Source organism: uncultured Arcobacter sp., from assembly GCF_937982575.1.
In the GTDB taxonomy this organism is placed as follows: Bacteria; Campylobacterota; Campylobacteria; order Campylobacterales; family Arcobacteraceae; genus Arcobacter.
In genome coordinates, this window is the sequence record NZ_CALJLR010000003.1 from 1 (window position 1) to 57,671 (window position 57,671).

The window sequence follows — 57,671 nt, forward strand, 5'->3', positions numbered from 1 at the left end:
GAGCATCTCCCTTTTAAGGAGGTGGCCAATGGTTCGAATCCATTACGGGTCACCAGTTTAGAGATAACATTTTTCACATTTACGATTGGCCCCTTCATCTAGCGGTTAGGATCTTGGATTTTCATTCCAATCACAGGAGTTCGAGTCTCCTAGGGGTCACCAATCGGTCGATTAGCTCAGTTGGTAGAGCGCTACCCTTACAAGGTAGATGTCATAAGTTCGAGTCTTATATCGACCACCATTTTAAAATAATAGTGCGGCTGTAGTTTAGTTGGTTAGAATGCCTGCCTGTCACGCAGGAGGTCGAGGGTTCGAGTCCCTTCAGCCGCGCCACTATTTATTCTTCCACATAATCATATTATCATCTTATATTTGCTATCCTATTTTTTTAAAACTAGGAACTACATATGATTAAAGCAAAATCTCTTTACCACCTTATTCTTTACAGTATTACATTTATAGTTATTCTTATATCATTTTTTACATTTATCATAATCGAAAATGCCTTTGATGATTTCCAAGAAAAAATTGAAATAATTAAAAGTGATTATGCCAATAAACAAAAAGATTCAATTAGAAATGAAATAGAAAAAACTATTAACTTAATACATTTTTATAATACTAAATATAAAAACATAAAATCAACAAAACAAATACAAAAAGAGATACTAGAAATAATAGAGAGCACTAGAGATAAAAAATCTATGGATAACTATCTTTTTATCTATGATTTCTCTGGAACTTCAATTTATAACCCAATATCAACACATCATGTAGGCAAGAACCTATTTTCATATAAAGATAAGACAGGGAAACAAGTAATTAAAGAGCTAATCAATATCTCAAAAGATAATTCAGGTGGTTATGTTGAGTATTTATGGCTAAAACCAAAAGATAAGGAAGAGGTTAAAAAAATCTCCTTTGCCCTATCTTACAAACCATGGAAATGGACAATAGGAACAGGTGCATATTTAAATGAAATAAATAAAGTTGTAACTCAAAAAGAACTTGAATATGATGAAAAGATATCAAACTATATTCTTCAAATTTTATCACTTACAATTATGTTAGTTTTATACTCAATCTTTATTTATAAAAATGCAACTATTCTTATTGTAAATGATGTTAAAGCTATTGGGAAATATTTCAAAGATTCCCAAGAAGATGATACCCCAATAAATCAAAATAAAATTATCTTTGGAGAGTTTAAAGTAATTGCAAATTATGCCCATGATGCTATGCATAATATAAAAGATAAAAATAATATGTTAAGTGACTTAAATGCACACCTTGAAACTACAGTAGCAAGACAAACTAAAGAGTTAACACAACTAATTGAAAAACAAAAAAAGTTTCTAAAAAACTCTGTACATGAGATAAATACTCCCTTATCAATTATTCAAATAAATCTTGATTTATATAAAATGAGTAATTCAACAAATAAATATATCAGAAATATCGAAAGTGGAGCAAAGACTATCCAATATATATTTGATGATTTATCTTTTATGATTAAAAAAGATAGAGTAAGTTATGAAAAAGAGGTTTTTAACTTCTCAGAGTATTTAAAAGATAGATTAGAGTTCTTTGATGATATAGCTACAGCAAATTCACTATTTTTTGTTACAAATATTCAAGACCCTATTTTTTTAAATTTCAATAAAACATTATTACAAAGAATATTAGATAATAATATTTCAAATGCAATAAAATATTCATTTAAAGACTCACCAATTTATGTGAAACTATTAAAAGATGATTTAGGAATAATTTTTGAAGTCAAAACAAATTCTAAAAAAATAGAACAAAAAGATAGAATCTTCAATGACTTTTACAGAGAAAATGATGCTAGAGGTGGCTTTGGATTGGGACTTAGAATAGTAAAAGAGATTTGTGATAAAAATAACGTTATAATTAATTTAGATTCTACAGATGAGAATACAAAATTTACATATAGGTTTACAAAAGATGAAAATACTGCTTCTTGAAGATGAAATGATGTTAAACAATGCTATTAGTGAATATTTGTCTGGCATTGGACATTTAGTTACAAGTTTTACAGACGGGCAAGATGTGTTAGATAATGTTGATATATCATATGACTTATTAATTTTAGATGTAAATGTACCAACAGTAAATGGTTTTGATGTTTTAGCTACATTAAATAAGAAGAATACATTTATTCCAACTATATTTATAACAGCCCTTATTGATATTGAAGATATAACAAGAGCATATAACTTAGGCTGTAGAGAATATATTAAAAAACCTTTTCACCTAGAAGAGCTTGGAATAAAGATAAATCAAATACTGAAAAAAGATAAACAATCCACTTCTCATATGAAATTATCTGAAAATTATTCATATTCAAAAACAGAAAAAGTTCTTTATTTTAATAATGAAGCACAAAATTTAACAAAAAAACAGTTAGAGATTATTCATATACTTGCACTCAATATAAATATGATAGTTGACTTTGAGCGATTTAGAGTTGATGTTTGGGATGCAGAAGACATAGATAACCCTACAATTAGAGCAGAAATTTCAAGACTGAAAAAAGCATTAAAAGAAGATTTTATCAAAAATATCAGAGGTTTAGGATATAAAGTAGAAAGATACTACTCTTCATAAAGTACCATTTTATGGTACTTTATTCCTTGAATTACATAAAAACTACATAAATTTCAAAATTCTTTCACAAAATCATTCGATTGCTACCCTTTTGCTATTTACCATTATTACAATTACATTGTTAATTATTAAAAGAGAAACTTTTTTTTTAATAAAATCAAAATGAGGAGAACCTATGAGTCCAGAAAAAGCTCAGGCTTATTGGAAAGAAAATATTTCAACAATCCTTAAACTACTTGTAGTTTGGTTTGTTGTTTCTTACGGTTGTGGTATTTTATTCATTAATGAATTAAATGCTATAGAAATCAGTGGTGTTAAACTAGGATTTTGGTTTGCACAACAAGGTGCAATATATGTGTTTGTTGCTCTTATTTTCGTTTATGTTAAAGTTATGACTGGTATTGACGAAAAATATGGCGTTCACGAATAGGAGAAAATAGAATATGGAATTACAATCATTAATTTACCTATTCGTAGGTGTTTCATTCGCAGTTTATATTGGTATTGCTCTTTGGGCAAAAGCTGGTTCAACTAAAGATTTCTATGTTGCTGGTGGAGGGGTTCACCCAGTTGCAAATGGTATGGCAACAGCAGCGGATTGGATGTCAGCGGCATCTTTTATCTCACTTGCTGGTATCATCTCTTTTAAGGGATCTGATGGTGCTGCTTACTTAATGGGTTGGACAGGTGGATACGTTCTACTTGCTATGTTACTTGCTCCTTACTTAAGAAAGTTTGGTAAGTTTACTGTTCCTGATTTCGTTGGTGACAGATATTATTCAGATACAGCAAGATTAGTTGCTGTTATTGGTGTTATTTTCGTTTCGTTCACATATGTTGCTGGACAAATGAGAGGTGTTGGTATCGTTTTCTCAAGATTCTTACAAGTTGATGTTAATACTGGGGTGCTTATTGGTATGGGTATTGTATTCTTCTATTCAGTTCTTGGTGGGATGAAAGGTATTACATATACACAAGTTGCTCAATATGTTGTTATGATTTTTGCATATATGATTCCTGCAATCTTCTTATCATTACAAGTTACTGATACATTCTTACCTCAATTAGGTGTTTTTGCTACTACTACTTTCGCATTTGACGATGGTGTTAGAGTTATCCCTGAAGGTACTTATCTATTGCATGCACTAGATACTGCTGTTACTGACTTAGGCTTCAGTGCTTATACACAACCAGGTAACTTATGGAATATGTTTATGTTAACTACTGCACTTATGCTTGGTACTGCTGGTTTACCACACGTTATTGTTAGATTCTTTACAGTTCCTACTGTTAAAGATGCTAGAGTATCTGCTGGTTGGGCATTAGTATTTATTGCTATTATGTATACAACTATTTCATCAGTTGCTGCATTCTCAAGAGTTAACTTAATCAAAAATGTTCAAAATGTTGAATATCAAGCGTTTGTTAATGGTGAGATTGAAGGTAACAATGGAACATGGTTTAAAACATGGGAAAATGGTGGATTATTAGCATGGACTGATAGAAATGGTGATGGTAAAATTCAATATGGTCCAGATAAAGCGTTTGCTGGTAAACCTGCATTCGATGGAACTAAAACTGGTGAGTATGGTCAAAGAGTTACTACTAACGCTGTGCCTGCTGCTAATAGTGGAAAAATTGAAAATGAGTTATACGTTGATAGAGATATCATGGTACTAGCTAACCCTGAAATTGCAAACTTACCTAACTGGGTAATTGCTTTCATTGCTGCGGGGGGTCTTGCTGCTGCATTATCAACTGCTGCTGGTTTATTACTAGTAATTGCTTCTGCAATTTCTCATGACTTATTAGGACAAGTAGTTTTCAAAGACCCAGAAACTGGAAAATCTACAATGAATGAAAAAACTGAGCTTATGTGGGCTAGAATCTCTGCTGTTGTTGCAATTTGTATCGCTGGATACCTAGGGATTAACCCTCCAGGTTTCGTTGCACAAGTTGTTGCATTTGCATTCGGTCTTGCTGCTGCTGCGTTCTTCCCTACAATTATCCTTGGGGTATTTGATAAGAGAATGAACAAAGAAGGTGCTATTGCTGGTATTTTAACTGGTCTTTTCTTTACTTTCGGATACATTATTTACTTCGTATTCATGGGTGGAGACAAAGCTGATTATTTCTTAGGAATTGCTCCAACTGGTATTGGTACTATTGGAACAATTTTACACTTAGTTGTGGCATTAGTTGTATCTAGAATGACTCCTCCACCACCACAAGATATTCAAGATCTTGTTGAAAGAATTAGAATTCCTTCAGGTGCTGGTGACGCTGTAGATCACTAGTCTTTAATTTGACAAACTAAAAAGTATACCTTCGGGTATACTTTTTTTTTACTTTTTTATATCTATTTTAACACTTATATCAATAGCTATAAAAAAGTAAACTACTCCCAAAAAAGGTTTTAAATGAGTTTAAGAGACCAAGAATCTTTCCTATCAAATATCCATCCCTTTGAAGTTTTATCAGAACAACAAATGGATCTTTGTATCAAAAATATGGATATTGCATATTATCCCAAAGATACTACAATATTAAGTCCAGATAAGAATTCAACACACTTTTTTATTATCATAAAAGGTACTGTCCATGAAATGACAGCTGAAGATGAGATGGTAATGGATTTTCATCAAGAAGATTCATTTGATGCAAACTCTTTGATTTATGGAGAGTGTAAAAACTATTTTATTGTAAAAGAAGATTTGATTTGTTATGAATTAGAAAAAAAAGCTTTCTTAACCTTAATAGAACAAAACAGTGAGTTTAAAGAGTTTTTCTTAAATAACTTAGTAAATAAACTACAAAACTTAAAAGATAAAAAATATACTTCACAACTATCTTCATTTATGATTGCCCGAGTAGATGATACTATTATGCATGACCCTTGTATTGTAAAATCTGGTACAAAATTAATTGATGCTATAGAAAAATCAATAGAGTTTAATACTTCTACAATAATCGTAGAGCATGAAAAAGGTTATGGAATTATTACTGATTCACTTTTAAAAATGAAAGTTCTTCTTGAGGGACGTGATTTGACAATCCCTGTTGATGATATCGCAATTTTTCCACTATTAACAGTGAATAAAGAGGACTACTTATTCGATGCTTTTTCTTTGTTGATTAAAAAAAATATAAAAAGAATTGGTGTAGTTGACAACGATAATAATATGATAGGAATACTAGAACAAATAGATATTCTGTCTCATTTTGCAAATCACACTTATGTTGTGGACTCAAAAATTAAAAAAGCAGCAAACATTGTAGACTTAAGACAAGCAAGTATTGAATTAATAAATACTATTACAACACTTAATGCAAAAGGTGTAAAAGTAAATCACATCTCAAATTTAATTGGACAACTAAATACAAAAGTTTACAGAAAATTATATAGTTTAATTGTGCCAAAAGATTTAATGAAAAATGCTTGTCTAGTAGTTATGGGAAGTGAAGGTCGTAATGAACAAATTGTCAAAACAGATCAAGATAATGCCTTAATTGTTAGAGATGGTATTGATGTTGAACAATATAGACCTTATATGGAAGAAATTACTAAAACACTTATTGATTTTGGTTACCCTCCATGTGAAGGTAATATAATGGTTTCAAATCCTTTTTGGTGTAAAAGTTTCCAAGCATACACAGATGAAACAAAAAAATGGATTGAAGCACCTGATATGCAAAATTATATGGATTTGGCAATATTTTTTGATTCTTTTGCCGTTGCTGGAGATAAAGAGTTACTAATAAAACTAAAAGATGATTTATTCAATAAACTACATGACCAAGATGTTTTTATGGCATATTTTGCAAAAGCTACTTTAACATTTGATACACCAAGCATTGTTGCAAACTTTATGACCAAAACACATTTTATTGATATTAAAAAAGCTGGTATATTCCCTGTTGTACAAGGTATTAGATCTTTAGCATTAAGAGAAAAAATTAGAGAAACAACAACAGAAAAAAGAATAAAGATTTTAGAGCAAAGAAAGGTTTTACCTACTAACTTAGCCAATGAACTCTTAGAAGCTTTTGATATTTTATGTACCTTAAGATTAAAATCACAGTTAATAAAACTTCAAGATAATAAAAAAATAAATAATGAAATAGATACTCACTCTTTAGGTAAGATTGAGAGAGATTTATTAAAAGATAGTTTCAAAATCGTAGTTGATTTTAAAAAATTTATTTCATATACATTTAGAACAGATAAGATTTCATAATGCTAAAGAATTTTTTTAGAAATTTAAACAAAAAGAAATTAAAAAATCAAGAGTACAAATATCTTTTTAATGATGAACCTAAAAATGAATATGTTTGCTTAGACTGTGAAACAACAGGATTAAATCCCAAAAAAGATGAAATATTATCAATTGGGGCAGTTTTAATTAAAGAGAATAAAATATTGATGAGAAAAACCTTTAATATTTTTGTAAAACCATCTGATAAAATTTCCATAGAATCAATACTTATTCATAGAATTAGACCCATAGATTTAGAAAATGCAATTGACCCAGAAGAAGCAATTTATCAATTATTGGAATTTATAGGCTCTAGAACAATTGTGGGATATTATATAAAATTTGATATTGCAATGATATCAAAATATACAAAAAAATATATTGGAATAAAACTTCCAAATGCATCAATTGAAGTCTCTTCAATGTATTATCGTACAAAAAAAAGAAGAAGTGATTATGAATTTGTTGATTTAAAATTTGACACGATTATGAAAGAACTAGATATACCAATGTTAGGAAAACATGATGCACTAAATGATGCAATAATGACCTCAATGATATTTCTAAAATTAAAAGGTTTATCTCCTGCTCAATCAACTTTTTACACCTAATTATTTCTATTTCTAAAAAAGTTACTTAACTGCTAAAATGTAACTTTTATGTAACCTTATGTTACTTAATTTTTTTATACCTTTAAATCAAGCTTAATTTTTTATTCTGATATTTTTTTATAATCCTACTTATGTATAATTTTCACTGTATTTTAATGCTATTCAAATGCTATGAATAGAAAATCCAAAATATAATTGAAAGGACAACTATGAATGACGAATTAGTTCAAAAAATTCGGTCTAATCCGAAGTACAAAGAATTAGTAAGTAAAAGAACTGGTTTTGCAGTAAAACTAGGAATTTTTGTATTAGCAATATTTTATACATATATATTAACTATTGCATTTAACCCTACATTTTTAGGAACAAAGCTTGGAGATGAGGGAGTTATGACTATTGCATTTCCTATTGCAGCAGGGATAATTATAGTAAGTTTTATTACAACTTTAATTTATGTTAGAAGAGCAAATAGTGAGTTTGAAGACTTAACAAATGCTATAAAAGATGATGTAAAGGATGAATTATAATGTTTAGAATTTTAGCACTAATTTCAGTTTTTACAGTTGCTTTATTTGCAGCAGGAGATGCTACTTTTGAAGCTACAAAAAGAGATTTAAATATTCCTGCAATTATTATGTTTTTTATCTTTGTTGGAGCTACTTTAGGTATTACTTACTGGGCAGCAAAAAGAACAAAGTCTGCAAGTGATTTTTATACAGCAGGTGGGGGAATTACAGGTTTTCAAAATGGTATGGCAATTGCTGGGGATTATATGTCAGCAGCATCTTTTCTTGGACTTTCAGGTTTAGTATATCTTAAAGGTTATGATGGACTTGTATATGCAGTTGGATTTTTAGTTGGTTGGCCTGTTATTTTATTCTTAATGGCTGAAAAATTAAGAAACTTAGGTAAATATACATTTGCTGATATTGCAGCTTATAGACTAGGTCAAAAAGAGATTAGAACATTAGCATCTTTAGGTTCATTAGCGGTTGTTACTCTTTACCTTATTGCACAAATGGTTGGGTCTGGAAAACTAATTCAAGTATTATTTGGTCTTCCTTATGAATATGCCGTAATTCTTGTTGGAGTTATGATGATTGTTTATGTAACTTTTGGTGGTATGCTTGCAACTACTTGGGTACAAATTATCAAAGCTGTTTTACTTCTTTCAGGTGTAACATTTATGGCATTTATGGTTATGAGTCAATTTGGATTTTCATTTGAAGCACTTGCTGCAAAAGCAGTTGATTCACACAATCTAGGTCAAGATATTATGGCACCAGGTGGATTTATTTCAGATCCAGTTTCTGCTATCTCACTAGGTATGGCACTTATGTTAGGAACTGCTGGTCTTCCTCACGTACTTATGAGATTCTTTACTGTTGGTAATGCAAAAGAAGCTAGAAAATCTGTTGTTTATGCAACTGGTTTTATTGGATATTTTTACTTAGTTATTGCTATTATTGGTTTGGGAGCAATTGTATTTTTGAACTCTCCTGAAGGTGCTCAGTATTTTACAGATGGAAAACTATTTGGTGGAAATAATATGGCTGCAATTCACTTATCACATGTGGTTGGTGGAAATGTATTCTTAGGATTTATTTCAGCAGTTGCATTTGCTACAATCTTAGCAGTTGTATCTGGTCTTACTCTTGCAGGTGCAAGTGCTATTTCACATGACCTTTATGCATCTGTAATCAATCCAAACTGTACAGAAGAGCAAGAAATGAAAGTTTCTAAAAGAGCTGTTATTATAATTGGAGTTGTTGGAGTTGTTTTAGGTATTGCTTTTGAACAACAAAATATTGCATTTATGGTTGGTCTTGCATTTGCTATTGCAGCATCTGCTAACTTCCCAATTCTATTTTTATCAATTTATTGGTCAAAATTAACTACAAGAGGAGCATTTATTGGTGGATTAATTGGTCTAATTACTGCTGTAGTTCTTGTTATTGTTGGTCCAATTGTTTGGGTACAAATTTTAGGAAATGATACTGCATTATTCCCTTATAAACACCCTGCTCTGTTCTCTGTGAGTGCTGCATTTATTGCTATTTGGTTTTTCTCAATTACTGACAAAAGTCAGCGAGCTAAAGATGAAACTAAAGCATTTGAAGCACAAAGTGTTAGAGCTGAGACTGGTTTTGGAGCTGATGGAGCTGTTGACCACTAAAGAAAAACTTATACTAAAGAGATAAAATACTCTTTAGTATAAGATGTACTTATTTTGATTATAAATTACTAAATAAGCATATGTTCATTACTATAAATAACTGTTACCTTTCTACATCTTCTATGTTTTTATACATAATTCTTACATAATTAAATAACACATTTTATTTCTATAAGTATAATTGATGCTATGTTAATGCTACGTATTAATTGACATATGTTTCAACATACAAAAGGGGAAAAAGCGATGAATGAAGAACTTGTAAAAAGGATTGAAGATAATCCTAAATATCAAGAATTAGTGAACAAAAGAAAAAGTTTTAGTATTAAACTAGGAGTTTTTGTTTTAGTTATGTTTTATGCATATATTTTAACAATTGCATTTAACAAAGAGATTCTTGCAACAAAAATAGGAGATGGCCTAACTACTGTTGCATTTCCAATAGCACTTGCGATTTTAGTTATTAGCTTTATAACAACATTAATTTATGTTAAAAGAGCAAATGGTGAATTTGAAGATTTAAATAATGAAATAAAAAAAGATGTAAAGGATTTAATCTAATGTTTAAAGTTATAGCACTATTATCAATTTTTGCACTATCACTATTTGCAGCTGGTGATGCTACTTTTGAAGCAACAAAAAGAGATTTAAATATTCCTGCAATTATTATGTTTTTTGTTTTTATTCTTGGAACTTTAGGTATTACTTATTGGGCAGCACAAAAAACAAAATCTGCAAGTGATTTTTATACAGCAGGTGGGGGAATTACAGGTTTTCAAAATGGATTAGCAATTGCTGGTGATTATATGTCTGCAGCTGCTTTCTTAGGAGTTTCAGGACTTATTTACCTAAAAGGTTATGATGGAGTTATCTATGCTGTATCATTTTTGGTTGGTTGGCCAATAATACTTTTCTTTATGGCTGAAAAACTTAGAAACTTAGGTAAATTTACCTTTGCTGATATTGCAGCTTATAGACTAGGACAAAAAGAGATTAGAACTCTTGCGGCATTTGGTTCTATTGCAGTTGTTATTTTATATTTAATTGCTCAAATGGTTGGGGCAGGAAAATTAATCCAAGTTCTATTTGGTATGGAATACGAATATGCTGTATTTATGGTTGGTGCATTAATGATTGTATATGTAACTTTTGGTGGAATGTTAGCAACAACTTGGGTACAAATTATTAAAGCATGTTTACTTTTAACTGGTGTGTCATTTATGGCAGTAATGGTTTTATATCACTTTGATTTTTCTTTTGAGTCTTTAGCTGTCAAAGCTACTGAAAATCACTCAGCTGGTGAGTCAATTTTAGCACCAGGTGGATTTATTTCAGACCCTATAAGTGCAATTTCTTTAGGAATGGCACTTATGTTAGGAACAGCTGGTCTTCCTCATGTACTTATGAGATTCTTTACAGTTGGAAATGCAAAAGAAGCTAGAAAATCTGTTGTTTATGCAACTGGGTTTGTTGGTTATTTCTGGATTATTATTACTATCGTTGGTTTTGGAGCAATTGCCTTTTTAAACTCAGCAGATGGAGCACAATATTTTGTTGATGGCAAGTTATTTGGTGGAAATAATATGGCATCTATTCACTTATCACATATGCTTGGTGGAAATGCATTTTTAGGATTTATTTCAGCTGTTGCATTTGCTACAATTTTAGCTGTTGTTTCAGGATTAACACTAGCAGGAGCATCTGCAATATCTCATGATATCTATGCAAATGTTATCAATCCTGATGCAAGTGATGAAAAAGTTGTTAAAATCTCTAAAATCACTGTTGTAATTGTTGGAATTGTTGGGGTAACACTTGGTATTGCATTTGAGCAACAAAATATTGCATATATGGTTGGATTGGCATTTGGTATTGCAGCATCTGCAAACTTCCCAATATTATTTCTTTCTATTTACTGGAGAGGTTTAACAACAAGAGGTGCATTTGTTGGTGGATTTATAGGTTTAATTACTGCGGTTACACTTGTAATTGTAGGACCAATTGTTTGGGTACAAATTTTAGGAAATGCCCAGGCACTATTCCCATATAAACACCCAGCACTATTCTCTGTAACTATTGCTTTTGTTGCAATATGGTTCTTCTCTAAAACTGATAATTCTCAAAGAGGAAAAGATGAAAAAGAGAAATTCAGAGCACAAAATATTAGAGCAAATACAGGTATTGGCTCTGCTGGTGCTGTTGAACACTAATTTATTTATCAAAGAGGTTTCCTCTTTGATAATAAAATATTTATAAATTTTCACTATTAATTTCAGTTTTTTATCATTGTTCATATGTTAATCTAACTTATAAAATTAATAGTAAAGATTTAAAATGACAATTTTAGAACAAACAACTTTTATAAAATCGATTCACCCCTTTGAAGCACTTTCAAAGCTTCAGTTAGAAGAGTTTGCTAACTCTTTAGATATTGTTTATATTAAAAAAGATGAAGTAATACAAAACCAAGGTGAAAAACCAAAATATTTGTACTTTGTAATAAAAGGTTTGATTCAAGAAAAAATTGATGATGATGTTTTATCTATTTACACAAAATGTGAATTCTTTGATACAATCTCACTTATTGAAAACTATTCAAAACACTCTTTTGTAGCAGCTCAAGAGAGTATCTGTTACATATTACCAAGAGAGCTTTTTATAAAAACATTGCATGAAAATCCTGACTTAGAGAGTTTCTTTTTTCAGTCAATCTCTCAAAAACTAAATGCAAATATTAACAACGAAAAAAACAAAGAATTAGCAAATCTAATGGTTGCAAAAGTAAAAGATGCAAGGATTCATAGAGCAGTTATTGCTCCATATGACACCACTATTTTTGAAGCTGTAAAAACCATAAAAAAAGAAAAAGTTCCTACTCTTTTATTAGAAGATGACAAAGGTGAAATACATATTGTAACTGACTCAGACTTTAGAGAAAAAGTTATCTTAAATCGTATGGATTTTGATGATATTGTAGGGAAAATCTCAAATAGTGGATTAAGATATGTAAATGAAAATGATTTCTTATTTAATGCACAACTACTTATGTCAAAACATGGACTTAAAAGAATGGTAGTAAAAAATGATGATGATAAAATTGTTGGAATAATTGACCAAATTTCTCTGTCTTCATTTTTTGCAACTCACACTTTTTCTGTTTCAAATGAAATTGACAATGCTGACACAATTGAAGAGTTAAAAATAGCTTGTCACTCTTTTATAAAGATAATAAAATCACTAAATGCAAAAGGTGTAAAAGTAGCCTTTATTTCAAAACTAATTAATCAACTAAATAGAAAAATCATGGATAAGTTATTTAAAAAACTAGCACCAGAGGGTTTAATAAATAAGTCATGTTTAGTTGTTATGGGAAGTGAAGGAAGAGGAGAACAAGTCTTAAAAACTGATCAAGACAATGCTTTAATTATTTCTGATGATTGTGAAGTAAATCCTGAAGAGATTTTAGAGTTTACTTCTAAGTATATTGAAACACTTGTTGACTTTGGATTCCCAAGATGTGAAGGGAATATTATGATTTCTAATCCATACTGGTGTAGAAAATTTTCTGACTTTAAAACACAAGTATATACCTGGATAACACAACCAAGTGGCGATAACTTTATGAATTTAGCTATTTTTTATGATGCTGTTAGTGTTAGTGGAAATAGAGAGTTATTAGATGAATTAAAACAATATATTTTTAAAATAGGTTCTACCTCTCAAAGTTTTTATATGCATTTTGCAAAAATCATTATGGAGTTTAACGTACCTTTAGGATTTTTTGATGGTTTTGTTTTTGACTCAAAAGATAAAGAACATAAACATGAAATAGATATTAAAAAAGGTGGGATTTTTATTCTTGTTCAAGGTATTAGAGCATTATGTTTAGAACATAAAATCATGAGAACAAATACTTTAAAAAGAATTGAAGAATTAAAAGAATTGGGTGAATTTGATAACGAATTTGCTTCAGAACTTAAAGAGGCTTTTAATTTCTTATCAACTATTAAACTAAAATCAAATTTAGAAAAATTGGATTCTGGTAAAAAAATTGATAACTACATAAACCCTGAGAATTTAAATACTATGGAAAAAGATTTATTAAAAGAGAGTTTTAAAATTGTTACAAAATTAAAGAAAAAACTAGAACATCACTATAAGTTAAATTATGTTTAATTCAATAAAAAATCATTTCAATAAAAAGAATCTAAAAGATGAAAAATACCTTTATCTTTTTGATAAAAATAGTGATGATGAATTTGTATGTTTTGACTGTGAAACAACTGGTTTAAACCCTTTAGAAGATGATATTATATCAATAGGTGCGGTTATTATAAAAAATAATACCATACTATCTAGTAAAAAATTTGTTAAATTTATAAAACCAAAAACTAAGCTTCAAGAAGAGGCAATAAAAGTACATCATATCAGAATTATGGACTTGGAAGATGCAGAAGATATAGATGATATGATTGAAGATTTTTTAGAATTTATTGGCAATAGAAAATTAGTTGGATATTTTTTAGAGTTTGATATTGCTATGATTAATAAATATCTTAAACCTAAAATAGGTATCAAATTACCAAATAAAACTTACGAGGTTTCAGCCATATATCATGACTGGAAAATAGAAAAAATACCACAAAGTAATATTGATTTAAGGTTTGATGCAATTATGAAAGATTTGAATATTCCTGTTTTAGGTAAGCACGATGCATACAACGATGCAGTAATGACTGCAATGATATTCTTAAAACTTAAAAATCAAGCAAAAGTGAAAATTTAATAAATTATTTCAAATAAAATTACTATACTTTATTATATAAAAATCAAAAAAAAGGTCAAATTATGTTAGTACTTGTATTAAATGCAGGAAGCTCTTCTTTAAAATATCAACTAATAAATGCTACAACTAAAGATGTAGTTGCTACTGGATTAGTTGAGAGAATTGGTATTGATGGAATTTTAAAACATGAAGTTAGTAAAAATAAAAAACTCGACTTTGAAATTGATATGCCAACACATAAAGAAGCCATAGAACTTGTACTAAAAACATTGACTGACTCTGAAACAAAAGTGATTAATTCTATAGATGAAATTGATGCCATAGGGCATAGAGTTGTTCATGGTGGAGAATACTTTAATTCATCTACAATTGTAGATGAAAAAGTAATTAAAAAAATTGAAAAGTTAATACCTCTTGCACCACTACACAACCCTGCAAATATTTTAGGTATTAAAATTTGCCAAGAACTTATGCCAAAAACTCCAAATGTTGCAGTATTTGATACTGCATTTCATCAAACAATGCCTGAAGAAAACTTCCTTTATGCAGTGCCACATGAAGATTATACAGAACATCATTTAAGAAAATATGGATTTCATGGAACCTCACACTTTTATGTATCTCAAGAAGCAATTAAACTGCTTGGTAAAAAAAAGAGTTCTAAAATTGTAGTTTGTCATTTGGGAAATGGTTCATCTATTTGTGCCGTCAAAGATGGAAAATCTATTAGTACTTCAATGGGCTTAACTCCACTTGAAGGTTTAGTTATGGGAACAAGAAGTGGAGATATTGATGCTGGAGTTATTCCTTATTTGATGGAAAAGAAAGATATGGATGGTCATCAAATAATTGATTATCTAAATAAAAAATCAGGTCTTTTAGGTCTTTCTGGAATCAGTTCTGATTTAAGGGAAATAATTAAAGCATCACAAGATGGAGACAAAAGAGCAACTGTTGCTATTGAATTAATATGTAATAGAATCAAAAAATACCTTTGTGCTTATGCAGGATTGTTAGGTGGAGTTGATGCGGTTTGTTTTACAGCTGGTATTGGTGAAAACTCTGATTTAATAAGAGAAAAAGTATGTAATGGACTTGATTTTATGGGTATTGAAATTGACAAAAATAAAAATAAAATTAGGTCTGCTGAAAATAGAGAGATTAATAAATCAACTTCAAAAACAAAAATCTATGTAATACCTACAAATGAAGAGTTTGTAATAGCTCAAGATACATATAAATTAGTAAAGGGCAAATAACCCTTTACTTCAAATATATTTTTTAGGAGTTGTTTTATAATACTTTTTATAAGCCCTGAAAAATGAACTAGATTCACTATAACCTAAGAAAAAAGCAATACTAGAAAAATCCATTTCAGTATTTTTTATATAATGATTTGCAAGTTGCATCCTAACACTTAGAAGTGCATCTCTAAATTTTTTATTCTCATCTTTTAAATGATATTGTAAAGTTCTACTACTAATACCGAATCTATTCGCAATAAATTCAATTCTAATTTCATCTTCGCCTATAGTTTTTAAAATTTCTCTTTTAACTTTAGAATACCAAGATGTCATTTTCATATCTTCTAATATTCTATTTGCCTGTGCTTCAAAGTATTCAAGCATCACCGGATTGGAGTTATTTACACTTATATTTAATTTTTCTGTTTCAAAAAATATTGCATTTTCGCTTTTTTCTAAAATTATATTTTCACCAAAAATTCTTTCATATTCATCTTTGTTGGAAATAGAATCAATCGTAAAATATGTTAAATCTGGAACTATAGTTTTACCAATAATCTGATTTAATATTGTCAAAACAGCACTTAAATGTACTTCTGCATGATAACTTGGCACTGGAATTATAGGATTTTCATTTATATATATTGCTATTTTGTAGTATTTTTCATTTTTAGTTAAATAAAATTTAATAAATCCACTAATCAAGTTTTGGTAATAATCAAACTTTTCAATTACCTCTTTTAGATTATTTGCATTTAGCATTAAATAACCTAAAACCCCTAAGGAGTGATATGTTATGGAACTACCAATTTTTAAGGCTAAGGTATATTCACCGCTTTTTTCCACACAAAATTTAAAAATCTCTGATAACTTTGCACTATCAATTTGCCTATCATGTTCTAATAAAACTTCTTTGGGTAAATCAGCATACTTTAACATCTCATCAATTGAAATTAAACTATTTTTTTCTAAAGCTTTCAAAACAAAATGAAATGTAACAGATGATATTTTTGCCATAAAACCTCAATTTTCGTAAAATGTCAATAATTTTTCACATTATAGCATATTAAGATATACTTTTAATTGTATAATTTTTAAACAGTTTAAGGAGAAAGAATGTCTAAGTTTGAGATTAGAGTTGATGAAAGTTATGTTAGCTTTAAAAATATTAATTGCTTTGAAAATGCCTGTGAAGTTATTGATAATATGTTAAGAGTGTTGGAAGAGCCAAAAAATATGAATATTTATTGGAAAAAAATAATACCAATGATTCCAAAAGCTTATTATGATAGAGATCCAAAATCAGATACTAAAGAAGAACTATTATATTTAGTTTGTTCAAATAGTTTTTATCTTATAGAATTATTTGAAAAAGCAGAAGATGAACAAGCAATCAATGCTTTAGAAAAATGTGAACAAGAGTGTTGTTAAATTAAACACTCTTGTCTTCAAAAAAAACAGTTCCAAAAATAACAAATCCCTATAAATTTATTACAATTTTTCACAATTCTACATTTTTGTAAAAAATATGTATTAATTATGTATCCTTTCGTAATATATACTATAAAATTAATTGATAAACTTTAACTTATATTTAGGTTGCTATTCTTATGCTACCCTTCTAAAATATAATTTAAGTTCAAATAAACAAGAAAGGGTTAATTCTATGGGTTTAATTGATAGTATTAAATCAAAAGCAAAAGAAGAATTAAGAAATATAGTTCTTCCAGAGTCTGAAGATGAAAGAGTTTTAAAAGCAGCAGAGCAAGTTTTAAAAGATAAAACTGCAAATATTATCTTAATTGGGAACGAAGATAAGATTAATGCTGATGCTAAAGCATGTGGAGCAAATATTAAGGGAGCTAAAATAATTGATCCAAAAACTTTTGATGGAATTGAAAATTATGTTGATGAGTTAGTTCAACTTAGAAAATCAAAAGGTCTAACAAAAAAAGAAGCTACTGAAATCATGACTACAGAACCAAGATTTTTTGGTTGTATGATGGTAAGACTTGGTGATGCTGATGGTTTAGTTGCGGGATCTAGTTCTCCAACAGCTGATGTTTTAAGAGCCGCTATTCAAGTTATTAAAACAGCGCCAGGAATAAACACTGTTTCATCTACGTTCATCATGGAAACAGCAGATGGTAAATTTGGGGATAATGGTCTGATTCTATTTGCAGATTGTGCTGTAAATCCAGAGCCAAATGCAGAACAACTAGCTGATATTGCTGCAGCAACTGCTGCAACTGCAAAAAGTGTAGTTGGACTAGATCCAAGAGTTGCAATGTTATCATTTTCAACTAAGGGAAGTGCAAAACATCCATTAGTAGATAAAGTTCAATATGCGTGTGGCATCTTAGAAGATAGAAATGTTGATTTCTCTTTTGATGGTGAAATGCAAGCAGATGCAGCAATCGTTGAAGCAATTGGAGCTTCTAAAGCACCAGGTTCAGTTGTAGCTGGTAAGGCTAATGTTTTAGTATTCCCGGATTTACAATCTGGAAATATTGGATATAAATTAGTACAAAGATTTGCAGGGGCTGCTGCTCATGGACCAATCGTACAAGGTTTAAATAAACCAGTAAACGATTTATCAAGAGGATGTTCTGTTGAAGATATCTCAAACTTAGTAGCTATTACAGCAACTCAAGTAGTAAAATAATTAAACAAACAAGGGAGTTTTATTTATGTTAGTATTCATTTTAAATGCAGGAAGTTCGTCATTAAAGTATCAATTAATGAACCCAATTATCAAAAAAGTTTTCGCATCAGGTATTTGTGAAAGAATTGGTATTGATGGTGTTTTAAAACATGAATTTGGTGATGACAAAGAGTTAAAACTTGATGTTACTATGCCAACACACAAAGAGGCTATCGAAGCTGTATTATCTACTTTAACTTCGGGGGAAGGTAAAGTTATTGATTCTATTAATGATATTGATGCTATTGGACACAGAGCTGTTCATGGTGGAGAAGAATTTTCTGGTTCAGTAATGGTAACTGAAAGAGTACTTGAGACAATGAAAAAACTTATTCCACTTGCTCCTTTACATAACCCAGCAAATATCCTTGGTATGGAAATTTGTGCGCAATTAATGCCAGGTAAACCAAATGTTGCAGTATTTGATACAGCATTCCACCAAACTATGCCAGATTACGCATATATGTATGCTTTACCATATGACCAATATAGCAAACATGGTATTAGAAAATATGGTTTCCATGGAACAAGCCACTACTTCGTATCAAATGAAGCTAGACAAATGTTAGATAAAAAACATAACACTAGAATTATTGTATGTCACTTAGGAAATGGTTCTTCAGTTTCTGCTGTACTAGATGGCAAATGTATTGATACATCTATGGGTCTTACTCCTGTTCAAGGTCTTATGATGGGAACAAGAGCTGGTGATGTTGGAGCTGGTGCTTTACAATATATGATGAGCCAAGAAGGTATGAGTATTGATGAAGCCTTAGATGTAATGAATAAAAAATCAGGAATCTTAGGAATCTCTGGAAAATCTTCAGACTTAAGAGAAGTACTTGATGGTATGACTAGTGGTGATGAAAGATGTAGATTAGCAGTTGATATGGTTGCTTATAACATCAAAAAATATGTTGGTGCATATGTTGCAGCACTAGATGGTGTTGATGCATTATGTTTCACTGGTGGTATTGGTGAAAATGCTGCACTTATTAGAGAAAAAGTTTGTGCAGGACTTGATTCTATGGGATTAGTTTTAGACCCAGTTAAAAACAACAAAAGACAAAGAGTTGCAAGAGATATCGCAACTAACGGTTCTGCTTCAAGAATCTTTGTAATTCCTACAAATGAAGAGTATGTAATTGCAAATGATACATTTAAAGTAGTTACAGAATCTAAATAATAATTTAAGGCTTTTGCCTTAAATTATCTTATATTCTTAGTTTATGGTATACTTTCTTGATATACCAAAATTAAGGATTATTCATGAAATTTATTCTATTTATCCTCTCAGTTTTTTTAACCACAACTCTATTTTCACAAGAAGTCATTACCCTAAAAACAAGAGATAGCGTTAAGCAAAACTTTCTATTAAAAATTCCAAAACATGAAGCCAAAGCAATAGTAATACTTTTTCCAGGAGGAAATGGAAAAATCAAATTACATAAAGAAAAAAAGAAATGGTCAACTACAAATTTCTTAATAAGATCAAGAAATCATTTCCTTGCCAATGATTTTATAACTGTTTCAATAGATGTACCCTCAGATAAGAGATCAAAAGATGGACTTTACTATAATTTTAGAAATAGTCAAGAACACTTAACTGACCTAACAGAAGTTATCAAATATTTAAAAACTAATTACAATAAACCAATATGGTTAATAGGTACAAGTAGAGGAACAGAGTCTGTTGCTTTTATTGCATCTGAAAAGAGTGATTTAATAAATGGTATTGTATTAACCTCCTCAATGTCAAAAAGAAATAGTAAAGGTAAAACTCTTCAGGAGTTATTTATAGATGGTATAGAAGTTCCAACACTTATTATCTCACATAAAAAAGATGCTTGTAAAGCAACACCTCCAAAAGGTTCTATAGAAATCTTTAAAATGTTAAATGATGATATTAAAAAAGAGTATAAAGTGTTTGAGGGTGGAAATGATAGTGGATTAAAACCTTGTAAAGCAATGTCCTATCATGGATACTTAGGCATAGAAAAAGAAGTTGTAGATTATATATCTAACTGGATTAAAAGCCACTAATAGGCTTTTAAACCATCATTAAACTTTAGTGAAAAGTTTGTAACTGCTTCATTAATAATCTTATCAATAAATCTATCAAATTTATCCTCTTTTGTCCAAATAGGATTTTTAACTTTTGAGATTTTATAAAGTTCATCTTGAGCAATACTTATTGTTCCAACTTCATCAACTAGTCCTACTTTTTTAGCTTGTCTTGAAGTGAAGATATGTGCATTTGCAAACTCTTCGTGGTTTTCTTTTTTTAGTTTTCTAGCTCTTGCAACATCTGTTATAAACATATCATAAGTATCAGTAATAATAGACTCTAATTCTTCTTTTTCATACTCATTCCACTCTCTTGAAAAAGTTCCTGATTCTTTATATTTTCCAGCTTTTATTGTTTGTGTTGAAATACCTATTTTTTTCATAAGTTCTTCCACATTTGCCCCTTGAAATATAACTCCAATAGAGCCTATCATACTTCCAGGATTTGCAATAATTTTATCTGCCCAAATAGAAGCATAATAACTTCCACTTGCCATCACACCACTTGCATAGGCAATAACTGGCTTAACTGCTTGTAACTCTTTTATAGCATAAGCCAACTCAACTGAAGGTGCAACTGAACCACCAGGAGAATTTACTACAAACAACACACCTTTTATATCTGTATTTGTTTTTGCTGCTTGTATCTCTTCTAACACTTTATCTACTTTTAAAATTGGACCTTGTAGCTCAATTTTTTGTAAATTTGCACGCTCTTCAATAGATGTTAAACTTGAATCACTATTAGAACTTACGATAAAGTAAATAATAGTCAAAAATACTACTGTCTTAAAATATTTTGTTATAAAATCTAAAATAGCAATTATTGGTGAAAAAATAATTCTAAAAAAATTAAACATGTTGTTCTCCATTTATATAGACTTTTGATACCTCTTTTGTATGTAAAATAACTTGAGTACAAAGTTCTTTTTCATTTTTAACCTCATCTGGAAGTTTACATACAATTATATCGGCATCATAGTCTTTTTTAATTTTACCTTTGTTTAGCCCTAAAGCTTTAGCTCCATTTGCAGTCGCTGCTTTTATTAAATCTTGTGCCAATTCATTTATATTTAAATTTGTATGTATCATCATAGCATTTCTAAGTTCATCAAACATTTGTAGAGAGTTATTTGAGCTTAAGCCATCTGTTCCAATAGAATAATCCACATCTATTAGTTTTTCTACTTCAAGTCTTTTATTGTTTAAGACTCTATTTGATGTAGGACAGTGATTAATAACTGCACCTAATTCTTTAATTTTTTGTAAATCATTATCGCTAGCCTCTACACAGTGTGTAAAAGATAAGTTTTTTATTCCTGAAAATTGTTGTAAAAATTCCATAGGTCTTGTTACACTCTTTTCTTGTCCTAAAAAGTTTTTAAAAAACTCTAAAAATTTTCCTTCGTCTTTATGTAGCCATTCAAACTCTTCTTCTGATTCTAAAAAGTGTGCACTTACACTTAAGTTCTCTTCTTTTGCAACTCTTAGTGCCTCTCTTACTAAAAAAGGATGTACAGAATAAGGTGAGTGTATTGCAATTGCTGGAATAAAATTCTTACAAGCATTACTCTTCACACTATTTAACCTTGCTTTAAAATCACTAAATAGAGTATCTATCATATCTGATTTACTTCCAATTACTTCTGAGAATAAAACAGTATTTATAGGACTGTTTTTACAAGCTTCAATTTCAAAGCCATAAGAGCTTATTGCTCCTATTGAGGTAGTTCCACCATGTAACATTTCATTTAGTTTTTCACTTATAAGCTTTGTACTACTTTTTTCTACTAAAGCTTCTCTATTTACTATAACTGAATTTAGCCATGACATAAAATTACCATAAGATAGTGTTGTACTATTTGAAGAGAATTCTAGATGTATATGTGAGTTTATAAGTCCAGGCATTAAAACTGTATTTTCGCCTAAATCTTCTATTTCTAAATCTTTGTATTTGTTTTTTAAAGACTCTATTGTTCCAAAGTCTTTTATTTTATCATCAAATAAAATAGCACCATCTTTTATGATAGTACTATTTTCATCAACACATATAAGCCAAGAGGCTTTTAAAAGTTTCATATTATGCTTGTGTAGCTTGTTGCTTTCTAGCTTCTTCCATAGCTTTTACTTCATTTATAATTTGACCCAATGAAATAAGTGCTAAATGATAACCAAATGGACCAAAACCAGCAATTACACCTGTACTACTAGCAGCAGTAATTGACTTTTGTCTAAACTCTTCTCTTTTATATATATTTGAAATATGTACTTCTACTGTTGGCAAGTTTACAGCAGCTAGTGCATCTCTAATAGCAATTGAAGTGTGAGTATATGCAGCTGGATTAATTATAATACCATCAATTTCACCTAAACACTCTTGAATTTTATCTACAATTTCACCCTCTAAGTTTGATTGAAAAAACTCTAACTCAATACCATTTTGAGAAGCTTGATCTTTCATTCCTTGATGAATTTGCTCTAAAGTCATAGGTCCATATATATTTTGCTCTCTTACACCTAACATATTTATGTTTGGACCTTGAATTACCGCTATTTTCATATTATTTTTCCTTGTGTAAAATTTTGCTATGATTATAATCAAATTATAGTTAAGGCTAAATAAGTGAGCAATTATATATTAACAAATGAAAATGCTATATATTACGAATGCAACTACTCTTGTGATAATGTTATTTTTATAAAATTAGGAAATGAATCTTTTTTTATCACAGATGCAAGATATACAGTAGAAGCAAAAGAGAAAGTTATAAATACTGAAGTTATACAAAGTAGTGATTTAATAAAGAGTGCAAAAGAGTTATTAACAAAAGAGAAGATAAAAGAGATAATTTTTGATGGCAATGATTTTACTTACAATAAATTTAACTCTTTGAGTGAAGATTTAGATATAAACTTTACAAATCATATAAACTTTTCCCACCTAAAAAGAGTTATTAAAACAGATGAAGAGATAGCACTTCTGAAAAAAGCTGCCAAAATAGGAAGAGAGGGTTTTGAAAGATTAGCAAAATATATCAATAAAAAGGGTCTAAATAAAAAAGAGACTCTACTTTACTTTAAAGCAATAGAAGCTTATAGAAATAAAGGTGACTATGAGTTAAGTTTTGACCCAATCATTGCCATAAATGAAAATGCTGCTAAACCCCATGCATTACCCACTAACAAAAAGTTACAAAAAGATGATTTACTTTTGGTTGATGCAGGAGTTAAATATAAAAGATACTGTTCAGATAGAACTTGCACAGCATCTTTTGGCAAAGAGTTATCTTTTTCAAGAAAACAAAAATTCAAATCAAAAAAACAACAAAAAATATATGACTTGGTTTATAAAGCACAATTAAATGCAATAGAAAATGCAAAAGTAGGAATGAAAGCAAAAGAGATAGATATGTTAACTAGAAGTGTAATTGAAAAAGCTGGTTATGGAAAGTATTTTATTCATAGTACTGGACATGGTGTTGGACTTGATATACATGAACATCCATATATAAACTCTAAATCAGATGTAATCATAGAAGATAATATGGTTTTTACAATTGAACCGGGGATTTATCTACCAAATGAATTTGGTGTTAGAATTGAAGATACTATTGTAATGAAAAATGGAAAAGCTCAAATATTATAATCCACGGGATTAGTCAAGATTATCATAGTTAATTTTTTAATAAACTAGCTCTTTCTTGACTGTTTTACTAAAGATTATATAAGGAAATTATGAAAAAAACTATAGATAAAAACTTAACACTTTTTTATACTTCTAATTTTCCAAGGTTTATAAAAAAATCTTCAAATAAAAAACACCTTGTAACAATTGGTATTGGGGGAAATATTGGAAATACAAAACAATTATTTGATAAGTTATTCTTATGCTTACTAAAAGACTCTAGATTTGATTTACTACAGAGTTCTCCCCTACTTTTAAATCCACCATTTGGATATTTAAAACAAAACTTTTTTTTAAATGGTATAATTCGATTAAAATCTAATCTTTGTCCCAATGATATATTAAAAATCATGCAAAGATATGAAAAAAAATTCGGAAGAAAGCGGTCCTTTCAAGATGCGCCTAGAACCTTAGATATAGATATAATATTTTTTGATAATAAAAAAGTAAATAACAAAAAATTAATTATTCCTCACAAAGACTGGGCAAACAGAGAATCAGTAATTATTCCCTTAAAACATATGTGTAAAAGAAGTCATTAAATATATGGTTCCCTTCAAAAAGGAACTTTACAAGGAAGATTATGAAGATGGAACAAAGTGAAATCCTGCCATCAGGTAAAAAAGTAGTTGTAGGAATGTCTGGTGGTGTTGATTCTTCAGTTACTGCATTGTTATTAAAACAGCAAGGCTATGAAGTAGTAGGCTTATTTATGCGTAACTGGGAATATGGAATAAAAGGTAGTCAATGCCCCAATCGTATAGAGTTCGAAGATGCTAAAAAAGTAGGTAAACTATTAGGAATTGAAGTAAAAGGTAAAGACTTTGTTGAGGAATATCGAACTAAAGTATTTGATGTATTCTTAGAAGGATTAAAAAAAGGGCTTACTCCAAATCCAGATATTTTATGCAATCGTGAAATAAAATTCAATGTATTTTTAAATGAAGCAAAAAAAATGGGTGCCCATATGATAGCTACTGGACATTATGCAAAAATAGCTAACTATAATGACCACTATGTACTAGACACTCCAAAAGATAATACAAAAGATCAAACTTATTTCTTACATGCACTATCTAGTGTTCAACTTTCACAGGCCCTATTTCCTCTTGCTGATTTAACAAAAAAAGAAGTAAGAGAAATAGCTAAAGCGCATAATCTTCCAGTAAGTGATAAAAAAGATAGTACTGGTATATGTTTTATTGGTAACCAAAGATTTGATGACTTTATTACGCAACATTTAAAAGCAATTCCAGGTGATATTGTAGATGAAAATGGAAAGGTATTAGGAAGACATAAAGGTCTAATTTGTTATACATTAGGTCAAAGAAAAGGTATTGGTCTTGGAGGTATTAAAGAGACTGAATCAGATGGTCACATCCACAATCCATGGTATGCAGCCAAAAAAAATATGGAAGATAATACCTTAGTAGTTGTGCAAGATACCAACCACCCCTTACTAATGAACGAAAATGTTGAAGCTAGCCATATGCATTGGGTATTAGAAGAGCCACCTAAAGTTGGTGACAAATTAATGGCACAAGTTCGTTATCGTCAACAAAAGCAAGCTTGTACCGTGACACAAGCAAATGAAGATATAGTCCTTGTACGATTTGACAAGCCACAAAGAGCTGTAACTTTAGGACAAAGTCTTGTTTTATATGATGGAGATTATTGTTTAGGTGGGGGATTTATTAGTAATTACTATTAAGAAGAACAACTAATTGTTCTCTTTAGAGTTTTGCTACTTTTAAAGGACTAAAATGAAAAAAAAAGTTATGGTAGGTATGAGTGGAGGAATTGACTCATCAGTTACTGCTTATATGCTACAAAAAGATGGGTTTCAAGTTGAGGGTTGCTACTTAAAACTTCACAATAGAACAGATGGCTATCACGAAAAAAACTTAGAGTATATCAAAGATGTAGCTGAGTTTTTAGGTATTAAATATCATATTTTAGATTTAACAGATAAATTTACTACTGAAGTTTATGATTATTTTGTAGACTCTTACTTAGAAGGAACTACTCCTAATCCATGTGTTAAATGTAACCGACAAATTAAATTTGGTGCAATGTTAGATTTTGCCAAAGAACATGGAGCAAACTATCTTGCAACTGGGCATTATGCAAAAACAGATGGTAAGTTTTTCTATGAGGCTGATGATAAAACTAAAGACCAAAGTTATTTCTTATCACAAGTGAGTAAAGAAGCTCTTCCTTTCATGATGTTTCCACTTAGCACTTACAAAAAAGAAGATATTGTAAAGTTTGGTGCAAAATTAAACTCTGCCTATAAAAGAATTACCCAAAAAAATGAGTCGCAAGAGATATGTTTTGTGGAAACTGTTTATACAGATGTTGTAAAAAAACATGCAAAAATAGATGTACCTGGAAATGTTTTAGATGAAAAAGGAAATGTAATAGGTGAACATAAAGGTTTTGCCCATTATACCATTGGAAAAAGAAGAGGCTTTACTGTAAAAGGTGCCCATGAGCCTCACTTTGTAACTAAATTGAATCCAAAAGATAATACTATTGTTGTTGGAAAAAAAAATGCCTTAGAAGTAAACAAAGTACTTGCAAATAATTTAAATATGTTTATTGATGAAAAAGAGTTTAATTGTACTGTAAAACTAAGATATAGAGCTGTATCAACACCATGTGATGTTAAAATTGAAAATGATGATGTTACTATCAGATTAAAAGAGCCAGCATTTGGTGTTGCAGCTGGTCAATTGGCAGTATTTTATGATAATCAAAAGGTAATAGGTAGTGCTTGGATTAAAGAGACTTTCTAATTCTCACTAAGTTTACTTTAGAAAAATTTAGCTATAATCCAAAAATTATTAATCACACCTAAGGAAAATCATGAGAGGATACAGACTATTTAGTGGCTCAGCTAACCCAGAGTTTGCAAAGAAAGTTGGAAAGTACTTAAATATTGAGATAAGTCCAGCAAAATTAACAAGATTTAGTGACGGAGAGATTTCTGTAAAAATTACAGAAAGTGTTAGAGGAATGGATGTATTTATTATTCAGCCAACCTGTGCGCCTACAAATGACAACTTAATGGAACTACTAATTATGGTAGATGCATTAAAAAGATCAAGTGCAAAATCTATTTCTGCTGTTATTCCATACTACGGTTATGCTAGACAAGATAGAAAGGCAGCGCCTAGAGTTCCTATTACTGCTAAATTAGTTGCAGATTTATTAGAAGCTGCAGGTATTTCAAGAGTTATTACTATTGATTTACATGCTGCACAAATTCAAGGATTCTTTAATATTCCTGCTGATAACCTTTTTGGTTCAATTATGTTTATTGATTATATTAAATCAAAAAAATTAAAAAATCCAATTATCGCTAGTCCGGATATTGGTGGGGTTACACGTGCTAGATCATATGCTGAAAAGTTAGGATATGACTTAGTTATTGTTGATAAAAGAAGAGAAAAAGCTAATGAATCTGAAGTTATGAACATCATAGGTGATGTAAGTGGGAAAGATGTGATTTTAGTGGATGATATGGTAGATACTGCTGGTACTTTAGTTAAGGCTGCGGAAGTATTAAAAAACAGAGGTGCAACTTCTGTAATGGCATGTTGTACACATGGTGTTTTATCAGGACCTGCATATGAAAGACTTGATGGAGGAGATGCTTTAGATGAATTAGTTATCTCTGATACAATACCTTTAAAAAAAGAGCATGATAAAATTACAGTATTAACAGCTTCAAATATTATTGGGGAAACTATAAGAAGAATCCACAATAATGAATCTGTAAATAGTATCTTCGTAAAATAAAAGGATTTATAATGATGGAAAGAAATGCAATCCTGCTAGCAGGTAAAAAGTTATTAATAACAAGTTTAATTTGCTCGTCAGTTTTATTTGCAGCACAAAGTGAATATAAATATGAAATTACACCAATGATTGGTGGTGCAGTTACAGAAGGAAATTTAGACCTAGATAGAAACTATGCAAATGCAGGTATTTCTTTAGGGATTAACTTAGATGAAGATTCAATGTTTGACCAAATTGAGTTAGGATTTTTACAGACTCTTGGAGATGTTGATTATAAAAATAGCACTTCAAATACTTCTGTAAGTAGATTTTTTACAAACCTTATCAAAGAGTATAAGTTAAATGAAAAATCTTCACTTTATGCATTAGCAGGTCTTGGAGTTGAAATTTACGGAAATGAGCAATTCAGTAATGAAACTGGTCCTTTTGGTAATTATGGTATTGGATATAAATATACACTTGACAATGATATGGCAATCAAAACAGATATAAGACACTTAGTTTCACTTGATAATGGAAATAATAATCTTATTTATACAGTTGGATTATCTATTCCTTTTGGAAAAAATGCAGCTCCTGTGGCTCCTATGATGAAAGAAGAACCAAAAGCAAAACCAGTAGAAGCAAAAGTTTTAGATTCTGATAATGATGGTGTTATTGATTCAATGGATAAATGTCCAAATACAATGAGTGATGCAATTGTAGATGCACAAGGTTGTATAAATATGGTTGATTTAAAAATCTATTTTCCAATCAACTCTTCTATTATAGATGAAAACTATACACATAGAATAAAAGAGTTTGCAGAATTTTTAAATAAAAATCCAAAAATCAAAGCAACAATTGATGGGCATACAGATTATACTGGTACTGAAAAATATAACTTATGGTTATCAAAAAGAAGAGCAGAATCTGCTGCAAAAGCTTTAGAAAAATATGATGTAGCTCCTGATAGATTAAAAACTGTTGGATATGGAGAAACAAAACCAAAAGCAACTAATAAAACTAAAGAGGGAAGAGCTCAAAATAGAAGAATTGAAGCTACGATCTCAAAATAATCTCATATGATTTTAGGCATTTTGCCTAAAATCAACACTTTTTACTCTCTTAACATTATCATTACAATTTTTTAGATATAATCGCGAATATTAATATAAACATAGGATTTATTTTGCAAGCAAATATAAGAAACTTTTCAATTATCGCTCACATTGACCATGGGAAGTCAACTCTAGCTGATAGAATTATACAAGAGTGTGGTTCTGTTGCAGATAGAGATATGTCTGCTCAGATGATGGACACAATGGATATAGAAAAAGAGCGTGGGATTACGATAAAAGCTCAAAGTGTAAGATTAGATTATGTAAAAGATGGACAGCACTATGTTTTAAATCTAATTGACACTCCAGGGCATGTTGACTTCTCTTACGAAGTGAGTCGTTCTTTAGCTTCATCAGAAGGGGCTCTTTTAATTGTAGATTCAACACAAGGTGTAGAAGCTCAAACTATTGCCAATGTATATATTGCAATGGACAATGACCTAGAACTTCTTCCTGTAGTAAATAAAATCGACCTTCCAAGTGCAGATCCAGATAGAGTTTTAGACGAAGTTGAAGAAGCTATTGGTCTTGATTGTACAGAACACAATCTAATTAGTGCAAAAACTGGTCTTGGTGTAAGGGATTTAATAGACTCAATTGTTGATAGGGTTCCTTGTCCAAAAGGTGATGAAGAAGCTCCTACTAAAGCATTAATCTATGATTCATGGTTTGATAACTATCTTGGGGCTTTGGCACTAGTAAGAGTTTATGATGGAAGTATCAAAAAAAATCAAGTGCTTAAAATGATGAATACAAAAGTTGAACATCCAGTTTTAAATTTAATGTATCCACATCCTCTAAAAAGACAAAATACAAATGAAATAAAAACAGGTGAAATTGGTATCGTAGTTCTTGGACTTAAAACCTTAGATGGTATAGCAGTTGGTGATACTATGACTGATGCTAAAAACCCAACAGCCGAAATCATTGATGGGTTTGAACCAGCTAAGCCATTCGTATTTGCAGGGATATATCCAATTGAAACTGATAAATTTGAAGACCTAAGGGAAGCCCTTACAAAACTTCAATTAAATGATTCTTCAATATCTTTTGAACCAGAATCATCTACAGCATTAGGAAGTGGATTTAGAGCAGGTTTTCTTGGTATGCTTCATATGGAAGTTATAAAAGAGAGACTTGAGCGTGAATTTAACCTTGACTTAATAGCAACAGCTCCAACTGTTATTTACGAAGTTGAAAAAACAAATGGTGAAAAAATAGTTATCCAAAACCCATCTGAACTTCCAGAACCTAGTCAAATAAAAACAATATTTGAGCCATACGTAAAAGCTACAATTTTAGTACCCGATGAGTTTTTAGGAAATGTAATAAAACTTCTAAATGACAAAAGAGGTATCCAAAATAAAATGGACTATCTTGGTGCTAGAGTTTTACTTGATTATGATTTACCTATGAATGAAATCGTAATGGATTTTTATGATAAGTTAAAATCTACAACAAAAGGTTATGCATCTTTTGATTATGAACCAATAGGTTTTAGGCCTGGTGTTTTACAAAAACTTGATATAAAAGTTGCAGGGGAAATAGTAGATGCCCTATCAATAATCGTACCAGAAAATAAAGCCCTAAGTAAAGGTAGAGAGTTTATCAAAGCCTTAAAAGAACTAATTCCTAGACAACTTTTTGAAGTAGCAATACAAGCAAGTATTGGAAGTAATATTATCGCAAGAGAGACTGTAAAATCTACAGGTAAAAACGTAACAGCTAAATGTTATGGTGGGGATATTACGAGAAAAAGAAAACTGCTAGAGAAACAAAAAGCAGGGAAGAAAAGAATGAAAGCTATAGGAAAGGTTAATGTTCCACAAGAAGCCTTTATGGCCGTGTTGAAGATTTAATCTTCAGCACATCTTCTGCGTTGGAACTTCAATTTTCAATGCTCATTTACTTTTAGTAAACTCCGCTTTAAAATCTAAGCTCCGCCTTGAATCTATACTAAATATTAAATCTCAACGAAATCATAAATATAATCTTTAGTAAGAATAGTAAATAAAATAATCTATATAAAAGTTATATTATTAGAAAAATTTATTATTTTGTAAAAATTATAGTATAATATTACTACTATATAGGGATTATAATGAAATTACTAATATTATTATTTACTTGTCTCTTTTTTATTTCCTGTGCACCAAGGGAAACTACAATTGAAGATTGTAAAAAACAAAATAAAAATTACAAAATAGAAAATACCTTTAATTTTATAAAAGGTGAAAAAGTAAAAAAAGTAATTTGTATAGATAAAACTAATGATACTTTAAAATAATATATATTATTATTTTAAATGAGATGCCTACTTTGTGAAAAACTATCATTCCAAATTATTTGCAAAGCTTGCCAAACTACCCTACTCGTTCCCTCTTTTCATAAAAGAGAGATAGAAGATGGATTTTATAACTACTCTTTTTACACTCTTTCTGAACTTGAAGATTTAATCTCTTCTAAGTACTATTTTTTTGGTGATAGAGTTTTTAATATACTCTCTCAGTTATCTTTTGAAAAGTTTGCTTTGAATTTTTCTTATGAAGAGCAAGTTTTTGCAGTACCTATTGATGACCATACTCGGCATGAGTTTTCACACTCTGCTATTTTGGCCAGGGCTTTGAAATCTTCATTTATACAACCTTCTTACAACACTTTAAGAGCTACAAATATTGTCAAATATGCTGGTCGTGATAAAGAATTTCGACAGAAAAATCCTCGTCGATTTCAACTTACAGATTTTTATGATAAAACAACAATTTTATGCGATGATATAATTACTACTGGTGCTACAATTAGGGAAGCTAAAAAAGCTTTAGAGAAAAATAATAATCAAGTGTTATTCTCTTTAACCCTAGCTGATGCAAAACTTTAGTATAATTTATTATTAAACTAAGGATAATTCATTATCCTCTTTAGGATTTGCTTCTTTAGATGTGGCTTTGTCACTTCGTTAAAAGAAGTCATAAATGAATTGGGTTCCCTTTAATGGGTGGAACCAATAAAAGGGAAAACGTGATTGGAATTATTGATTATAATATGGGAAATTTGGCAAGCGTTTACAATGCTTGTCATTTAATAGATGCAAAAGCATCAATTATACAAGACCCAAATGAAGTAAAAAACTATGACAGAATTATTTTACCTGGTGTTGGTGCCTTTGCTGATGCAATGAGTCACTTAAACGAAACAGGGATGAAAGAGGCAATTTTAGAGTTTGCCAAAACTGGTAAACCTATGATTGGGATTTGCTTAGGTATGCAACTTCTTTTTGAAAGCTCACAAGAGTTTGGTCATAGTGAGGGATTGGGACTTATAAATGGTGAAGTTGTAAAATTTGATAGAACTAAGATGCATGAAGATTTTAAGATTCCTCATATGGGTTGGAATACAATTATAAATAAATCTGACCCTTTATTTGATGGACTTGAAAATCCTTATCTCTATTTTGTTCACTCTTTCCATGCGGTTACTAGTGAAGAAAATATTATAGGGAAAACAGTTTATGGATATGATTTTGTAAGTGCTGTAAAAAAAGATAATATTTACGGACTGCAACCACATCCTGAAAAATCTCATGACAATGGTATTCAAATTTTAAAGAACTTTATAAAACTATAAAAAAAAAGGATGAGCCATGAAGACTATAGCAATAAGTGGAGCTAGCGGTTTTGTAGGTAGTAGTTTAAATAAATTCTTTACAGAATTAGATTATGAAGTTATTCCTATCAAAAGGGAAACTTTAGATGATAAAACAAAATTAGAGAGTTTACTTAACTCTAGCGATATTTTAATAAACCTTGCAGGTGCAAATATCATAAACAGATGGAGTGAAAGTTATAAAAAACTTCTTTATTCAAGTAGAATTGATACCACACAAAAATTAGTATCTGCCATAAAAAATATTGAAAATCCACCCCAAATGCTAATCTCAACTTCTGCTGTAGGAATATATGATAACAAATCAACTTATGATGAAAAAGGGAACTTCTCAAATGATTTTCTCTCATCACTTTGTCAAGATTGGGAAAAAGAGGCCTTAAAAGCTAAAAGTGAAAAAACAAAAGTCTCTATTTTTAGATTTGGGATTATTTTAGGAGAAGATGGTGGAGCCTTACAAAAAATGATAACACCATTTAAACTAGGCTTGGGTGGAGTAATAGGAAGTGGGAAACAAGCTTTTTCTTTTATTCATATTAAGGATTTACTTGAAGCTTATAAATTTGTAATAGAAAACTCTTATGAAGATACCTTTAATCTAACAGCACCAAAGCCAACTACAAACAAAGGTTTGACTCTTGCTTTAGGAAAAACACTAAAAAGACCTACTATACTTCCACTACCAGAATTTGTTTTAAATATAATTTTTAGTGAAGGTGCAAAAGTTTTAACAGACGGACAAAGCGCAGTTCCTAAAAGATTATTAGATTTAGGTTTTGAATTTAAATATAAAACAATAGAAGAAACAATAGAAAACTTATGTAAATAAAGGATAGCATTTATTATGGATATATTACCAGCGATTGATTTAAAAGATGGAAAAGCAGTAAGACTAAGCAAAGGTTTGATGGATAGTGCAAAAATCTATTCAGATGAGCCTTGGATGGTTGCAAAAAGATTTGAAGAACTAGGAAGTAAATGGCTTCATATCGTTGATTTAAATGGAGCATTTGCAGGAGAACCAGCAAACTTAGAACAAATCAAAAAAATAAGAGAAAACTGTAATCTTAAAATCGAGCTTGGCGGTGGAATTCGTGATGAAGAGACTATTAAAATGTATGTTGAACTTGGCGTTGATAGATTAATTTTAGGTTCAATAGCAGTAAAAGACCCACAATTTGTAAAAGATATGGCAGCAAAATATCCAATTGCAGTAGGAATTGATGCTATGAATGGAATGGTAGCCGTTGAAGGTTGGGCAGAAGTGTCAACTATGGAAGCTACAACTTTGGCTCGTGAGTTTGCAAATGCAGGTGTTCAAGCAATCATATGTACTGATATAAGTAAAGATGGTATGCTTTGTGGTGTAAATGTTGAGTTTACTGAATCAATTGCCCTTGCAAGTGGTATAGATACAATAGCAAGTGGTGGAGTAAAAGATATCTCAGATATAAGTAACTGTAAAGAAAATGGAAATATCGCTGGTGTAATAGTTGGTAAAGCTTTTTATGAAGGTACTATTGATTTAGAAGAGGCTTTTAAAATTTTATAATTTTAAAAGTTCTACTTATTTTTTGTGTTTTCTTAAAATAGGTTCTAATTTTGCTTTTAGAACATCTGCATTAAATGGTTTTACTATGTAATTATTAACTCCACTTTTTAAAGCTTCTACAACTTCTGATTTTCCACCCTCTGTTGTTATCATCAAAATAGGTGTTGTTGTATATTTAGGAAGTCGTCTTACATTTAGAACAAATTGCAATCCATTCATTTTTGGCATATTCCAATCTGTTAAAATAAGGTCATAACTATTTGTTTTAACTTTTCCTAAGGCAAATAACCCATCTTGTGCTTCATGTATAAAATCACTAGAGATACCAAGTTGTGTTAAAACATTGACAATAATTCTTCTCATTGTTGAACTATCATCTACTACCAAAACTCTTAAATTCATCAAATTCCTTTACCTAAAAGTAAATTATATTAATAATATACTTAAAATAACTTCTTAGTATCCACTTAATCATAAATAATTTATTTTGGTGTTTCTAAATTTCAATAAAATTTCATAAAATATCTAATTGTTATATAGGAATCAAATTATATTTATGATAAAATTTTTTAAACTACTTATTAGGTCAAGCTATGGATTCTAACAAAAAAATAACATTAATAATTTTTTCAATGGTTACACTATTAACAATAGTTATTGTTGCTCTTGTTGCACTAGGTTCCAGACAAAGTGGATATGATGGAGCTAAAAAAAGAGCCTATTTAACAGCTGATATAGTTAAGAAATCCTTAACTACTCATATGGTTAATGGAAATATGCATCAAAGAGAAATATTCTTAGATAGTATTAGCGAACTTAAAGAGATAAATGATTTATGGATAATTAGAGCTAAAAGTGTTTCAGAACAGTTTGGTAAATCAACAATTGGAAATGAAATTCCAAGGGATGAGATTGATAAAAAGGTTTTAAGAACAGGAAAAGAAATTGTACTTCCAAATGAGTCTATTAAAAGTGCAACACTAAGAATTACTATTCCCTACACAGCATCAGCAATTGACAAGCCAAACTGTTTAAGCTGTCATAACGCAAAAGAGGGAGAGGTTTTAGGTGCCATTTCTTTAAAGTTTGATATCCAAGATGATAGGATTTCAAGTATTGCTGTTTTACTTAATATTATGGGAATTATTACAATATTTTTAATCCTAATTCTAATTTATATAAGTAGAAAAATAAAACCTTATACTTCTTCTTTTGATTCAATAACAAAAGTATTAAAGCAAGTTCATGAAGGTAACTATTCAGTAAGAGCAAAAGATGGTGTTCTAAAAGAAGATAAAGAAGCTTTCCAATGGTTAAATGAGATTATTGAAAAACTTGAAACAGTATTAACTGGTATTGAGAAAAACTTAACTGCTTTTGTACATAATAGAACATCAAATGTTAATAATGATAAATTATTAACGGCAAAAGAGATAATAGAAGATATCTCTGAAATATATAATTTCAAAAAAACAATTGAAACAGATTTAACAAAAGAAGATATTTATTATAGATTGGTTCAAGTATTAAAAAATAGACTTAAAATTAAAGATTTTTATATTTTTGAAAATAATTTAATCAGAGATGAAAGAACTATGATATTTAGTACAGATGGAACAAAAGCCTGCTGTCATCTAGTAAAAAATATAAAAGAGCAATGCAGAGCAGAGAGAACAAAAACAGTTGTCTTATCTCAAAATTTTCCAGAAATTTGTAGATCTGCTGTATGTGATGAATGTAATGATTATGTTTGTATTCCATTTTCAATAAATGAACAAAAAAGTATTACTATTCATATTTTATGTGAAAATGAAGATGACCTAAACTATACAAAAAATCAAATAGGTATTATTAAAAAATATTTAGAAGAGACAAAACCTATTTTAGAAAGTAGAATGTTAATGGATGTTCTACGAGAGCGAAATCTAATTGATGGTCTTACAGGATTATATAATAGAAAATATTTAGATGATTTTATTGATAAAAAGATGCCTCAAGAGTTAGTTCATGGCACAACTTATGCTGTTATGTTCTTAGATATCGATTACTTTAAAATGGTTAATGATACCTATGGTCATGATGCAGGTGATGCAATATTGCAAAAACTTTCAAAAACAATGAAAGCTGCAATTACTGATAAAGAGTTTATTATTAGATTTGGAGGAGAAGAGTTCTTAATTATAATGAAAAACCCAACAGAAGAGAGTGCAAATGAGTTGGCCACAAAAATCAACCAAGAGTTTGCAAAACTTGTATTTACATTTAATAATGAATCATTTAGTAAAACTGTTAGTATTGGATATGCATTTTTACCAGAAGATACTGATCAAATTTGGAAATGTATCAAATATGCAGATTTATGTTTATATAAAGCAAAAGAGACAGGTAGAAATAAAGTTATTAGATTTACAAAAGATTTACTAGAAGGTAAAGATAAAGATAAATATTAATCTTTATCTTTATTTCTCTTCTAACATAGTGTAATGAAGCTCCAAGCCTTTTGAAGTAGCTACAAAACCATTAACATTGATTTTTCCTTCATGTACTAGCTTATGGTGCTCTTTACACAGTGGGATTAGATTGTATTTGTGGTTTGCATTTACATGACCTATAAAGCCATCTTTATTTGCTCTTGCTTGCTCTTTTATATGATGAACATCATCAACACTTCTTCCACAAATTACACAAGTAGAAACAATAAGGTCTTTATTGTACTTAGAAGACTTTCTTTGAGAAATTCTCTCAATTGGCTCATAATCATCAGTTAATTTTTTTCTAATATCATTTGCCATTTTTAAGAACTCTTTATCCATATGAAGAGATTTCGCATATTCAAGCCCATACATACTACTTCCACTTCCATATTGAAGTTTTCTATTAAAAATAAGTTTATCTTCATCGTCTTCATACATTACTGATAAGTGTAAACAAATTATATTTTTAAGTTTTTCTATCTCAGGAAGTTCTGGCAATTGATGCAAGTGAGTAGCAAACATAAATATTGATTCTAGTTTTGAAAGTTTTAGTATAGCACTTGCCACAATACTAACTCCACTCATGGTTTCTGTACTATGACTTATTTCATCACCAAGAATTAAAGAGTTTTTAGTTGCTCTATTAAATATATTTTTTAATTCTAACATTTCAACAGCAAAAGAAGATAAACCTTTTGCAATATTATCAGCCCCTGAAATTCTAGTAAATACAGCATCAAAAATAGAAAATCTCATAGATTTACAAGGTACATAAAATCCAGCTTGAGCTAAAATAACAGCAATTCCAATTGACTTCATAAGTGAGGATTTACCACTTGAGTTTATTCCATAAAGTAAAACTCCATGCATCTTATTATTGTACATATTTATTGGATTTGAATTTTTGATAATAACATTATTTTTATACTCATCACTTGCAAGGCTAAGCTCACCTAAAATAACATCATTTGGTACATAAATCCCCTGCTCTTCTCCATCTTCAATTATAGGATGTCGCAGGTCAATTAGCTCAATAAAACTCTCATTATCTTTTGTTTTTACTATCTTAGCAGGTGAATAGTTATTCTTTTTTGCAGTTTTAATATTTGATACAGTTAAATCAATCTCAGCAATAAACTGAACCAACTCTTCTAATAAAATTGCAAATTTGTTCTCAAACTCAAGAAGTTTTTCTTTAAAAACAAGTTTATTTAATTCTATAATTTTTCTTAAATTATGTACATATTTATCTGAAATATCTTCTGTAAGTTTACAAGTTATTTTTACAGAGTTTGTTTGAACTTTTATTTTAAAATCTTTAAATAAAAGTAGCTCATCATCAATAATTAGATGTGAATTTAAAAGCTCTTCACGGACAAGATTAAATCTACTTTTTGTAAGTCCTAAATAAAATCCCTCTTTATCAAGTCTTTGAACACTTACAAAGTTTTCATCATTTGATTTTAAAAACCCTAAAATATGAAACTTCAAAATATCAAGTTTATCTTTTAACTTTTGATTTTCATTCATAAGTTCATCTATTTTTGTATTGATTCCTTCACAAATCATATTTGCTTCCACATCTTTTAGCATATATTTACCACTAATAGATAAATCAAAAGTAGAATCAATGGAATCAATAAACATCTGTAACTCAGCAGAAGTGCATGGAGCTGTAAAAAACTTATAATTCTCCATAAAAGTAACTACTTCTTTTATACTCAATAAGGAGTCATATAAATAGTTTAATTCAAAAGGATGAAGTCGCGAAAGTTTTATTCTACGTGTTAATCTTTCTATATCATAAATATTCGCTAGTTCAGACTCTATAGGAGCATGATAATCATATAACTCTTTAGATAAAGCATAACGTCTAAGTAACTCTTTTTCATCTTTAACAGGGTGTGTTAACCTCTCTTTTAAAAGTCTTTTCCCCATAGCTGTTGATGTATTATTTATGATTTTTATTAGACTTGGATTATGAGAGGTTTCTATTATGTTTAATTGCTCTAAAGCATTATTTCCAAGATAAATATATCTACTTATATCTAGTTTTTGAGGAAATGAAAGTTTTTGAATAATCTTTGCATCATGTCCTATTACAAAATCAATGAGTACAGAAAGTGATTCTGTTGCTAGGGGTACTCTTTCCATATCAAGATGTTCAATTGAAGTTAAAAGTGACTCTATATTAAATACATTTTTAAATAGCTCATTTTGATAAACAATTTTTGGTCTAAAGGTGCTTATATGAAAAGTTTTATGGGATAATTCAAGATACTCAATTATCTCCTTTTGGTTTATATCTTTATCACAAAAAGAGACTACAATTTCATTTGTTTTATGCATATTCATGTAGTTAAAACACTCATCTAAAGCAAAGTTTTTATCTTCACTTGTTCCATGAACTTCATTGTAATAACACTTTCCAGTCGTTACATCAATGGCACTATAACCAACAGAAAAAATTCCTTTGTTGCAATCAATTGTAAGTGAGGTAATATTGTTCTCATCTTGGTCAATTACAAAATCAAAGTTTGTACCTGGACTTACAACTGTATCAAGGTATCTGCTAACTTTAGGAGGAAGACCTTTTTGTCTTATTATTACTACTGTATATTTTTGTTCCCCAATTATTCTTGCAAGATGTTTTTCTAGTGAAATAGCAGGAACACCTGCCATAATAGGATTCTCTTTTGAGTTTTCTAATATAGCTTTATTTTTACGTGTTAGTTGGATATTAAGTAGCTCAGCAATCTCTTTTGCTTTACCTATTTGCTCTTCTTCATTATTTACTTCGTAAACTTCAAAAAATGTTCCTATCTCCATAAGTACAACAGTATTTACACCGTACTTTTTTTCAAAGATTTTTTGAAGTTTAAAATATGTTACAGTTAAAAGCTCACCTTTATTTTGTAAAAGCTCATTTACTTCTGCATTTACCACTATCTTCTAACTCCTGTCCATGTTCTTATTAACTCTCTTTGTTCTTTTGAAAGTTCAGCTTTTTTATGCATTGATACATAGCTTGCAAGTGGCATAGCAGCATAAACTGTTCTATAAATCTCTTTTAATTTTTTAGTTTTTTCATCTTTACTATATGATTCCCAACTAGTAAAATCTAAAGATTTTCGTCCATCATCAACATGTGATTTAAGCATCCAAGAAGCTGGAGCAATTGAGCTATACCATGGCCAAATAGTCTGGTTAGAGTGGCAATCATAACAAGCATTTTTAAATATTCCCATAACCTCTGTTGGAGCTTGTATCTCTAAAGACTTATCAACAATTGGATTTGTTTTATCTATTTGAATTGCTTGCATCAAAAGTAAAATTATAAAAAACACTAAAATTGTAATCTTCATTTATTCTCCATAAAACATCTCATAAGGTCTTTTTATTGCATTTAAAAAAGCACTTATACTTATATTTCTTCCTTCCCTTAAAAACTCTTTGCCATCAAGAAAAAACAAGATCGTGGGAGCTTGAAAAACTCCAAAATGAGAACTTATCTCTAAGTTCTCATCACTTTTTATTTCATACAAATCTATTTTTGTAAAATTATTTAATATATCTTTTTTTATCTTTGGTTTTAGTACAGAACATACTGAACAATTTTTAGATGAAAAGTAGAGAATCAAAGCCTCTTTAGAAGCAATTTTCTCTTTTATCTCTTCTAAACTATTTATTATCTTCAGTTTTTACTTCCTCTTTCACATCTTGTTCTTCATTTTCATTATCATCATCTTTATGATCTTTTCTATTCTCAAAAATATCATGTCTACTTAGACTAATACCTTTCATATGTGTTAGAGGAAAGGCAAAGGCGATACCTTTTCCTTCTGTTGTAATATGAAGTGAATGAATTATTGATTTTATAACTGGGTTTACCAAAGCTTTTGGTAATAAAAATAGAAGTAAAGAATCATTTGCTTCAAAAGATGTTCGATAGAAGTTGTGCATTTTTCCAAGACCCATACCATCTGCTCTTAATACAGTAACACCATTTGCTCCTGCTTTACTAGCTGCTTGAATTGCATCTATTTTTTTATCTTTTGGCACTATTATTGCAACAGCATAAAAATCCATAGGTAAAGAGTGTCTTCTATTACTTCCATCAATATTTACAGTTGCTAAATCCATATTTTCAGCATCTACTAAATTATCCCGTAAGATATTTTCAGCTTCAATTTGTGTATCAGATTTAACCCCAAGTTTTTCAGTTAACACACCATAAAGCATAACTGTAATCATTGGAAACAATGATGCAAAAGCAATAAGTCCAAAACCATCAATAAGTGGACTTCTTCCTGGTATATTTGTAGCTAAACCAATACCAAGTGCTGCTACTAGTGGAACTGTAACGGTTGAAGTTGTAACCCCACCACTATCATAAGCAATAGGAATAATATATTTTGGTGCTATAAATGTAAGAACTATAACTAATAAATATCCAACAATAATATAATAATGAATATGTCCACCATCAATTATTCTAAATGCTCCAAGGGCAATACCAATGGCAACTCCAAGGGCAACAAAAAGCCTTAAGGCAAAGTCATTAATCTTACCATCACTAATCTCTTTTGCTTTTTTAGCAATGGCCATAAGTGCTGGTTCTGCCATGGTAGTAGAAAACCCAATAGCAAAAGCAAAGGCATATATTACAAATACAGAATTACCTTTTGTTAACTGATAAGCCATTGTTTCACCAAGACTAAACAGCCCTAATTCAAGTCCTAAGATAAAAGCATATAAACCAATAATTACAAGTCCAAAACCTAAAAATACTGTTTTGATATTTTGAATACTCTTTTTTAATACTCCATATTGGAAAAACAATATAATAAGTAAGATTGGCGTTACATCTTTTATAACTGCAATTATTCCACTAATTATAGAACTTACAGTTATGTCAGTTGGAGAAGAAATAACTGGTTTAATAATAACTTCAGCAACATCTTTTGCATCAACTAAATTATATACTGCTATTCCATAAATTTGTACAAAAATCATAGGAGTCAAAGAAGCAAAAGCTATAAGTCCAAATCCATCAACAACTGGATTTCGCCCTTTTATATTTGAAGCTAATCCAATACCTAAAGCTGCAACAAGCGGCACAGTCACAGTAGAGGTAGTTACACCTCCTAAGTCATATGCAAGTCCAATAATCTCTTTTGGTGCAAAAAAAGTAACACTTACAACCATAAGATAACCAGCTATAATATAATAGTGAATAGGATGACCTTTAATTATCCTAAAGACACCAAGTAAAATAGCAAATCCAACGGAACCAGCCACAACATATCTTAAAATTGAGGCATCAATTCTACCACTAGATATTGATGCTGCCTTGTCTGCAATTACTGCAAGTGCAGGTTCTGCTACTGTTGTACCAAAACCAATTAGAAATCCAAATATTAAAATCCATAAAGTCCAACCAGATTTTGCGAAATCTCTAGCTAAACCTTCCCCCACTGGAAATATACCTATTTCTAAACCTTGCAAGAAGATTGCCAAACCAACCCCAACAATAATCAGACCAATACTTGTCGAAATCCAACCATCTGGAACAGTTTGTATTATTGCTAATTGAAAAAATAAAATTACTAAAACAATTGGAAGAAGATCTCTAAAAGAATCTTTTAGTAATTTTAAGAAAAAGTTAAATTGCATCATAATTTAAAGCACACCTTTTATTAAATTTATATATATTAGCGAAAAAAGATATAAGAAGAGTTTTAAGAAGAAGAAAATTTAAATAATCAATATAAGAGAATAAATCTCTTATATTAAACTTGGTGTTCGCTTTTTTTAGCTAATCTCTCTTTTTGAGAAAGATAAGAGTTAAGTGCCCCTAAATAAGCTTTTGCAGTTGCAAGCATAGTATCAATACTTAGTCCATGCCCTACAAAAGATGGTGAAGATTTATCAAATACTACTCTTGTAGTAACTTTTGCTAAGGCATCTTTACCTTCAGTTACTGAAGTTACATTATAACTTTGTAATTCTCCATTATAACCTGTAAGTCTATCTATTGTTTTGAAAATTGCATCCATTGTTCCATTACCAATATTTGCTTCTATCATAACTTCATCTTTATGTTTGATAGAAACAGAAGCCATTGGAGTTCCAGCAGAACAGTCAGAGATTTGTAATCCTACTAATTCATATGTTTTGTCATGATTTAATGCTTCATCAGTGATTAACATTCTAATATCATCATCAGTAACATCTTTTTTCTTATCAGCTAAAATTTTAAATCTATCAAATGCTGTATTTAACTCAGCATCAGGAATTTTATCAAATCCTAAATGTTCAATTTTATCTCTAAATGCAGCACGACCAGAGTGTTTACCTAAGATTAAAGTTGAATCTTTATAAACTCCTACATCTTCAGGTTTCATGATTTCATATGTCTCTTGATGTTTTAACACACCATCTTGATGAATTCCACTTTCATGTGAAAATGCATTTTTACCCACAATAGCTTTATTTTGTTGTGGTTCAACACCTGTAATTGTTGCTACTAATCTAGAAGTTGCATATATCTCTTTTGTGTTGATTCCTGTATATAAATCACCAAAAGCATCTTTTCTAGTCTTAATAGCCATTACTGCCTCTTCTAAGGCTGAATTCCCTGCTCTCTCACCTAAACCATTGATTGTAACTTCTATTTGTCTAGCACCATTCATAACAGCTGCTAAAGTATTTGCAGTCGATAATCCTAAGTCATTGTGATTGTGTACAGATATAATTGCTCTATCTCCTGCAAAATCACTTAACTCTTTTACCATTGCACCTAACTCTGTTGGTAATCTATATCCAACTGTATCAGGTAAGTTGATTGTGCTAGCTCCCGCACCAATAACTGCGTCCATAACCTCTTTCATAAAAGAGATATCACTTCTTCCAGCATCTTCTAATGAAAACTCAACATCATCAACAAATGTTCTTGCATACTCAACTGCATGAATTGCTCTTTTGATAACTTCATCTTCACTCATTTTTAATTTATATTTCATGTGTATTGGTGAAGTTGCAATAAAAGTGTGAATTCTATGCTTTGCAGCCTTTTGTACTGCTAAACCTGATTGTTTAATATCATTATCAATCGCTCTACTTAAAGAACAAATACTTGAGTTCTTAACAACCTCTGCTATTCTTGAAACAGCATCAAAATCCCCTGGACTTGCCGCTGCAAAACCAGCTTCAATAACGTCAACTCCTAATTTTTCTAATTGTAAAGCGACTTTGATTTTTTCATCTGTATTCATAGAACATCCAGGACTTTGTTCACCATCTCTTAATGTAGTATCAAATACTATAATTCTATTTTTATCCATTGTATAACCTTTGTAAATTGGGCATATTATATCTTTTTTTAAATAAAAGAAAAACTTGTACGAGAATTAAATTATATATGTAAAATAATATATGTTAGAGGAAGTTTTTGAGTAGAAGTAGAGAGTTTACACTTTTTATGAAATTATTTTTGTAAAAATCGAATTTTTTCATTACACTCTCCTGTTAATTTTGGTGACAAATTATATTTTATTTAATAAAATTTGTCAAGTGAAGTTTATAAAACTTCACCAACTTTTATTTTTTTGCCTAGTTTTATATTTAATTTATACGATGTTGGAATATATATTTTCACAATACCATTTATAAATATTCCTACTTTTTGGTATTGTATTACCTCTTTATTTTCTAAAAAAGCATGAGATATATTAAACCTTCCAGAGATAAGTTCAACTTTTATATCATCAAAAGTTAATACTCTTTTTTCATTTAATTGTTTTGCTTTAAAGCTATTAGTACATAAATTTAAACCATTTTGATGCATAACTTCTTTAAAAATTGAATCTTTTGGAGCAATTAAAATGTGTGATGAAGACAATAAGCAAACATCAATATAGATAACATTTTGTGAATCTATTTTATCAATAGCTATAATCTCTCCACTTATAGGCGAAACTAAAGCATCAACTTTTGCTTTTACTTTCATATTATCTCTATAAATATATAGTAAAAATATACTTATAAATAGAGCAATTATTGCTAAAGTATCACAAATGAAAAGGTATGAAAACACAAAAATAGCAAAAGAGATATAAATATATGATGTCCCCTCTTTTGCTACAAATTTATTAATCATCTTTTTTGTCTTCTTTATCTTCTTTATTTTTAGACTCTTCTTCATTATCTAAAGGCTCATCATCTTTTTTATCATCAGAAGTAGTTGTACTATCAATATCTAATTCTATGTTATTTTCTATTTTTCCTGAATGTAAATCTTCATCTTCAAAAACAACTCCACCATTTGCTTTGATAACTTCTCTTACTCTTTCACCTGAAATAACTTCCACTTCAAGTAATTCTTTAGTCATCTCTTCTATGGCATCACTATTGTCTCTTAAGGCTTGAAGAACCACTTCATATCTCTCATTTAACATAGATTTAATATGAGTATCAAGATCTTTTGCCATATTATCAGAGAAATCTTTTTGTGTTTGTCCACCTAAGAATTGATTTGATCTTTTTTCTAAAACCATTAATCCAGCAATATCACTCATACCATAAATTGAAGCCATAGATTTAACTATATCAGTTGCTCTTTCTAAATCGTTTCCAGCACCTGTACTAATCTCTTTTATAAATACTTCTTCTGCAGCACGTCCACCTAATAGCACATCTACTTCAGCTATAAGTTCATGCTTTTGCATTAAGTATTTATTCTCTTCTGGATTATTTAAAGTATATCCTAAAGCTGCAAGTCCACGAGGTACAATAGATACTTTATTTACTTTTTTAGCACCTTTAGTAATCTCTGCAATTAAGGCATGCCCAGATTCATGGTAAGCTACAATTTTTCTCTCTTTTGGAGAAATTCTTCTTGATTTTTTCTCTAATCCAGCAATTTGTCTCTCTACTGCTTCTTTAAAATCACTATATGTTACTTCTTCTTTTTTAGCACGTCCTGCTAATAGTGCTGCTTCATTAATAATGTTTGCTAAATCTGCCCCTGCTAAACCAGCTGTCATACGAGCTACTTCAACTAAGTCAACATCAGTTCCTACTTTTACACCTTTAATGTGTACATTTAAAATCTCTTTTCTACCTTCAAAATCAGGTTTGTCAACTAAAACTTGTCTATCAAATCTTCCTGGTCTTAATAATGCAGGATCTAAAACTTCTGGTCTATTTGTTGCAGCTAGTACAATAACAGGAGCTGATTCAGTTGCAAAACCATCCATTTCTGCTAAAAGTTGATTTAGAGTTTGTTCTCTCTCATCATTTCCACCCATTGGGCCACCTGATGCTCTAGATTTACCAATAGCATCAATTTCGTCTATAAAAATAATTGCAGGTGCAACTTTTTTTGCTTGTTCAAATAGATCTCTTACTCTTGAAGCCCCTACCCCAACAAACATCTCTATAAAAGCAGAACCTGAAACTGATAAGAACTCAACATCAGCTTCACCAGCAACTGCTTTTGCAAGTAGAGTTTTACCAGTACCTGGAGGTCCTACTAGTAAAACACCTTTTGGTATTTGTGCACCAAGTTTTACATATCTATCTGGGTCTTTTAGGAAATCAACAACTTCTTGAACTTCTTCTTTAGCCTCTTTATTTCCTGCCATATCTTCAAATTTTACATTTGGTTTTTCTGAGTTTATCATTTTTTTAGAAGATCCAATTCCTAGGATTCCTCCACTTCCACCACCCATTGATTTTGACATTCTTTTTGCTAGGAACATCCAAATAGCAAAGAATATAAATATTGGTAAAATCCAACCAAATAGAATATCAGCTAAAACATTCTCTTCATTAACTCCACCATAAGCTATTCCATTTTTTTCTAATGTAGGAATTAAAGTCTCATCAGGAACAACTCTTCTTGCTGTATATGTAGTAATATCTGTCCCATTTGATTTTGATACGGCTTTAACGTTTGTATTACCAATACCAACATACTCAACTTTTCCACTAGTAATTAATTTCTTCAAATCTGAATATGCAATATTTTTATGCTTAGTTTGTCCGTAAGCTTGAATATTTTGATTTGTAACATTTCCTTGGTTTTCAGGGAAAAGTGCTTTAAAAGCCATTATTGTAACAAGTGAAAATAAAACAAATACTAATAATGGATTATTATTAAAAAAATTATTGTTGTTATTGTTATTATTATTGTTGTTTTTATCTTGTTTATTTTTGTTTCTATTTCTCAATCTAAACTCCTTTTTTTAATACCAAGGTAACCCAGTCATTTTTTTGAATTACCTCAATTTTTTCTAAATCTTCAAATTTTTTCAAAACTCTATTTAAATGCTTATCTAATATACCTGATAATACCAATGTAGCACCATCTTTTAAGCATTTTTTTAACTCTTTTGCAATCATTACTAAAACATCTGCAACAATATTCGCAATTACAAAATCATACTCTTTGTTGGACTTTGAAGCACTTCCAACCCAAGCGTTATTATACTTAGTATTATTTAATACAAAGTTTGATTTTGAACTATCTATGCAAACTTCATCAGTATCACAAATATCAACTTTAGCCCCTAATTTAGCTGCTGCAATTGATAAAATTCCACTTCCACAACCAACATCAACTACTTCATCTTCACTTTTAATATATTTTGAAATAGCTTCTAAACAGCTATTTGTTGTTTCATGGTGACCTGAACCAAAAGATAGTGCTGGATTTATAATGATATCAATTTTACCATCTTTTTCTTCAACCCATGATGGTCTTACAAAAAATTTTCCAACTTCAATTGCTTTTACAGATTCTTGATACTTTTTTATCCAATCTTCATTTCTTTTTTTTACTAAAGTTGTTTCACACTTTATTCCTAAAGCTTTTGCGAATTCTAAAATACCAAACTCTACATCTTCAAGGTTTTCTTCACTTCTTGAGATAAGTCTATTTTCCTCAATTTCAACTGCACCTTGAGTTAGTTGCTCCAATAATTCTAAGAACAAATCTTGTGAACTTTTTGTATTTATAGTTAATTCGTAATAATATTCTTCCAAATTTTGTCCTTATAAATTCTATTTTATAGATTTATTTATTAATTTTGTAAAGTGTTAGAGGTAAAAAAACTTTCAATAATATCTCTCATAATATCTGCATCTTTAACAGTATTAATAATATCTCTAAACTCTGCAGCTCCTGCATAACCTTTAGAATAAGAGTGAAGTAGTTTTCTAAACATAACAGCGCCATGTATTCCATGAAACTTTAATACTTCATCATAATGCTCTAAAATTATTGCTTTTTTTATATCTTCACTTATATCTTCAACCCCATGTTTTAGTTGATAAAAAACCCATGGTTTTCCAATAGCTCCACGACCTATCATAACCCCATCAGCTTTTGTATGTGCTAAAACCTCTTTTGCTTTAGCATAATCTTTAATATCTCCATTTGCAATAACAGGAATAGAGACTGCTTCTTTAATAGCTTTAATTGCATCATAATCAACAGGAGCTTTATATTTTCCAGCTCTTGTTCTTCCATGCACTGAGATAAAGTCTACTCCGCAAGCTTCGACAGCTTTTGCAATATCAACTGGAATTTTCTCATTTACACCAATTCGCACTTTTGCACTAGTGTAAATTTTTTTATTATATTTTTTTACTGTACTTAAAATCTCTTCAAGTTTTTTTAGGTCACCTAATAAGTTTGAACCACTTCCATGATTAAAAACCTTAGGGGCTGGGCAACCACAATTTAAATCAATACCATCAATGCCTTCAATATCATTTAGTATCTCAACTGCATCACGAACTAACTCTGCTTTATTTCCAGCTATTTGCACAAAATATGGATCTTCTGATGGAGATTTTTCTATCATTTTATAAGTTTTTTTAGAGTTGTAAACAAGAGCATTTGACGAAATCATTTCAGAAATTGTCAAATCTGCACCAAATTTTTTTACAACTGCACGAAAAGGTAAGTCTGTATATCCAGCAAGGGGAGCCAACACCATTAAGGGTTGGCTAAAATCAAGTTTATTCATTTTATTTGTTATAACAAAGTTTCTCTAAAGTGTAATATTTACCTGAGTCTTTTAAATCTAAAATAGCTCTATATGGTTGATATTCTTCATCTGTATAATTTGTTAAAATCTCTCTTGCTTTATCAATCATTTCATATTCAAATAGAATCACTAAATATGCATCAACTGCTAATTCATTTTCATTTGAAATTGTTTCAAACATTCTAATAAGTTCATCTGGTTTAACAGATTTTTTATAAAGTTTTGCAAATGTTAAATAATCTTCTTTATTAAACTCTACATCTTTTGTATATTTGATAATGGCATCATGTTCTAAAGCAAAGTCTGAATTTTCAGAATCTTTTTTCATAAGCTCTAAAACCATCTCTTTATCAAGTTTTAAACCATCAAGTAACTTCTTAATAGTAGTCATACTTTTATTCTCTACTACATTAGTAAATGCAGCTTTTACAACTTCTCTTGAAAAATCTTTTGATTTCTTTAAAATATCAATTGAATAGTCCACATCAACTTTTACTCTATTTAAAAGATTTTTTTGTGCAATTTCACCATTTTTATTAAACTTAAAAGATTTATCACTTACATATTCGCCAGAATTTATTTTAATGATATTGTTTACAATATTTTTAATATCACTATTTGAAGAATCAAAATTATCTGTTTTTGGAGATAATTTCATTTGTTCTAAAATATCTGCTAACTCTTTTAAAGATTTTTGTTTAAACTTTTTATTAGAGTTATTTTCAAGTAAGATATCTTTTAGAAATTCAATTATATTTTCTTCGTCTTTTTTTATAGCACTAGTTTGTAAGTAATTTTTGAAACCATAAAAAAGAATATGTAATATAGTTACTAAAAATAGTACAGCAGTAGGCAATATAATCCAAACTGCAATTGGTAAATCAATTGCATAATCTAAAATATTAACTGTGTAATTAGCTGTTTGCATACTAAAAACAAAAATATAAACTGCAATAATTAACAACAATGAAAAAGCGACATATTTTTTAAGTCCCATAAATTATCCTTTAGATTTAGTTATTCTCACTCTCATAAATCTCTCTACAAGGTGTACAAAATTTCGCAAATGGTTTTGCTCTTAATCTTCCAATTGCAATTGATTCATCGCACATTTCACAAATACCATATGTTTTGTTATCTATTCTTTTAATCGCATCTTCAATCTCTTTTAACTCTTTTGATTGTTGATTGGCGATTATCCCTTCTTTAAATGAATCACTTGAAACTTCAGCATAATCATAATCATCATTACACTCTGAATTTTTAAGAGAATCAATACTCTCTCTACTTCCTTGAATATTCTTTTCTATTAATTCTTTTCTTTGCGCTAAAATAATCTTTAGCTCTTCAATTTGCTTTGAATTTGCCACATTAAACCTTTTTCTAAAAATTTTGACATTATACTGAAAAATATCTAAATTATTTATGATAAGGATGATTATTAATTATACACAAACCTCTAAATATCTGCTCACATAAAACAAGATTCGCTATTTTATGAGCCATTGTAAGCTCACTTAAGCTAATTTTTTTATCACATTTTTGTAAAAATTCTGTTTCAAATCCATAAGCACCACCAATAAAAAAATTAATAGTTCCATTACTTTGTAATAGTTTTGCAAATTCAAAGCTATCTATTTTTTTCCCAAGTACATCTAAAGCAATATTATACCCACTATTTAAAAAAGGTTCAAAAACTTCGCTATAAGATTTTTTTGCTTCTATATCTGATATGGTTTGAGCTTTTGCAATTTTTTTATTAAATAAATTATAAATCTCAACTTTTGAATATTTTGAAGACATTTTAATAAAATCTTCAATAATTTTATTGAATTCATCATTAGAAGATTTTGCAATTTGATAAATATTTATTTTATTCATATAAACTACTTCCTACCACATTAAAGGAGATGTTTTTAATTTTCTCACCAATTTTTACTCCACCAATTGCACAAACAGGATGATTAGATATTTTTGCTAAATATGAGATTTTATCACCTAGCATTACACTCACATCCTTTGTTATTGTAGCTCTATATGCTCCTAAACCTATCATATCCAAATCTAAGCTGTTTGCTTCTAATATCTCTTTCTCATTGTGTGTTGAGAGTCCTAGAAGTTTATTTCCTATTTTTTTTCTTATTAGTTTTACTGCTAACTCTTTATTAGAATAAACCTGTTTAAAATCTTCTTGTCCTAAGTGTAAGCCATCACAGAACTCTACTAAATTAATCTCATCATTAATAATAATTGGAATATTTGTTTTACTTTTCAAATATAAGAGATTTTCTTTTTTTGTTTCAATATTTGAAATCTTATCTCTATATTGAATTACTTTTGCATCAAGTTTAATACATAGTTCTAAAAATTGTTCAAAAGAGATATTTTTGTTTTTTAAAGTTTGAAAATCGCATAAAGCGTATAAGTTATTTGAAGAGGTTTTAGGATTAAAAGCTAAAACTTCTTCAAAACGGGTAAGATTCATTAACTAACTTGAATTGTATTACTTGAAAACATTGTTAATAAATCAGAAAGTGTCTTTTTCATATCTGCTCTATTAACAACCATATCAATTGAACCCTTTTCAAGTAAAAATTCTGCTCTTTGGAACCCTTCTGGAAGATCTGCTCCAATAGTTTGTTTAATAACTCTTTGACCTGCAAATCCAACTAGTGCACCTGGTTCTGCCATAATAATGTCACCTAAGAAAGCAAAAGAAGCAGAAACCCCTCCCATAGTAGGATCAGTAAGAACTGAAATATAAGGAAGTCCTGCTGAGTCAAGTTTTTTCAGAGCTGCTGAAGTTTTTGCCATTTGCATTAGGGCAAAAGTTGATTCTTGCATTCGTGCACCTCCAGAAGCTGAAACAATTATAACTCCTTGTTTCTTCTCTAGTGCTCTATTTACACATCTAACAATTTTTTCACCTTCAACAGAACCTAAACTTCCACCCATAAAAGCGAAATCAAATATTGCCATTTGAACACCAATGCCATTTATTGTACATTCCCCACTTACAACAGAAGAGTTTCTTCCTGTTTTTTTAACAGCTTCGTCAACTCTTTTTTTATAAGATTTACTATCAACAAATTTTAAAGGATCATTTGGCATCAAGTCATTGTCATATTCAACAAAACTATTTTCATCACAAATAATTTCTATTCTTCTTTTTGCCCCAATTCTCATATGAAAATTACATTTAGGACATATATTGTTTTGAGATTCTACCTCTTTAAAAAACATCAAAGAACTACACTCTGGACACTTTATCCAATGACTTGGAGCATCTTTTTTTGTAGGTTGTTCTTTTTTACTATCAAATTTTATTTTATTAAATAGATTCTTCAAATCCATAATATATCCTTTTAAAAACTATTTTTTAAGACTTTTGAATTTATCCAACTCATCAAGTTGTTCCCAAGGGTAATCTTCTTGTCCAACTTGTCCTCGAGCTGCAACATCTGCATAAAGGAAAGTATCTGCACTTGGCTTATCTAGATTAAATTTCTTTGTAATCCAATTTGGTGTTAAAGAAAAGCTATCATGAACAAATGTAGATAAAATATCATCATTTAATCCATCAATACAAGTTCCACAAGTATCAACTGAAATTGATGTTGGTTTTGCAACTCCAATTGCATAAGATAATTGAACAATTGCTTTTTTTGCAATTCCAGATGCAACTATATGTTTTGCAATCCATCTTCCAGCATACAATCCACTTCTATCAACTTTTGTATAATCTTTAGAAGATTGAGCTCCACCACCAATTGGTGCATATCCACCAAATGAATCAACTATTAGTTTTCTTCCTGTTAATCCTGAGTCATGTAAAGAAGAGTGAGATACATATTTTCCAGTTGGATTAATATGAATAATTGTTTTTTCTAAACAAAATAAATCTTCTGGTAAATTTGTCTCTTTGATTAATCCTAAGATTAGTTCTCTTACTTTATCTATACTCATTGTAGATACACAAGGAGCTGAAACAACAACAGTGTGAATATGTTTTGGTAAACAATTCTCAAAATTCTCTTTTGTCTCATAATCAACTGTAACTTGTGTTTTAATATCTACACCTAAAACATCTGGATTTGCTAATGCGTAATCATAAACTTTTTCCATAAGCATTCTAGCATATGTAATCGCACTTGGCATAAAGTTTGCAGTTTCACTATTTGCATAACCAAACATGATTCCTTGATCTCCAGCACCTGTTTCACCATCAACTTGATCAACACCTTGGTTAATATCAGGAGATTGTCTATTTAATAAAACTTGTACATTTACATCATCAGGGTGTAAACACTCCTCTTTTGTAAAATGAGGATGACCGTTGTATCCTATTTTTGCTAAAGCATCAATTACTAAATCTTTGTAATCTTGCTCAGATAAATTTGTAGCTGAAGTAACTTCTCCACCAATAACAACATGTTTACCTGCAACAAAAACTTCTGATGCAACTCTACTTTTGCTATCTCCAATAATTAATTTATCAACAATTGTATCTGCTATAATATCTGCACATTTATCAGGGTGTCCTGGACTTACTACTTCACTAGTAAATAAATATTCTGTTTTGTTTTCCATTTTTGTTTTCCATTCCTTTGTTTTCCAAAAGTTAAATTTGAGTTATTTAGAAATTCTTTTAAAAAGAATTTTCAAATTTTATCTTTATCGTTTTCCATTCTTTTGTTTTCCATTTTCGTTTTCCAACTAATTAAAGTTAAAATAAAAAATAAAATTAAAAGCTTGAATACTTTTATAAAAAGTTATGAATTTTATCTAAAATTTACTTTTATAACTTTAAATTATTGATTAATTATTAATTTTAAGTAACTTATTCAACCGTTACACTTTTTGCTAAGTTTCTTGGCATATCCACGTCATTGCCAAGTCTTACTGAAATCTCCATAGAAAATAGTTGAAGTGCAACTAGCATCTCAAAAAACTCAAGCATATAGTGGTCACATTTACTTGTTTTAATAAAATCATCTGCCAATTCAAAATCCAAAGGAGAAACTGCACAAATAGTACTATCTCTTGCACTTAACTCTTCTACATTTGATTTAATTTTATCATACAATAAATTTTGTGGCATAAGAGCTATTGTAAAAAGTTCAGGATCTGCTAAAGCAATTGGTCCATGTTTCATTTCACCTGCTGGATAACCTTCTGCATGAAGGTATGAAATCTCTTTTAACTTTAGTGCACCTTCAAGTGCCAATGGGAAAAATACATCTCTTCCTATAAAGAAAAAACCGTGACCATGAAGATATCTTTTTGATAATCTTTTAGTTTTTTCATGAAGATAGTCATGAACTTTAAGTGATTGGGGAACTTCTCTTAAAGCTTTTAATTCACTATTTAAACATTCAACGCTAAGTGAGTTTTTATATTGGGCGAAATATAGTGCCATCATCCATAAAACTACTGTTTGTGTTGAAAATGCTTTTGTAGAGGCAACTCCTTTTTCTATTCCTGCTCTTGTTAAAACAGAATAGTTAGCAACTCTTGTCATAGAAGAGTTGTCCACATTACAAACAACTATTGATTTTAGTCCTGCTGTTTTTGCCATTTTAAGAGCTTCTAAGGTGTCGGCTGTTTCACCACTTTGAGAGATTACTATAAAAAGTGTATTTTTGTTTAATAAAGGCTCTTTATATCTAAATTCACTTGCGATTTCCACACTACATCTAACTTTTGCTAAACGTTCAAAAAGGTAAGAGGCTGTAAGTCCTGCATGAAAAGATGTACCACAAGCACAAATTTTAATCTCTTCAATACCTTCAATTATAGATGAATCAAACTCTTCAAAATCTACCTTTTCATCACACATTCTTCCAAGCATTGCATCACTTGTAACTACACTTTGTTCATGAATCTCTTTTTCCATAAAAAATCTATATCCATCTTTTTGTGCAAACTGTTTTGATGTAGGTAATACTCCCCATGAAATTTTTTCATCTTCAAAAAATTCAATCCTTTCAGCTGAAGCAACTCCCCCACAACCATCTTCTAAATATACAACTTCATTTGCAAGTCCTATTAAAGGAGCATCTGATGAAGCAAATAAAACTTCATTTTTTTCATTTCCACGAGCAATAATCAAAGGTGAGCCATGTTTAAAAAAATATATATCATTTGGACATGATTTTGATATAAGAAGTATAGAAAAAGCACCTTCAAGTCTTTTAATAGTATTTTGAAATGAGGCTTTACAATCATTTAGCTTGTTATTATAAAACTCAAATAGATGAACAATAACTTCCGTATCTGTTTGTGATACAAATTTATGTCCTGCAGTTTGAAGCTCTTCTTTTAGCTCTTTATAGTTCTCTATAATTCCATTGTGCACTACATATGAATATTCACCTAAATGTGGGTGAGCATTTAGTTCTGTTGGTTTACCATGAGTTGCCCATCTTGTATGACCTATTCCTATATTATACTTATTTTGTGTACTTACTTTTTGTTCTAGATTTTTTAATTTTCCCAAAGCTTTAAAAACTTCAATTTTTTCACTACTTAATAGTGCAATTCCCGCACTATCATAACCTCTATATTCAAGCTCTTTTAAACCATCTAATAAAATATCTTCTGTTTTTTTATTTCCAATATATCCAACAATTCCACACATAAATAAGCCTTTTTTATTTTAAAAAGATATTGTACAAAAATATTCATGATATATTACTTTTAGTATTTTTTGATAAAATTCTTTTTTATTATTAGGAGTTAATATTAAATCATTTTTAAAAGTTGACAAAGATATCTTTTTTTCTAGCTGTGATACTTGTGAAGCAAGATGTTGTGATGGAAGAAAAGGGAGTACTTTTTGTCAAATAATTCTCGAAGACTTCGAAAATGTCTATAAAAATTTTCCTATTTTATTTACCTTTGGAGACATGGGATATCTAAAAGCAATCATATTATTAAGTGATGGAAAAAGTTTATGTCCATATATAGAAAATTTTAAATGTACCATTTATGAAATGCGTCCTACTGTTTGTAAAGCTTATCCGCTTAGTACCAATATTGATAATATTGTCTATTATGATATAAATTGCCCTGGTATTAGTGAAATTGGAAGTGAAGTAATAAAAAATGGGGAAATTTCACCCTCTTTTGACTCTTATATTTTTGATGATTATCAGACAAGATATATAAATACCCACAAAAAACTTGAAGAATTTAACAAAATCGTAGATTTTGAATTAGTAACTACAATCAATAATAATAAATTTTATAAATATATAGGAAAAGAGATAAACCCCTATATTACAATGCATTTGGACTCTTTAAAACACTTGAAGAAGTATAATATATAGATAATAGTTTTACTTTAAGTTTACATTTGGATATAATTACAGTATCAAAACGTGATGGAGGTTTAAATGACAGGACTTCTACAGTGGTAGAATTTATACCAAAATTTATTGTTAATATTTAAAAATAAAAAGGTTTTATTTTACTAAAACTTGAGCTTATAATGTAAATAAGCTTTAAAAATTAAAAAGGCTCTTCAAATGAAGAGCCTTTTTTTATGGGTAGTTTCTTCTAAATAAGAGGAAATAAGTAGCTCTTTGCGACACGGTGGTGCTATCGCACATCACCTTAGTCTGCCAAAGCTAAAAGAGTGAAGCAGTTCACTCTTTTAACGCTTTCTTACATCATTCCACCCATACCGCCCATTCCACCCATACCACCCATGTCTGGCATAGATGGAGATGAAGGTTTATCTTCTTTAATATCTGTTACTGTAGCTTCTGTAGTTAATAATAATGAAGCAACTGAAACAGCATTTTGCATTGCAATTCTTTCAACTTTTGCAGGGTCTACAATTCCAGCTTCAAACATATCTACATATTTTCCAGTTGATGCATCAAATCCGATATTTTCGTTTTCTGATCTTTCTACTTCATTTACAACAACACCAGCATCAAACCCAGCATTGATTGCAATTTGTTTCATAGGTGCTTTAATTGCTCTTAAAACAATTGCAGCTCCAATAGCTTCATCACCTGTAAGTTCAAGTTTAACTTTTGCAGCAGCTCTAATTAATGCAGCTCCACCACCTATTACAATACCCTCTTCAACAGCAGCTCTTGTTGCACTTAGTGCATCATCAACTCTATCTTTTTTCTCTTTCATTTCAGTTTCACTAGCAGCTCCAACTTTTATAACTGCAACTCCGCCACTTAGTTTTGCAAGTCTTTCTTGTAATTTTTCTTTATCATAATCACTAGTTGTATTTTCAATTTCTGATTTGATTTGTGCAACTCTTCCATTTACTGACTCTGTACTTCCTTGACCATCTACAATAGTTGTATTATCTTTATCAATTACAACTTTAGCAGCAGTTCCAAGTACTTCAACACCACAAGATTCTAATTTCATTCCTAGTTCTTCAGAGATAACTGTACCATTTGTTAAAACAGCGATATCTTGTAACATAGCTTTTCTTCTATCACCAAAACCTGGTGCTTTTACAGCTGCAATATTTAATGAACCTCTTAATCTATTTACAACTAAAGTTGCCAATGCTTCACCATCTACATCTTCTGCAATAATTAATAAAGGTCTTCCCGCTTGGTTAACAGCTTCTAAGATTGGTAACATCTCTTTTAAGTTAGAGATTTTTTTATCATATAATAAAATATATGGATTGTCCATTTCTGTAATCATTTTTTCAGAATTTGTTACGAAATATGGAGATAAATATCCTCTGTCAAATTGCATACCTTCAACTACTTCTAATTCATCAGAGATACCTTTTGCTTCTTCAACAGTAATAACACCATCTTTTCCAACTTTTTCCATAGCTTCTGCAATCATTGAACCAATTGCATGGTCTGA

Annotated in this window: 53 protein-coding genes and 3 tRNA genes (1 of these 56 running past the window's edge); 34 read left to right on the top strand and 22 right to left on the bottom strand. The window is 29.8% G+C overall.

What is annotated here, in order from left to right; translation table 11 throughout:
• Window positions 1-87: 87 nt before the first annotated feature.
• The 16 genes from Q0617_RS00745 (at window position 88) to Q0617_RS00820 (ending at window position 15,719) form a co-directional block, all read left to right on the top strand.
• A tRNA-Glu gene (locus Q0617_RS00745) sits at window positions 88-162 on the top strand.
• 3 nt (window positions 163-165) lie between these two features.
• Window positions 166-241 (top strand) — tRNA-Val (locus Q0617_RS00750).
• Window positions 242-256: 15 nt separating this feature from the next.
• Window positions 257-333 (top strand) — tRNA-Asp (locus tag Q0617_RS00755).
• Window positions 334-407: 74 nt separating this feature from the next.
• Window positions 408-1,988, top strand: coding sequence for a cache domain-containing protein (locus Q0617_RS00760; protein WP_298749441.1), 1,581 nt, complete (start codon window positions 408-410; stop codon window positions 1,986-1,988).
• Window positions 1,969-2,631, top strand: coding sequence for a response regulator transcription factor (locus Q0617_RS00765; RefSeq protein ID WP_298749443.1), 663 nt, complete (start codon window positions 1,969-1,971; stop codon window positions 2,629-2,631). Before Q0617_RS00760 ends, Q0617_RS00765 begins: the two co-directional genes overlap by 20 nt.
• Window positions 2,632-2,806: 175 nt before the next feature.
• A complete protein-coding gene (locus tag Q0617_RS00770; protein WP_298749445.1) occupies window positions 2,807-3,061 on the top strand; it encodes a DUF4212 domain-containing protein in 255 nt (84 codons plus the stop codon).
• A gap of 13 nt (window positions 3,062-3,074) precedes the next feature.
• Window positions 3,075-4,928 carry a sodium:solute symporter family protein gene (locus tag Q0617_RS00775; protein ID WP_298749446.1) on the top strand — a complete coding sequence of 618 codons (1,854 nt, stop codon included), beginning with the start codon at window positions 3,075-3,077 and terminating at the stop codon, window positions 4,926-4,928.
• Between the two features lie 123 nt (window positions 4,929-5,051).
• Complete coding sequence (locus Q0617_RS00780; RefSeq protein ID WP_298749448.1) at window positions 5,052-6,869, top strand: DUF294 nucleotidyltransferase-like domain-containing protein; 1,818 nt, start codon at window positions 5,052-5,054, stop codon at window positions 6,867-6,869.
• Window positions 6,869-7,498, top strand: a complete 630-nt coding sequence (locus Q0617_RS00785; RefSeq protein ID WP_298749449.1) for a 3'-5' exonuclease — start codon at window positions 6,869-6,871, stop codon at window positions 7,496-7,498. Before Q0617_RS00780 ends, Q0617_RS00785 begins: the two co-directional genes overlap by 1 nt.
• A 209-nt stretch (window positions 7,499-7,707) precedes the next feature.
• Window positions 7,708-8,025 (top strand): DUF485 domain-containing protein, encoded by a 318-nt coding sequence (locus Q0617_RS00790; RefSeq protein WP_298749451.1) that lies wholly within the window; start codon window positions 7,708-7,710, stop codon window positions 8,023-8,025.
• Window positions 8,025-9,674: a cation acetate symporter gene (locus tag Q0617_RS00795; RefSeq protein ID WP_298749453.1), complete on the top strand. Its 1,650-nt coding sequence runs from the start codon at window positions 8,025-8,027 to the stop codon at window positions 9,672-9,674. Before Q0617_RS00790 ends, Q0617_RS00795 begins: the two co-directional genes overlap by 1 nt.
• 246 nt (window positions 9,675-9,920) lie before the next feature.
• Entirely contained in the window at window positions 9,921-10,235 is a 315-nt protein-coding gene (locus Q0617_RS00800; RefSeq protein ID WP_298749455.1) for a DUF485 domain-containing protein, read from the top strand.
• Window positions 10,235-11,884 (top strand): cation acetate symporter, encoded by a 1,650-nt coding sequence (locus tag Q0617_RS00805; RefSeq protein ID WP_298749457.1) that lies wholly within the window; start codon window positions 10,235-10,237, stop codon window positions 11,882-11,884. Before Q0617_RS00800 ends, Q0617_RS00805 begins: the two co-directional genes overlap by 1 nt.
• A gap of 124 nt (window positions 11,885-12,008) precedes the next feature.
• The gene (locus tag Q0617_RS00810; RefSeq protein WP_298749458.1) at window positions 12,009-13,850 is read left to right on the top strand and encodes a putative nucleotidyltransferase substrate binding domain-containing protein; all 1,842 of its coding nucleotides are present in this window, start codon (window positions 12,009-12,011) and stop codon (window positions 13,848-13,850) included.
• Entirely contained in the window at window positions 13,843-14,460 is a 618-nt protein-coding gene (locus tag Q0617_RS00815; protein WP_298749461.1) for a 3'-5' exonuclease, read from the top strand. Before Q0617_RS00810 ends, Q0617_RS00815 begins: the two co-directional genes overlap by 8 nt.
• A 62-nt stretch (window positions 14,461-14,522) precedes the next feature.
• Entirely contained in the window at window positions 14,523-15,719 is a 1,197-nt protein-coding gene (locus tag Q0617_RS00820) for an acetate kinase (RefSeq protein WP_298749463.1), read from the top strand.
• A gap of 9 nt (window positions 15,720-15,728) precedes the next feature.
• Here the strand turns inward: Q0617_RS00820 and Q0617_RS00825 are convergent, their stop codons facing one another.
• The gene (locus Q0617_RS00825; protein ID WP_298749465.1) at window positions 15,729-16,721 is read right to left on the bottom strand and encodes an AraC family transcriptional regulator; all 993 of its coding nucleotides are present in this window, start codon (window positions 16,719-16,721) and stop codon (window positions 15,729-15,731) included.
• 99 nt (window positions 16,722-16,820) lie between these two features.
• Between Q0617_RS00825 and cowN the strand changes: the two genes are divergently transcribed.
• The 4 genes from cowN (at window position 16,821) to Q0617_RS00845 (ending at window position 20,451) form a co-directional block, all read left to right on the top strand.
• A complete protein-coding gene (gene cowN / locus Q0617_RS00830; RefSeq protein WP_298749467.1) occupies window positions 16,821-17,135 on the top strand; it encodes a N(2)-fixation sustaining protein CowN in 315 nt (104 codons plus the stop codon).
• A 235-nt stretch (window positions 17,136-17,370) separates the two neighbouring features.
• Window positions 17,371-18,369, top strand: coding sequence for a phosphate acetyltransferase (gene pta / locus Q0617_RS00835; protein ID WP_298749469.1), 999 nt, complete (start codon window positions 17,371-17,373; stop codon window positions 18,367-18,369).
• Between the two features lie 25 nt (window positions 18,370-18,394).
• Window positions 18,395-19,594 carry an acetate kinase gene (locus Q0617_RS00840; protein WP_298749470.1) on the top strand — a complete coding sequence of 400 codons (1,200 nt, stop codon included), beginning with the start codon at window positions 18,395-18,397 and terminating at the stop codon, window positions 19,592-19,594.
• A gap of 83 nt (window positions 19,595-19,677) precedes the next feature.
• Window positions 19,678-20,451, top strand: a complete 774-nt coding sequence (locus Q0617_RS00845; protein ID WP_298749471.1) for a hypothetical protein — start codon at window positions 19,678-19,680, stop codon at window positions 20,449-20,451.
• On the opposite strand, the gene sppA is transcribed toward Q0617_RS00845, so the two are convergent.
• From sppA to aroQ, 3 genes are read right to left on the bottom strand one after another with little or no spacing between them, the layout of a single operon-like run.
• Window positions 20,448-21,335, bottom strand: a complete 888-nt coding sequence (gene sppA, locus Q0617_RS00850; protein WP_298749472.1) for a signal peptide peptidase SppA — start codon at window positions 21,333-21,335, stop codon at window positions 20,448-20,450. The genes Q0617_RS00845 and sppA overlap by 4 nt on opposite strands.
• Window positions 21,328-22,554: a metal-dependent hydrolase gene (locus tag Q0617_RS00855; RefSeq protein WP_298749475.1), complete on the bottom strand. Its 1,227-nt coding sequence runs from the start codon at window positions 22,552-22,554 to the stop codon at window positions 21,328-21,330. Before Q0617_RS00855 ends, sppA begins: the two co-directional genes overlap by 8 nt.
• Window position 22,555: 1 nt before the next feature.
• Window positions 22,556-23,035, bottom strand: coding sequence for a type II 3-dehydroquinate dehydratase (gene aroQ, locus Q0617_RS00860; protein WP_298749476.1), 480 nt, complete (start codon window positions 23,033-23,035; stop codon window positions 22,556-22,558).
• A gap of 63 nt (window positions 23,036-23,098) precedes the next feature.
• On the opposite strand from aroQ, the gene Q0617_RS00865 reads away from it, so the two are divergent.
• The 12 genes from Q0617_RS00865 (at window position 23,099) to hisA (ending at window position 34,279) form a co-directional block, all read left to right on the top strand.
• Window positions 23,099-24,121 carry a M24 family metallopeptidase gene (locus Q0617_RS00865; protein ID WP_298749478.1) on the top strand — a complete coding sequence of 341 codons (1,023 nt, stop codon included), beginning with the start codon at window positions 23,099-23,101 and terminating at the stop codon, window positions 24,119-24,121.
• A gap of 89 nt (window positions 24,122-24,210) precedes the next feature.
• Window positions 24,211-24,702 carry a 2-amino-4-hydroxy-6-hydroxymethyldihydropteridine diphosphokinase gene (gene folK, locus Q0617_RS00870; RefSeq protein WP_298749479.1) on the top strand — a complete coding sequence of 164 codons (492 nt, stop codon included), beginning with the start codon at window positions 24,211-24,213 and terminating at the stop codon, window positions 24,700-24,702.
• 41 nt (window positions 24,703-24,743) lie between these two features.
• Window positions 24,744-25,871 (top strand): tRNA 2-thiouridine(34) synthase MnmA, encoded by a 1,128-nt coding sequence (gene mnmA, locus Q0617_RS00875; RefSeq protein ID WP_298749480.1) that lies wholly within the window; start codon window positions 24,744-24,746, stop codon window positions 25,869-25,871.
• 52 nt (window positions 25,872-25,923) lie between these two features.
• Window positions 25,924-26,958, top strand: coding sequence for a tRNA 2-thiouridine(34) synthase MnmA (gene mnmA / locus Q0617_RS00880; protein WP_298749481.1), 1,035 nt, complete (start codon window positions 25,924-25,926; stop codon window positions 26,956-26,958).
• Window positions 26,959-27,028: 70 nt separating this feature from the next.
• Entirely contained in the window at window positions 27,029-27,964 is a 936-nt protein-coding gene (locus Q0617_RS00885) for a ribose-phosphate pyrophosphokinase (protein ID WP_298749482.1), read from the top strand.
• An 11-nt stretch (window positions 27,965-27,975) separates the two neighbouring features.
• Entirely contained in the window at window positions 27,976-29,022 is a 1,047-nt protein-coding gene (locus Q0617_RS00890) for an OmpA family protein (protein ID WP_298749484.1), read from the top strand.
• A gap of 113 nt (window positions 29,023-29,135) precedes the next feature.
• On the top strand, window positions 29,136-30,923 hold the full coding sequence (gene lepA, locus Q0617_RS00895) for a translation elongation factor 4 (RefSeq protein WP_298749485.1): 1,788 nt from the start codon (window positions 29,136-29,138) through the stop codon (window positions 30,921-30,923).
• 242 nt (window positions 30,924-31,165) lie between these two features.
• Window positions 31,166-31,351 (top strand): hypothetical protein, encoded by a 186-nt coding sequence (locus Q0617_RS00900; protein ID WP_298749487.1) that lies wholly within the window; start codon window positions 31,166-31,168, stop codon window positions 31,349-31,351.
• Window positions 31,352-31,369: 18 nt separating this feature from the next.
• A complete protein-coding gene (locus Q0617_RS00905) occupies window positions 31,370-31,942 on the top strand; it encodes a ComF family protein (protein WP_298749488.1) in 573 nt (190 codons plus the stop codon).
• 140 nt (window positions 31,943-32,082) lie between these two features.
• Window positions 32,083-32,688 carry an imidazole glycerol phosphate synthase subunit HisH gene (gene hisH / locus Q0617_RS00910; protein WP_298749490.1) on the top strand — a complete coding sequence of 202 codons (606 nt, stop codon included), beginning with the start codon at window positions 32,083-32,085 and terminating at the stop codon, window positions 32,686-32,688.
• 16 nt (window positions 32,689-32,704) lie between these two features.
• Window positions 32,705-33,556 (top strand): TIGR01777 family oxidoreductase, encoded by an 852-nt coding sequence (locus Q0617_RS00915; RefSeq protein ID WP_298749492.1) that lies wholly within the window; start codon window positions 32,705-32,707, stop codon window positions 33,554-33,556.
• Between the two features lie 15 nt (window positions 33,557-33,571).
• The gene (gene hisA, locus Q0617_RS00920; RefSeq protein ID WP_298749494.1) at window positions 33,572-34,279 is read left to right on the top strand and encodes a 1-(5-phosphoribosyl)-5-[(5-phosphoribosylamino)methylideneamino]imidazole-4-carboxamide isomerase; all 708 of its coding nucleotides are present in this window, start codon (window positions 33,572-33,574) and stop codon (window positions 34,277-34,279) included.
• A gap of 15 nt (window positions 34,280-34,294) precedes the next feature.
• Here hisA and Q0617_RS00925 read toward each other — a convergent pair whose 3' ends face one another.
• Entirely contained in the window at window positions 34,295-34,681 is a 387-nt protein-coding gene (locus Q0617_RS00925) for a response regulator (RefSeq protein WP_298749496.1), read from the bottom strand.
• Between the two features lie 191 nt (window positions 34,682-34,872).
• Here Q0617_RS00925 and Q0617_RS00930 point away from each other — a divergent pair, with 191 nt between their 5' ends.
• Window positions 34,873-36,729: a GGDEF domain-containing protein gene (locus Q0617_RS00930; RefSeq protein ID WP_298749498.1), complete on the top strand. Its 1,857-nt coding sequence runs from the start codon at window positions 34,873-34,875 to the stop codon at window positions 36,727-36,729.
• Window positions 36,730-36,738: 9 nt separating this feature from the next.
• Here Q0617_RS00930 and Q0617_RS00935 read toward each other — a convergent pair whose 3' ends face one another.
• The 16 genes from Q0617_RS00935 to glmS form a co-directional block, all read right to left on the bottom strand.
• Window positions 36,739-39,699, bottom strand: coding sequence for an HNH endonuclease (locus tag Q0617_RS00935; RefSeq protein WP_298749499.1), 2,961 nt, complete (start codon window positions 39,697-39,699; stop codon window positions 36,739-36,741).
• Window positions 39,699-40,118, bottom strand: coding sequence for a heme-binding domain-containing protein (locus tag Q0617_RS00940; protein WP_298749501.1), 420 nt, complete (start codon window positions 40,116-40,118; stop codon window positions 39,699-39,701). Before Q0617_RS00940 ends, Q0617_RS00935 begins: the two co-directional genes overlap by 1 nt.
• Entirely contained in the window at window positions 40,119-40,451 is a 333-nt protein-coding gene (locus Q0617_RS00945) for a thioredoxin family protein (RefSeq protein ID WP_298749936.1), read from the bottom strand. It lies immediately after the preceding gene.
• Complete coding sequence (locus tag Q0617_RS00950) at window positions 40,435-42,432, bottom strand: DUF1538 domain-containing protein (protein WP_298749504.1); 1,998 nt, start codon at window positions 42,430-42,432, stop codon at window positions 40,435-40,437. Before Q0617_RS00950 ends, Q0617_RS00945 begins: the two co-directional genes overlap by 17 nt.
• A 113-nt stretch (window positions 42,433-42,545) precedes the next feature.
• Window positions 42,546-44,099: a 2-isopropylmalate synthase gene (locus tag Q0617_RS00955; RefSeq protein WP_298749506.1), complete on the bottom strand. Its 1,554-nt coding sequence runs from the start codon at window positions 44,097-44,099 to the stop codon at window positions 42,546-42,548.
• Between the two features lie 236 nt (window positions 44,100-44,335).
• Window positions 44,336-44,914, bottom strand: coding sequence for a hypothetical protein (locus Q0617_RS00960; RefSeq protein ID WP_298749507.1), 579 nt, complete (start codon window positions 44,912-44,914; stop codon window positions 44,336-44,338).
• Entirely contained in the window at window positions 44,907-46,988 is a 2,082-nt protein-coding gene (gene ftsH / locus Q0617_RS00965; RefSeq protein ID WP_298749509.1) for an ATP-dependent zinc metalloprotease FtsH, read from the bottom strand. The genes Q0617_RS00960 and ftsH overlap by 8 nt, the downstream gene beginning before the upstream one ends.
• A gap of 1 nt (window position 46,989) precedes the next feature.
• Window positions 46,990-47,802, bottom strand: a complete 813-nt coding sequence (locus Q0617_RS00970) for a 50S ribosomal protein L11 methyltransferase (protein ID WP_298749511.1) — start codon at window positions 47,800-47,802, stop codon at window positions 46,990-46,992.
• Window positions 47,803-47,840: 38 nt separating this feature from the next.
• Entirely contained in the window at window positions 47,841-48,791 is a 951-nt protein-coding gene (locus tag Q0617_RS00975; RefSeq protein ID WP_298749512.1) for a tRNA-dihydrouridine synthase, read from the bottom strand.
• A gap of 1 nt (window position 48,792) precedes the next feature.
• Window positions 48,793-49,809, bottom strand: coding sequence for a hypothetical protein (locus Q0617_RS00980; RefSeq protein ID WP_298749513.1), 1,017 nt, complete (start codon window positions 49,807-49,809; stop codon window positions 48,793-48,795).
• Between the two features lie 16 nt (window positions 49,810-49,825).
• Entirely contained in the window at window positions 49,826-50,182 is a 357-nt protein-coding gene (dksA, locus tag Q0617_RS00985) for an RNA polymerase-binding protein DksA (protein ID WP_298749514.1), read from the bottom strand.
• A 49-nt stretch (window positions 50,183-50,231) separates the two neighbouring features.
• Entirely contained in the window at window positions 50,232-50,693 is a 462-nt protein-coding gene (locus Q0617_RS00990; protein WP_298749515.1) for a 23S rRNA (pseudouridine(1915)-N(3))-methyltransferase RlmH, read from the bottom strand.
• Window positions 50,686-51,297 carry a thiamine phosphate synthase gene (locus tag Q0617_RS00995; RefSeq protein WP_298749516.1) on the bottom strand — a complete coding sequence of 204 codons (612 nt, stop codon included), beginning with the start codon at window positions 51,295-51,297 and terminating at the stop codon, window positions 50,686-50,688. Before Q0617_RS00995 ends, Q0617_RS00990 begins: the two co-directional genes overlap by 8 nt.
• Complete coding sequence (accD, locus tag Q0617_RS01000; RefSeq protein ID WP_298749517.1) at window positions 51,297-52,166, bottom strand: acetyl-CoA carboxylase, carboxyltransferase subunit beta; 870 nt, start codon at window positions 52,164-52,166, stop codon at window positions 51,297-51,299. The genes Q0617_RS00995 and accD overlap by 1 nt, the downstream gene beginning before the upstream one ends.
• 18 nt (window positions 52,167-52,184) lie before the next feature.
• The gene (gene metK / locus Q0617_RS01005; RefSeq protein WP_298749518.1) at window positions 52,185-53,402 is read right to left on the bottom strand and encodes a methionine adenosyltransferase; all 1,218 of its coding nucleotides are present in this window, start codon (window positions 53,400-53,402) and stop codon (window positions 52,185-52,187) included.
• A 250-nt stretch (window positions 53,403-53,652) separates the two neighbouring features.
• Window positions 53,653-55,452 (bottom strand): glutamine--fructose-6-phosphate transaminase (isomerizing), encoded by a 1,800-nt coding sequence (glmS, locus tag Q0617_RS01010; protein ID WP_298749519.1) that lies wholly within the window; start codon window positions 55,450-55,452, stop codon window positions 53,653-53,655.
• A 268-nt stretch (window positions 55,453-55,720) separates the two neighbouring features.
• On the opposite strand from glmS, the gene Q0617_RS01015 reads away from it, so the two are divergent.
• On the top strand, window positions 55,721-56,143 hold the full coding sequence (locus tag Q0617_RS01015) for a hypothetical protein (RefSeq protein WP_366517893.1): 423 nt from the start codon (window positions 55,721-55,723) through the stop codon (window positions 56,141-56,143).
• A 337-nt stretch (window positions 56,144-56,480) separates the two neighbouring features.
• Here the strand turns inward: Q0617_RS01015 and groL are convergent, their stop codons facing one another.
• Window positions 56,481-57,671: the 3' portion of a chaperonin GroEL gene (groL, locus tag Q0617_RS01020; protein WP_298749520.1), read on the bottom strand. The gene runs 456 nt beyond the window's last position; 1,191 of the gene's 1,647 nt are visible here — the last part of the coding sequence; its start codon lies beyond the right edge, outside the window; it ends in the stop codon at window positions 56,481-56,483.

Excerpts from the sequence above, each read along its gene's own strand:
- pta (WP_298749469.1), top strand. The coding sequence starts at position 17,371 with ATGGGTTTAATTGATAGTATTAAATCAAAAGCAAAAGAAGAATTAAGA.
- accD (WP_298749517.1), bottom strand. The coding sequence starts at position 52,166 with ATGGATTTGAAGAATCTATTTAATAAAATAAAATTTGATAGTAAAAAA.
- Q0617_RS00770 (WP_298749445.1), top strand. The coding sequence starts at position 2,807 with ATGAGTCCAGAAAAAGCTCAGGCTTATTGGAAAGAAAATATTTCAACA.
- Q0617_RS00760 (WP_298749441.1), top strand. The coding sequence starts at position 408 with ATGATTAAAGCAAAATCTCTTTACCACCTTATTCTTTACAGTATTACA.
- Q0617_RS00775 (WP_298749446.1), top strand. The coding sequence starts at position 3,075 with ATGGAATTACAATCATTAATTTACCTATTCGTAGGTGTTTCATTCGCA.
- Q0617_RS00995 (WP_298749516.1), bottom strand. The coding sequence starts at position 51,297 with ATGAATCTTACCCGTTTTGAAGAAGTTTTAGCTTTTAATCCTAAAACC.
- Q0617_RS00915 (WP_298749492.1), top strand. The coding sequence starts at position 32,705 with ATGAAGACTATAGCAATAAGTGGAGCTAGCGGTTTTGTAGGTAGTAGT.
- Q0617_RS00790 (WP_298749451.1), top strand. The coding sequence starts at position 7,708 with ATGAATGACGAATTAGTTCAAAAAATTCGGTCTAATCCGAAGTACAAA.
- Q0617_RS00805 (WP_298749457.1), top strand. The coding sequence starts at position 10,235 with ATGTTTAAAGTTATAGCACTATTATCAATTTTTGCACTATCACTATTT.
- Q0617_RS00950 (WP_298749504.1), bottom strand. The coding sequence starts at position 42,432 with ATGATGCAATTTAACTTTTTCTTAAAATTACTAAAAGATTCTTTTAGA.
- Q0617_RS00855 (WP_298749475.1), bottom strand. The coding sequence starts at position 22,554 with ATGAAACTTTTAAAAGCCTCTTGGCTTATATGTGTTGATGAAAATAGT.
- Q0617_RS00990 (WP_298749515.1), bottom strand. The coding sequence starts at position 50,693 with ATGAATAAAATAAATATTTATCAAATTGCAAAATCTTCTAATGATGAA.
- cowN (WP_298749467.1), top strand. The coding sequence starts at position 16,821 with ATGTCTAAGTTTGAGATTAGAGTTGATGAAAGTTATGTTAGCTTTAAA.
- mnmA (WP_298749481.1), top strand. The coding sequence starts at position 25,924 with ATGAAAAAAAAAGTTATGGTAGGTATGAGTGGAGGAATTGACTCATCA.
- Q0617_RS00905 (WP_298749488.1), top strand. The coding sequence starts at position 31,370 with ATGAGATGCCTACTTTGTGAAAAACTATCATTCCAAATTATTTGCAAA.
- Q0617_RS00785 (WP_298749449.1), top strand. The coding sequence starts at position 6,869 with ATGCTAAAGAATTTTTTTAGAAATTTAAACAAAAAGAAATTAAAAAAT.
- Q0617_RS00780 (WP_298749448.1), top strand. The coding sequence starts at position 5,052 with ATGAGTTTAAGAGACCAAGAATCTTTCCTATCAAATATCCATCCCTTT.
- Q0617_RS00955 (WP_298749506.1), bottom strand. The coding sequence starts at position 44,099 with ATGGATAAAAATAGAATTATAGTATTTGATACTACATTAAGAGATGGT.
- hisA (WP_298749494.1), top strand. The coding sequence starts at position 33,572 with ATGGATATATTACCAGCGATTGATTTAAAAGATGGAAAAGCAGTAAGA.
- glmS (WP_298749519.1), bottom strand. The coding sequence starts at position 55,452 with ATGTGTGGAATTGTTGGATATATTGGAAATAAAAAAACAGAAGATATT.
- aroQ (WP_298749476.1), bottom strand. The coding sequence starts at position 23,035 with ATGAAAATAGCGGTAATTCAAGGTCCAAACATAAATATGTTAGGTGTA.
- Q0617_RS01015 (WP_366517893.1), top strand. The coding sequence starts at position 55,721 with ATGGGATATCTAAAAGCAATCATATTATTAAGTGATGGAAAAAGTTTA.
- Q0617_RS00815 (WP_298749461.1), top strand. The coding sequence starts at position 13,843 with ATGTTTAATTCAATAAAAAATCATTTCAATAAAAAGAATCTAAAAGAT.
- Q0617_RS00810 (WP_298749458.1), top strand. The coding sequence starts at position 12,009 with ATGACAATTTTAGAACAAACAACTTTTATAAAATCGATTCACCCCTTT.
- Q0617_RS00845 (WP_298749471.1), top strand. The coding sequence starts at position 19,678 with ATGAAATTTATTCTATTTATCCTCTCAGTTTTTTTAACCACAACTCTA.
- Q0617_RS00940 (WP_298749501.1), bottom strand. The coding sequence starts at position 40,118 with ATGAAGATTACAATTTTAGTGTTTTTTATAATTTTACTTTTGATGCAA.
- Q0617_RS00975 (WP_298749512.1), bottom strand. The coding sequence starts at position 48,791 with ATGAATAAACTTGATTTTAGCCAACCCTTAATGGTGTTGGCTCCCCTT.
- Q0617_RS00925 (WP_298749496.1), bottom strand. The coding sequence starts at position 34,681 with ATGAATTTAAGAGTTTTGGTAGTAGATGATAGTTCAACAATGAGAAGA.
- Q0617_RS00930 (WP_298749498.1), top strand. The coding sequence starts at position 34,873 with ATGGATTCTAACAAAAAAATAACATTAATAATTTTTTCAATGGTTACA.
- mnmA (WP_298749480.1), top strand. The coding sequence starts at position 24,744 with ATGAAGATGGAACAAAGTGAAATCCTGCCATCAGGTAAAAAAGTAGTT.
- Q0617_RS00795 (WP_298749453.1), top strand. The coding sequence starts at position 8,025 with ATGTTTAGAATTTTAGCACTAATTTCAGTTTTTACAGTTGCTTTATTT.
- Q0617_RS00960 (WP_298749507.1), bottom strand. The coding sequence starts at position 44,914 with ATGATTAATAAATTTGTAGCAAAAGAGGGGACATCATATATTTATATC.
- Q0617_RS00825 (WP_298749465.1), bottom strand. The coding sequence starts at position 16,721 with ATGGCAAAAATATCATCTGTTACATTTCATTTTGTTTTGAAAGCTTTA.
- Q0617_RS00820 (WP_298749463.1), top strand. The coding sequence starts at position 14,523 with ATGTTAGTACTTGTATTAAATGCAGGAAGCTCTTCTTTAAAATATCAA.
- folK (WP_298749479.1), top strand. The coding sequence starts at position 24,211 with ATGAAAAAAACTATAGATAAAAACTTAACACTTTTTTATACTTCTAAT.
- metK (WP_298749518.1), bottom strand. The coding sequence starts at position 53,402 with ATGGAAAACAAAACAGAATATTTATTTACTAGTGAAGTAGTAAGTCCA.
- sppA (WP_298749472.1), bottom strand. The coding sequence starts at position 21,335 with ATGTTTAATTTTTTTAGAATTATTTTTTCACCAATAATTGCTATTTTA.
- Q0617_RS00980 (WP_298749513.1), bottom strand. The coding sequence starts at position 49,809 with ATGGGACTTAAAAAATATGTCGCTTTTTCATTGTTGTTAATTATTGCA.
- Q0617_RS00840 (WP_298749470.1), top strand. The coding sequence starts at position 18,395 with ATGTTAGTATTCATTTTAAATGCAGGAAGTTCGTCATTAAAGTATCAA.
- Q0617_RS00900 (WP_298749487.1), top strand. The coding sequence starts at position 31,166 with ATGAAATTACTAATATTATTATTTACTTGTCTCTTTTTTATTTCCTGT.
- Q0617_RS00765 (WP_298749443.1), top strand. The coding sequence starts at position 1,969 with ATGAAAATACTGCTTCTTGAAGATGAAATGATGTTAAACAATGCTATT.
- Q0617_RS00885 (WP_298749482.1), top strand. The coding sequence starts at position 27,029 with ATGAGAGGATACAGACTATTTAGTGGCTCAGCTAACCCAGAGTTTGCA.
- Q0617_RS00800 (WP_298749455.1), top strand. The coding sequence starts at position 9,921 with ATGAATGAAGAACTTGTAAAAAGGATTGAAGATAATCCTAAATATCAA.
- Q0617_RS00890 (WP_298749484.1), top strand. The coding sequence starts at position 27,976 with ATGATGGAAAGAAATGCAATCCTGCTAGCAGGTAAAAAGTTATTAATA.